Origin of the sequence: Phocaeicola massiliensis B84634 = Timone 84634 = DSM 17679 = JCM 13223 (assembly GCF_000382445.1) — a bacterium.
GTDB classification, from domain to species: domain Bacteria; phylum Bacteroidota; class Bacteroidia; order Bacteroidales; family Bacteroidaceae; genus Phocaeicola; species Phocaeicola massiliensis.
Genome location: NZ_KB905474.1, coordinates 344,532 through 400,633, shown reverse-complemented (window position 1 = coordinate 400,633; position 56,102 = coordinate 344,532). Strand labels below are relative to the sequence as shown.

General features: G+C 45.6%; 59 protein-coding genes, 1 tRNA gene and 5 pseudogenes (2 of these 65 cut by a window edge). 44 read left to right on the top strand and 21 right to left on the bottom strand.

Going from position 1 to position 56,102, the window contains the following annotated elements; all coding sequences use genetic code 11:
* Positions 1-774 carry the 3' portion of an arginase family protein gene (locus HMPREF1534_RS01850; protein ID WP_005944363.1) on the top strand. The gene continues 36 nt to the left of window position 1, outside the view, so the window shows 774 of its 810 coding nt (coding positions 37-810); its start codon lies off the left edge, out of view; the stop codon is at positions 772-774.
* Between the two features lie 54 nt (positions 775-828).
* Entirely contained in the window at positions 829-1,365 is a 537-nt protein-coding gene (locus tag HMPREF1534_RS01855; RefSeq protein WP_004295275.1) for a methylglyoxal synthase, read from the top strand.
* Positions 1,366-1,575: 210 nt separating this feature from the next.
* Here the strand turns inward: HMPREF1534_RS01855 and HMPREF1534_RS20130 are convergent.
* Positions 1,576-1,704: pseudogene (locus tag HMPREF1534_RS20130) on the bottom strand (transposase); the annotation flags it as partial.
* Between the two features lie 128 nt (positions 1,705-1,832).
* Positions 1,833-2,009 (bottom strand): annotated as a pseudogene (locus HMPREF1534_RS20745) (Ppx/GppA family phosphatase); the annotation flags it as partial.
* Between the two features lie 73 nt (positions 2,010-2,082).
* Here HMPREF1534_RS20745 and HMPREF1534_RS21295 point away from each other — a divergent pair.
* The 5 genes and pseudogenes from HMPREF1534_RS21295 to HMPREF1534_RS21290 form a co-directional block, all read left to right on the top strand.
* Positions 2,083-2,399, top strand: a pseudogene (locus HMPREF1534_RS21295) (helix-turn-helix domain-containing protein).
* A 224-nt stretch (positions 2,400-2,623) separates the two neighbouring features.
* Positions 2,624-2,995 (top strand): helix-turn-helix domain-containing protein, encoded by a 372-nt coding sequence (locus HMPREF1534_RS0119350; protein WP_005641938.1) that lies wholly within the window; start codon positions 2,624-2,626, stop codon positions 2,993-2,995.
* Positions 2,949-3,413 (top strand): IS5 family transposase, encoded by a 465-nt coding sequence (locus HMPREF1534_RS21420; RefSeq protein ID WP_005650024.1) that lies wholly within the window; start codon positions 2,949-2,951, stop codon positions 3,411-3,413. The genes HMPREF1534_RS0119350 and HMPREF1534_RS21420 overlap by 47 nt, the downstream gene beginning before the upstream one ends.
* Before the next feature lie 8 nt (positions 3,414-3,421).
* Entirely contained in the window at positions 3,422-3,733 is a 312-nt protein-coding gene (locus HMPREF1534_RS01865; protein ID WP_004295270.1) for a helix-turn-helix domain-containing protein, read from the top strand.
* 1,376 nt (positions 3,734-5,109) lie between these two features.
* Positions 5,110-5,325, top strand: a pseudogene (locus tag HMPREF1534_RS21290) (topoisomerase DNA-binding C4 zinc finger domain-containing protein); the annotation flags it as partial.
* A gap of 25 nt (positions 5,326-5,350) precedes the next feature.
* On the opposite strand, the gene HMPREF1534_RS01870 reads toward HMPREF1534_RS21290, so the two are convergent.
* Positions 5,351-6,160 (bottom strand): Fic family protein, encoded by an 810-nt coding sequence (locus HMPREF1534_RS01870; RefSeq protein ID WP_005944355.1) that lies wholly within the window; start codon positions 6,158-6,160, stop codon positions 5,351-5,353.
* Positions 6,161-6,593: 433 nt separating this feature from the next.
* Between HMPREF1534_RS01870 and HMPREF1534_RS01875 the strand changes: the two genes are divergently transcribed.
* The 11 genes from HMPREF1534_RS01875 (at position 6,594) to HMPREF1534_RS01925 (ending at position 13,269) form a co-directional block, all read left to right on the top strand.
* Positions 6,594-7,817, top strand: coding sequence for a site-specific integrase (locus HMPREF1534_RS01875; RefSeq protein ID WP_005944350.1), 1,224 nt, complete (start codon positions 6,594-6,596; stop codon positions 7,815-7,817).
* Between the two features lie 25 nt (positions 7,818-7,842).
* On the top strand, positions 7,843-8,997 hold the full coding sequence (locus HMPREF1534_RS01880; RefSeq protein WP_005944347.1) for a PDDEXK nuclease domain-containing protein: 1,155 nt from the start codon (positions 7,843-7,845) through the stop codon (positions 8,995-8,997).
* Positions 8,998-9,230: 233 nt separating this feature from the next.
* Positions 9,231-9,803, top strand: a complete 573-nt coding sequence (locus HMPREF1534_RS01885) for a Crp/Fnr family transcriptional regulator (RefSeq protein WP_005944344.1) — start codon at positions 9,231-9,233, stop codon at positions 9,801-9,803.
* A gap of 9 nt (positions 9,804-9,812) precedes the next feature.
* Positions 9,813-10,376: a Crp/Fnr family transcriptional regulator gene (locus HMPREF1534_RS01890; protein WP_005944341.1), complete on the top strand. Its 564-nt coding sequence runs from the start codon at positions 9,813-9,815 to the stop codon at positions 10,374-10,376.
* A gap of 100 nt (positions 10,377-10,476) precedes the next feature.
* Positions 10,477-10,908 carry a GNAT family N-acetyltransferase gene (locus HMPREF1534_RS01895; protein ID WP_005944338.1) on the top strand — a complete coding sequence of 144 codons (432 nt, stop codon included), beginning with the start codon at positions 10,477-10,479 and terminating at the stop codon, positions 10,906-10,908.
* A 30-nt stretch (positions 10,909-10,938) separates the two neighbouring features.
* Positions 10,939-11,352 (top strand): hypothetical protein, encoded by a 414-nt coding sequence (locus HMPREF1534_RS01900; protein WP_005944336.1) that lies wholly within the window; start codon positions 10,939-10,941, stop codon positions 11,350-11,352.
* 16 nt (positions 11,353-11,368) lie between these two features.
* The gene (locus HMPREF1534_RS01905) at positions 11,369-11,791 is read left to right on the top strand and encodes a SecDF P1 head subdomain-containing protein (protein ID WP_005944333.1); all 423 of its coding nucleotides are present in this window, start codon (positions 11,369-11,371) and stop codon (positions 11,789-11,791) included.
* Positions 11,792-11,805: 14 nt separating this feature from the next.
* Entirely contained in the window at positions 11,806-12,096 is a 291-nt protein-coding gene (locus HMPREF1534_RS01910; protein WP_004323652.1) for a hypothetical protein, read from the top strand.
* A gap of 98 nt (positions 12,097-12,194) precedes the next feature.
* On the top strand, positions 12,195-12,434 hold the full coding sequence (locus HMPREF1534_RS01915) for a hypothetical protein (protein ID WP_080720260.1): 240 nt from the start codon (positions 12,195-12,197) through the stop codon (positions 12,432-12,434).
* Positions 12,388-12,807 carry a hypothetical protein gene (locus HMPREF1534_RS01920; RefSeq protein WP_004323654.1) on the top strand — a complete coding sequence of 140 codons (420 nt, stop codon included), beginning with the start codon at positions 12,388-12,390 and terminating at the stop codon, positions 12,805-12,807. Before HMPREF1534_RS01915 ends, HMPREF1534_RS01920 begins: the two co-directional genes overlap by 47 nt.
* 129 nt (positions 12,808-12,936) lie before the next feature.
* Entirely contained in the window at positions 12,937-13,269 is a 333-nt protein-coding gene (locus HMPREF1534_RS01925; protein WP_004323655.1) for a helix-turn-helix domain-containing protein, read from the top strand.
* A gap of 52 nt (positions 13,270-13,321) precedes the next feature.
* On the opposite strand, the gene HMPREF1534_RS01930 is transcribed toward HMPREF1534_RS01925, so the two are convergent.
* The 8 genes from HMPREF1534_RS01930 to HMPREF1534_RS01965 form a co-directional block, all read right to left on the bottom strand.
* Complete coding sequence (locus HMPREF1534_RS01930) at positions 13,322-14,041, bottom strand: hypothetical protein (RefSeq protein ID WP_005944331.1); 720 nt, start codon at positions 14,039-14,041, stop codon at positions 13,322-13,324.
* 4 nt (positions 14,042-14,045) lie between these two features.
* Complete coding sequence (locus tag HMPREF1534_RS01935; RefSeq protein ID WP_005944330.1) at positions 14,046-14,966, bottom strand: relaxase/mobilization nuclease domain-containing protein; 921 nt, start codon at positions 14,964-14,966, stop codon at positions 14,046-14,048.
* Positions 14,932-15,315, bottom strand: coding sequence for a MobC family plasmid mobilization relaxosome protein (locus HMPREF1534_RS01940; RefSeq protein WP_004310825.1), 384 nt, complete (start codon positions 15,313-15,315; stop codon positions 14,932-14,934). Before HMPREF1534_RS01940 ends, HMPREF1534_RS01935 begins: the two co-directional genes overlap by 35 nt.
* Before the next feature lie 147 nt (positions 15,316-15,462).
* The gene (locus HMPREF1534_RS01945; protein WP_005944329.1) at positions 15,463-16,428 is read right to left on the bottom strand and encodes a toprim domain-containing protein; all 966 of its coding nucleotides are present in this window, start codon (positions 16,426-16,428) and stop codon (positions 15,463-15,465) included.
* Between the two features lie 163 nt (positions 16,429-16,591).
* Positions 16,592-17,665, bottom strand: coding sequence for an AAA family ATPase (locus HMPREF1534_RS01950; RefSeq protein ID WP_004323659.1), 1,074 nt, complete (start codon positions 17,663-17,665; stop codon positions 16,592-16,594).
* A 5-nt stretch (positions 17,666-17,670) separates the two neighbouring features.
* The gene (locus HMPREF1534_RS01955; RefSeq protein ID WP_005944327.1) at positions 17,671-17,958 is read right to left on the bottom strand and encodes a helix-turn-helix domain-containing protein; all 288 of its coding nucleotides are present in this window, start codon (positions 17,956-17,958) and stop codon (positions 17,671-17,673) included.
* 124 nt (positions 17,959-18,082) lie between these two features.
* On the bottom strand, positions 18,083-18,991 hold the full coding sequence (locus HMPREF1534_RS01960; protein ID WP_005944325.1) for a hypothetical protein: 909 nt from the start codon (positions 18,989-18,991) through the stop codon (positions 18,083-18,085).
* Positions 18,992-19,227: 236 nt separating this feature from the next.
* Positions 19,228-19,311: transfer RNA gene (locus HMPREF1534_RS01965), tRNA-Leu, on the bottom strand.
* Positions 19,312-19,495: 184 nt separating this feature from the next.
* Here HMPREF1534_RS01965 and HMPREF1534_RS01970 point away from each other — a divergent pair.
* Positions 19,496-20,539, top strand: a complete 1,044-nt coding sequence (locus HMPREF1534_RS01970; protein ID WP_005944323.1) for a mannose-1-phosphate guanylyltransferase — start codon at positions 19,496-19,498, stop codon at positions 20,537-20,539.
* Between the two features lie 91 nt (positions 20,540-20,630).
* Here HMPREF1534_RS01970 and HMPREF1534_RS01975 read toward each other — a convergent pair whose 3' ends face one another.
* From HMPREF1534_RS01975 to HMPREF1534_RS01985, 3 genes are all read right to left on the bottom strand, one after another.
* On the bottom strand, positions 20,631-21,035 hold the full coding sequence (locus HMPREF1534_RS01975; RefSeq protein WP_025066923.1) for an HIT family protein: 405 nt from the start codon (positions 21,033-21,035) through the stop codon (positions 20,631-20,633).
* Between the two features lie 53 nt (positions 21,036-21,088).
* Positions 21,089-21,553 (bottom strand): transcription elongation factor GreA, encoded by a 465-nt coding sequence (gene greA / locus HMPREF1534_RS01980; RefSeq protein ID WP_005944318.1) that lies wholly within the window; start codon positions 21,551-21,553, stop codon positions 21,089-21,091.
* A 204-nt stretch (positions 21,554-21,757) separates the two neighbouring features.
* Positions 21,758-22,906: a DUF4369 domain-containing protein gene (locus HMPREF1534_RS01985; RefSeq protein ID WP_005944315.1), complete on the bottom strand. Its 1,149-nt coding sequence runs from the start codon at positions 22,904-22,906 to the stop codon at positions 21,758-21,760.
* A 213-nt stretch (positions 22,907-23,119) separates the two neighbouring features.
* Here HMPREF1534_RS01985 and pnp point away from each other — a divergent pair, with 213 nt between their 5' ends.
* Complete coding sequence (gene pnp / locus HMPREF1534_RS01990; RefSeq protein WP_005944311.1) at positions 23,120-25,255, top strand: polyribonucleotide nucleotidyltransferase; 2,136 nt, start codon at positions 23,120-23,122, stop codon at positions 25,253-25,255.
* Positions 25,256-25,424: 169 nt separating this feature from the next.
* Here the strand turns inward: pnp and rd are convergent, their stop codons facing one another.
* Positions 25,425-25,589 carry a rubredoxin gene (gene rd / locus HMPREF1534_RS01995; RefSeq protein WP_005944308.1) on the bottom strand — a complete coding sequence of 55 codons (165 nt, stop codon included), beginning with the start codon at positions 25,587-25,589 and terminating at the stop codon, positions 25,425-25,427.
* Positions 25,590-25,965: 376 nt separating this feature from the next.
* On the opposite strand from rd, the gene HMPREF1534_RS02000 reads away from it, so the two are divergent.
* Positions 25,966-27,201 (top strand): site-specific integrase, encoded by a 1,236-nt coding sequence (locus HMPREF1534_RS02000; RefSeq protein WP_005944305.1) that lies wholly within the window; start codon positions 25,966-25,968, stop codon positions 27,199-27,201.
* A 12-nt stretch (positions 27,202-27,213) separates the two neighbouring features.
* Entirely contained in the window at positions 27,214-27,576 is a 363-nt protein-coding gene (locus HMPREF1534_RS02005) for a hypothetical protein (protein WP_005944300.1), read from the top strand.
* A 77-nt stretch (positions 27,577-27,653) separates the two neighbouring features.
* On the opposite strand, the gene HMPREF1534_RS02010 is transcribed toward HMPREF1534_RS02005, so the two are convergent.
* Positions 27,654-27,959, bottom strand: coding sequence for a helix-turn-helix domain-containing protein (locus tag HMPREF1534_RS02010; protein WP_025066921.1), 306 nt, complete (start codon positions 27,957-27,959; stop codon positions 27,654-27,656).
* Between the two features lie 34 nt (positions 27,960-27,993).
* On the bottom strand, positions 27,994-28,287 hold the full coding sequence (locus HMPREF1534_RS0119345) for a helix-turn-helix domain-containing protein (RefSeq protein ID WP_015532457.1): 294 nt from the start codon (positions 28,285-28,287) through the stop codon (positions 27,994-27,996).
* Positions 28,288-28,495: 208 nt separating this feature from the next.
* On the opposite strand from HMPREF1534_RS0119345, the gene HMPREF1534_RS0119340 reads away from it, so the two are divergent.
* The 6 genes from HMPREF1534_RS0119340 (at position 28,496) to HMPREF1534_RS02030 (ending at position 39,414) form a co-directional block, all read left to right on the top strand.
* Complete coding sequence (locus HMPREF1534_RS0119340) at positions 28,496-28,852, top strand: helix-turn-helix domain-containing protein (protein WP_015532456.1); 357 nt, start codon at positions 28,496-28,498, stop codon at positions 28,850-28,852.
* Positions 28,853-28,855: 3 nt separating this feature from the next.
* Positions 28,856-29,206, top strand: coding sequence for a helix-turn-helix domain-containing protein (locus tag HMPREF1534_RS0119335; protein WP_009016627.1), 351 nt, complete (start codon positions 28,856-28,858; stop codon positions 29,204-29,206).
* Positions 29,207-29,225: 19 nt separating this feature from the next.
* The gene (locus HMPREF1534_RS02015; RefSeq protein ID WP_005944293.1) at positions 29,226-30,815 is read left to right on the top strand and encodes a DUF4099 domain-containing protein; all 1,590 of its coding nucleotides are present in this window, start codon (positions 29,226-29,228) and stop codon (positions 30,813-30,815) included.
* 59 nt (positions 30,816-30,874) lie between these two features.
* Entirely contained in the window at positions 30,875-32,965 is a 2,091-nt protein-coding gene (locus HMPREF1534_RS02020; protein ID WP_005944290.1) for a type IA DNA topoisomerase, read from the top strand.
* 163 nt (positions 32,966-33,128) lie between these two features.
* Positions 33,129-33,581: a DUF1896 domain-containing protein gene (locus tag HMPREF1534_RS02025; protein ID WP_005944286.1), complete on the top strand. Its 453-nt coding sequence runs from the start codon at positions 33,129-33,131 to the stop codon at positions 33,579-33,581.
* On the top strand, positions 33,571-39,414 hold the full coding sequence (locus tag HMPREF1534_RS02030; RefSeq protein ID WP_005944284.1) for an N-6 DNA methylase: 5,844 nt from the start codon (positions 33,571-33,573) through the stop codon (positions 39,412-39,414). Before HMPREF1534_RS02025 ends, HMPREF1534_RS02030 begins: the two co-directional genes overlap by 11 nt.
* Before the next feature lie 186 nt (positions 39,415-39,600).
* Here HMPREF1534_RS02030 and HMPREF1534_RS21085 read toward each other — a convergent pair.
* Positions 39,601-39,880: pseudogene (locus HMPREF1534_RS21085) on the bottom strand (DUF418 domain-containing protein); the annotation flags it as partial.
* Positions 39,881-39,998: 118 nt separating this feature from the next.
* On the opposite strand from HMPREF1534_RS21085, the gene HMPREF1534_RS02035 reads away from it, so the two are divergent.
* The 5 genes from HMPREF1534_RS02035 to HMPREF1534_RS02055 all read left to right on the top strand — a co-directional run bounded on the left by HMPREF1534_RS02035 (position 39,999) and on the right by HMPREF1534_RS02055 (position 47,060).
* The gene (locus tag HMPREF1534_RS02035; protein WP_005944282.1) at positions 39,999-40,376 is read left to right on the top strand and encodes a nuclear transport factor 2 family protein; all 378 of its coding nucleotides are present in this window, start codon (positions 39,999-40,001) and stop codon (positions 40,374-40,376) included.
* Between the two features lie 11 nt (positions 40,377-40,387).
* Entirely contained in the window at positions 40,388-41,245 is an 858-nt protein-coding gene (locus HMPREF1534_RS02040; protein ID WP_005944281.1) for a GNAT family N-acetyltransferase, read from the top strand.
* Positions 41,246-41,501: 256 nt separating this feature from the next.
* Entirely contained in the window at positions 41,502-43,427 is a 1,926-nt protein-coding gene (tet, locus tag HMPREF1534_RS02045; RefSeq protein WP_005944279.1) for a tetracycline resistance ribosomal protection protein, read from the top strand.
* The gene (locus tag HMPREF1534_RS02050; RefSeq protein ID WP_005944277.1) at positions 43,427-45,745 is read left to right on the top strand and encodes a hybrid sensor histidine kinase/response regulator; all 2,319 of its coding nucleotides are present in this window, start codon (positions 43,427-43,429) and stop codon (positions 45,743-45,745) included. The genes tet and HMPREF1534_RS02050 overlap by 1 nt, the downstream gene beginning before the upstream one ends.
* A complete protein-coding gene (locus HMPREF1534_RS02055; RefSeq protein WP_005944275.1) occupies positions 45,738-47,060 on the top strand; it encodes a sigma-54-dependent transcriptional regulator in 1,323 nt (440 codons plus the stop codon). The genes HMPREF1534_RS02050 and HMPREF1534_RS02055 overlap by 8 nt, the downstream gene beginning before the upstream one ends.
* Before the next feature lie 727 nt (positions 47,061-47,787).
* Here HMPREF1534_RS02055 and HMPREF1534_RS21080 read toward each other — a convergent pair.
* Positions 47,788-47,916: a hypothetical protein gene (locus HMPREF1534_RS21080; protein ID WP_004301204.1), complete on the bottom strand. Its 129-nt coding sequence runs from the start codon at positions 47,914-47,916 to the stop codon at positions 47,788-47,790.
* Between the two features lie 71 nt (positions 47,917-47,987).
* Here HMPREF1534_RS21080 and HMPREF1534_RS02060 point away from each other — a divergent pair, with 71 nt between their 5' ends.
* The 5 genes from HMPREF1534_RS02060 (at position 47,988) to HMPREF1534_RS02080 (ending at position 50,153) form a co-directional block, all read left to right on the top strand.
* A complete protein-coding gene (locus tag HMPREF1534_RS02060) occupies positions 47,988-48,281 on the top strand; it encodes a hypothetical protein (protein WP_005680037.1) in 294 nt (97 codons plus the stop codon).
* Between the two features lie 19 nt (positions 48,282-48,300).
* Entirely contained in the window at positions 48,301-48,477 is a 177-nt protein-coding gene (locus HMPREF1534_RS02065) for a hypothetical protein (protein ID WP_005680036.1), read from the top strand.
* A gap of 11 nt (positions 48,478-48,488) precedes the next feature.
* A complete protein-coding gene (locus tag HMPREF1534_RS02070) occupies positions 48,489-48,848 on the top strand; it encodes a hypothetical protein (RefSeq protein WP_005680034.1) in 360 nt (119 codons plus the stop codon).
* The gene (locus HMPREF1534_RS02075; protein ID WP_005680032.1) at positions 48,832-49,089 is read left to right on the top strand and encodes a hypothetical protein; all 258 of its coding nucleotides are present in this window, start codon (positions 48,832-48,834) and stop codon (positions 49,087-49,089) included. The genes HMPREF1534_RS02070 and HMPREF1534_RS02075 overlap by 17 nt, the downstream gene beginning before the upstream one ends.
* 683 nt (positions 49,090-49,772) lie before the next feature.
* The gene (locus HMPREF1534_RS02080; protein WP_005680031.1) at positions 49,773-50,153 is read left to right on the top strand and encodes a single-stranded DNA-binding protein; all 381 of its coding nucleotides are present in this window, start codon (positions 49,773-49,775) and stop codon (positions 50,151-50,153) included.
* 87 nt (positions 50,154-50,240) lie between these two features.
* Here HMPREF1534_RS02080 and HMPREF1534_RS02085 read toward each other — a convergent pair whose 3' ends face one another.
* Positions 50,241-50,534, bottom strand: coding sequence for an HU family DNA-binding protein (locus HMPREF1534_RS02085; protein WP_255204174.1), 294 nt, complete (start codon positions 50,532-50,534; stop codon positions 50,241-50,243).
* Positions 50,535-50,797: 263 nt separating this feature from the next.
* Positions 50,798-51,409: a recombinase family protein gene (locus HMPREF1534_RS02090; protein WP_005680028.1), complete on the bottom strand. Its 612-nt coding sequence runs from the start codon at positions 51,407-51,409 to the stop codon at positions 50,798-50,800.
* Between the two features lie 238 nt (positions 51,410-51,647).
* Here HMPREF1534_RS02090 and HMPREF1534_RS02095 point away from each other — a divergent pair, with 238 nt between their 5' ends.
* The 6 genes from HMPREF1534_RS02095 to mobV form a co-directional block, all read left to right on the top strand.
* Positions 51,648-52,697 (top strand): hypothetical protein, encoded by a 1,050-nt coding sequence (locus HMPREF1534_RS02095; protein WP_005944270.1) that lies wholly within the window; start codon positions 51,648-51,650, stop codon positions 52,695-52,697.
* Between the two features lie 27 nt (positions 52,698-52,724).
* The gene (locus HMPREF1534_RS02100; RefSeq protein ID WP_005680025.1) at positions 52,725-53,171 is read left to right on the top strand and encodes a hypothetical protein; all 447 of its coding nucleotides are present in this window, start codon (positions 52,725-52,727) and stop codon (positions 53,169-53,171) included.
* A complete protein-coding gene (locus tag HMPREF1534_RS02105; RefSeq protein ID WP_005680024.1) occupies positions 53,168-53,569 on the top strand; it encodes a hypothetical protein in 402 nt (133 codons plus the stop codon). Before HMPREF1534_RS02100 ends, HMPREF1534_RS02105 begins: the two co-directional genes overlap by 4 nt.
* Positions 53,560-54,150 (top strand): hypothetical protein, encoded by a 591-nt coding sequence (locus tag HMPREF1534_RS02110; RefSeq protein WP_005680023.1) that lies wholly within the window; start codon positions 53,560-53,562, stop codon positions 54,148-54,150. The genes HMPREF1534_RS02105 and HMPREF1534_RS02110 overlap by 10 nt, the downstream gene beginning before the upstream one ends.
* Positions 54,140-54,985, top strand: coding sequence for a helix-turn-helix domain-containing protein (locus HMPREF1534_RS02115; RefSeq protein ID WP_005680022.1), 846 nt, complete (start codon positions 54,140-54,142; stop codon positions 54,983-54,985). The genes HMPREF1534_RS02110 and HMPREF1534_RS02115 overlap by 11 nt, the downstream gene beginning before the upstream one ends.
* Before the next feature lie 217 nt (positions 54,986-55,202).
* Positions 55,203-56,102 carry the 5' portion of a MobV family relaxase gene (gene mobV, locus HMPREF1534_RS02120; RefSeq protein WP_007482776.1) on the top strand. Its footprint extends 558 nt past the window's final position, so 900 of the gene's 1,458 nt are visible here — the first part of the coding sequence; the start codon lies at positions 55,203-55,205; its stop codon lies beyond the right edge, outside the window.

Here is a 56,102-nt window from a genome sequence, read left to right as displayed (position 1 = left end):
ACAGATAAACGGATAGCATGGCCGATCATCATCATGAACTTCACGGGAGTGTATGACTACGAGGCGTTTGCCTGGAACAATAAATTTATATGGCTGGATTGTCGTCATCTTTATGGTACAGATGGCTACTGTGACAGGGAGGGGGCTTTGGCTTTGAAGGGGATGATTGCTGATTATCCGGCGGAGGGAGTCCATTTCATCGATTCAGGCAATTATCATTATTTGACTAAATTCTGGACAGACAAACTTGAAACTCCGTTTTCGCTGATTGTGTTCGACCACCATCCCGATATGCAGCCACCGTTGTTTGACAACATACTTTCTTGCGGAAGTTGGGTAAAGGATATATTGGACCATAACAACAACTGCAAGAAAGTAATTATCGTAGGTTCTTCAGACAAACTGATACAGGCTGTGCCGAAAGGATATGAAAGACAAGTTCGGTTTTACAGTGAAACTACGCTCATGCACGAAGAGGGTTGGCAGAACTTTTCTTCCGGACATATCAACGGACCGGTTTACATTTCCATAGACAAGGATGTCTTGAATCCGGCTTCGGCAGCAACAAACTGGGATCAAGGTTCTCTCAGCTTATGGGAATTGGAGAAACTGCTGGCTGTTATTCTTCAGAAAGAACAGGTAGTAGGCATTGACATCTGTGGGGAATGCTCCACAACACTCAATCTTTTTGAAGAAAAACGGGAAACCGTCATGGATAGCCGGGCAAACAAAGAATTGCTCAGATTTATCCGGTCATCCTCCGGCCTTCAATAGAATTAGTTTTTTTGTTATTATAATTATCATATAAAAATAAAATAATTTAGCTTTATGGAAACAATTGTTCGTAGAATTGGACTTGTTGCACACGATGCAATGAAAAAAGACATGATAGAGTGGGTTCTCTGGAACTCGGAACGTCTGATAGGACATAAATTCTATTGTACGGGTACAACCGGTACACTAATTAAAAAAGCCCTTGAAGAAAAACATCCTGAAATCAAATGGGATATCACAATCCTGAAATCTGGTCCTTTAGGAGGTGACCAGCAAATTGGTTCGCGGATCGTAGAAGGAGAAATAGACTATCTGTTCTTTTTTACAGATCCGATGACACTACAGCCGCATGATACGGATGTGAAAGCATTGACCAGACTGGCTGGAGTTGAAAATATTGTTTTCTGCTGTAACCGTTCGACTGCGGACCACATTATTACGAGTCCCTTATTCACTGACCCAACTTACGAACGTATTCACCCGGATTACACCAATTACACGCAGCGTTTTGAAAACAAGGGAATCATATCTGAAGCAGTGGAGCAAGTGAAAAAGCGGAGGAATAAAAGTGAGAATAACATTTCTAAATGAACTGTAATAAGTAGTAGAATATTTATAAGGCTATCTAAGAAACAAGTTGTTTACATCTTTCAGAATAGGTATCAGCTGAATAGTAATCTGCTAAGTTTGTGTCAAAACGTTGGCACAAACTCTTTTATATTTTACAGTTCTGCTATATTTTCTTTTGGCTATGCTGCTTTTTCCAGGGGCAGCGGATTTTTCCGGTTGGCAAGCTTTCCTTTAAGCGTATAGCCTAGCCAGTCTGAACATGAAGAATTTCAGATCAGCCACCCCTCTAAACTGGCTTCGAAGAGCTTTGATTTTAGCATTGAACGACTCCGCTGAAGCATTTGTCAATCGTTCTTCAAAATTTTAGGGGAAATACCTAAAGATACAAAAAGCCAACTAATTCGCAATACTTTTAGTATGAATTAGTTGGCTAATTTTATAGGATTTACTGAATATCCCCTAGTTAAAACAGCTATGCACAATTCCTTTTATTCCGTTTTCAGGTATATGGCATACAAATTGTCAATAATACCATCTGCTAAGCCAATGACCGGAACATGGATATACTCAGCTTTGACAATACCTGCAATTATCAGAAATATCTCAGCGGCGGGAACAATAACATCTGCACGGTCAGTTTTCAGATTAAATTCTTCCATGCGCTGTTATACCGGCACCACGAGTGACCGTTTCTCCGGATGGTATGAATTTGAAGTATCAACATAAAATCGGATTGTTATGGAAACCGTATGTTTTGAAAGGAAGGCGTTCGAGGAATTTGCCATGAAAATCGAACGGTTCATACATAGGGTGGAGGGAATCCCCATCTGGATTTGAAAGGCGTGAAGAGGACGGCTGGCTGGCTCGACCACCAGGATGTCTGCCTGAAGCTGAAAATCAGCAAGCGCACCTTGCAGACCTTGCGGGATAACGGCACGCTCGCCTATACCAAGATAGGCAACCGTACCTATTACCTGCCGGAAGACGTGGAGCGTATCGTCACGAAAGTGGAGGACAGACGCAAGGATGCACGCTACAGGGGGCACACCATTTGAAGGAATTGAACTGAAGTATCAACAAAAGACAAATGAGCAGTATGTATAATAGAGTTTATATCGAATAATTGATTAAAGCGTTCTTTGATTTATCTTTGTGATCTAAAAAGTTCAATTGATGTATTACGACAAGATTCGCCACCGTCATAGCCAAGTGCTTGCTGCGACAGGATTAACTCCTGCTGAGTTTGACGCTTTGCTAATAACTTTCAAGTACCATTGGGATGAATATTACAGCCATTTTACCTTGGAAGGTAAAATGCGCCAACGTATATCTTACAACAGTGTTGTCTCTGATTCAGGACAAAATGTTCTTCATATTGGTATATCTGAAGACCAATCCCCTTCAGGAACTCCATGCTATTCAGTTTGAGATGACCCAGCCCCAGGCCAATAGATGGATTCACCTTCTTTCTGAGATTCTCCGGCGTACATTGAAAACGCTTGGTGAATTGCCTGACCGTAACTCCAAACGTCTGATACACATTCTTCAAGGGTGCGAAGAAGTCTTGTTGGACGGAACCGAGCGACCTATTCAGCGTCCTTTGGATGAAGACTGGCAGTCTGCATGCTATAGTGGTAAAAAAAACTCATAGCATAAAGAATAACCTGTTATGTACTAACAATCTTCGGATTGTATGGTTGAGCTCCACATACAAAGGTCATGTCCATGACAAAAAGATTTGTGATGAAGAACCTCTTCTACTTCCCAAAGGTATTAGGCTCTGGCAGGATACAGGTTTCATCGGACACAAACCGGATGGAGTTGAAATATGCATGCCCAAAAAGAAACCTAAAGGGAAAGAGCTTACTTGTGTTGAAAAACAAGAGAACAAGCGGATTTCCGGAGTTAGGATTAAAGTGGAGCATGCCATAGGTGGTATGAAAAAATGCCGTATTGTCAAAGAACGATTCAGATGCCATAAATTCGGTTTCGAAGATATGGTGATTCTTATTGCTTGTGGATTACACAACTTCAGAATCAGTCACAAAATGAGTCATATAACAAATTAATCTATATAATGTTTAATGAATTGAAAACGAAAGACGATGCGTGGATGCAGTCCATCCACGAGCGTATCGACCGGCTGTCGGCGATGATTGACGGCATTTTCGGAGATGGCGCGGTTCCGCCAAAAGAAGACGTGTACCTGTGCGACAGTGAGGTGGCGTGTATGCTGAAAGTCAGCCGCAGGACATTGGGCGAGTATCGGAGCAACGGCACGCTGCCTTACTATGTACTTGGTGGCAAGGTCTTGTACAAGAGGAGCGAGATCGAGCAGGTGTTGGAACGGGAATATAGGAGTGTCGGCAAGGCGCGGGGAAGCGGATGAAGATTCCATTTACCTGTTTTTTACGCACTTGTACAGGCTGCGGGCATTAAGACTGTCCGCATAAAGGCTGGACGTTTGCGTGCGCCAGCCACAGACTGTTTTTTAGAGGTGAGGGAGTTTGCCGTCTGGAAAAAGAACCTCTTTTTGGACTTTGGCACAAAGTCGTCCCCTGCCCGGTATCAGACTGTAATTCCTGTATGCAATCCTTTTCTGACTGTTCTCGTAACAGTCTGTTTCAATCCTGCCTGACCTTTGTTTACTTTTCATAAAGAGACTGTACCGCCTTTGTGACCGGGATATGAAACCGAAAGATTGTTTTTGACGGTTGCTAAAAAAGAAAAATCAAAGGTGTTTTGCATGTTCCGTAAAAAATCGTACCTTTACATAAAGTGAGTTGCACATCAACGCAATTGATGCAAGTATGTAGAAACCAGAACGGTTGCCAACTCGTTACCTCGTTTTTTGATGATCCGCATAAACTTTTATTCTTAGCGGATTATGTGATTCTTTCAAAAATAATCTCTATTTTGGGAATACGGCTTTCTGAATATCGGAAATTCTATGTGCCTGCCGTTTTACATCCCCTCCCTACAATCTACAACGACATGCTATCAGAACACTTCCCCATAAAATTTCTATTTTTCCTGTGAAATTATTCTCTTATTCAAAAAAAATAGTATCTTTGTCCTATAAAAGTTGTTCATAAGTATGAGACTGTAAAGTACTGAAATTAGCACAATCTCCAAATCGTTACCTTAGACTTTTCAGAACTTCCATAAGCGTTTGTCTTTCAAATTAATCCATCAAATTGATAAGAATTTAAAGTAAAATAATCTCCCTATGAAAGCTGGAAATATGGATCAAGTCAAAAAGTGTGTGGGCATAATATTTTGAAAAAAATCGGGTTACTTATTATTCTTGGAGATTTAAATATCATATCACAAACAAAGGGAAGAATAAGCCGTTTCCCAAGGTCGGCCAAGGTATTTTGAACGGAAGATTATTACAGTCTGCGGCAATGGACTGTACAGTCCACTATAGCAGACTGTACGGTCCACTGCAACGGACTATACAGTCCGCTGCCGGAGACTGTAGTAATCCGACGGACAGACGGGCATAACCGAAAGGACGAAAACGCTTGGTCCGGCTAATGAAACGGCTTAGGAAGCTCAAAAACGCATACAGGGATTGAAAACCGGAGTAGACAACATCAGGGGACAGATGTTTGATTCATATGTTAAATTCTTCATATTCAGGCTGGCTATGCTATACGCTTAAAAGAGAGCTTGCCAACCGGGAAAATCTGCTGAGCCAGCAAAGGTATATGCATGAAGGGAATTGACAAAACTTAATCCCCCAAGAATTACAACTGAGCCATACAGACAATTAACCAGAATCGCATAATCGCTGATAAAGAGAAACTAAAACAGCATAAGCATAACGCAAAGGCTCGGCAATACAGAAGTTCACGCCTAATAAATCAAGGTGTTTGTCCTCAATGCGGAGGACATCTCATTTTGAGGAAAGGCAAGTACGGCACTTTCTATGGATGTTCAAACTTTCCCACATGCAAGTTTACCATAAACTCATAAATAGCAATCCTTGTTTTATATAGTATCAGAACATAAAACTAAACCCTTTCTTTCGTGATACATTGAATCGTTCAATTTCTATAGAAAGTGATTTCTTCAACTGCCTTGCCATAAAGTCCAAAAACGGCTGATTAGTTTCTTCATTCTGACATTGGCGCAGGGAAAGAATATATTCTTCTCTATCTTCTTTAAATATTTTGGTCGGAAAAAGGTGATAGCAAAATTGGATGTAGTTCATCAGTAATCGAACCGTTCTTCCGTTGCCATCCACCCACGGATGAATAGTTACTAAATTAAGGTGGGCATTAAAGCTCAATTCGTATTGTTCTCGAAGTGTTCCCATTTTTTTTTGCTTCTCTTGAAGAATCGCACAAAGTTCATCCACCTTAGCAGGAACTTTCAAATAGTTCATATAAGAATGTCCACCAACCCCAGCCGTAACACCACATAGACGGAACTCTCCTTTAGAAGAATCAAAAGAGCCGCCCAACACACTGTGAACGCTGCCAGTAGTACGCATCAACATTGCATTCAACCTTTTCAGAAAAGCAGGAGTTATAGGTACAAGACTGCCTGATTCAGTTTTGGCAAGTTCATACGCTTGCTTCAAATCTTCATTCATCAGATGATGCACAAGCGGTTTCCCTTTCGCTGTTACTCCCTCGTCAAAGAGAAGCTGCGTATCAAGTTCGGTCAACGTTGAGCCTTCTATGGCTGTGGAATGGGTAATGAGAGAATAAAGGTAGTACTTGTCATAGTCCACCGCTTCACTGATACCAAGTTTTTGAAACTTCTGGTACAACAGTTCTATTTCTTGCCAAACACCTTGTTCCATTACTTTTATTTAATAGGCTTTATTTCTTTTCAAAGGTAACTTATTTATTACGTTCAACCAAAAGAAATAATGACTTACTGCTATATTTTTTGCACGTGTGGGGAAAATGTGGGGAAAATTCAAGCAAAAGAAAAAGCTAAGTATTGAATTATCAAATACTTAGCTTTCTTTCTTGTACCCAGACCCGGTACAAGCCATAGAAATCATAGGAAAATAAAAGAATTTATCTTCCTTATTATCAACTATTTGAATATTTCCTATTTTCTCTATTTTTGCCATATTTTGCCCATTTTCCGTTATTCAGTACACTTTTAGTACACTTTGAAATATCATTTTCTTTTGTACCTTTGCAATATTGGAAAACAAAAGAAAATCAACTATTTAGCGTAATCACCCGGTTATGGTACCTAAATCGGGATAAAACCTCTAAACAATGGCAAAGTTAGAAAATAAAACGAAAGAAAACCCCAAGTTAGAGCAAAATAAGCTCTCGGATGGTAGAATCAGCCTTTACTTAGAGTATTATTTAGGTAGAGAGGAAAAGCCCGTATTAGATGAAAACGGCAATCAAGTGTACTATGATAGTGGAAAGATGCAAGGTAAGCCCAAGTTTGCAGTAAAGCATAACAGGCGAAAAGAAAACCTTAGTCTGTATCTGATAGATAAGCCCCGTACCCCTGCGGAACGCCAGCAGAACAAAGAAACATTGGAGCTTGCCACAAAGATACGTGCGGAGCGTGAGCAGGAATTTAAAGAAAGTATGTTGGGCTATCGGTTGAAAAAAGATAGAACGGTCAATTTCTTAGACTATTTCCAAGCCTATATCAACAGTTATACCAAGAAAGATATTCGCATGGTACAAATTGCGCTTAGCCGTTTTAAGGACTTCTTAAAAGAGCAATACCCCATGAATGAGTTTAGTATCAAACCGGAACTTATCACCAAAGAAATGATGGAGCAGTTTGTAGCCTATTTGCAATCCCGAAGTGTGGGTGAAGGTGCTAAAAGCATTTACCAGCGTTTCAAGAAAGTTATTCGATATGCGATTGACCACGATGTAATGTTGAAAGACCCATGTAAAAGTGTTACCTGTAAAGTGGATAGCCAAATGCTTCGAAAAGATGTTCTTTCTCCCGAAGAAATACAAAAGTTGGCGGCTTGCCATTATGACAACGAGAACCCGAATGTCAGACGGGCTTTTATCTTCTGTTTATACAGTGGTTTGCGTTTCTGTGATGTAAAAGACCTTACCTATAAGAATGTGGATTACGCTAATCGGTTATTGAAATTTGAACAAAGCAAGACAAAGGGACATTCTGCCAGTAGTGGTGTGGTTATTCCCCTGAATGATGGTCTATTGTCTATCATTGGTGAAGCCCCGGCAGATAAAAACTGTTTGATATTCGATTTACCTACTTACGAAAGTTGCTGTAAATCAGTAAAGCGTTGGGTAAAGAGAGCCGGGATAGACAAACATATAAGCTGGCATTGTGCCCGGCATTCGTTTGCCGTGAACATTCTGAACAATGGGGCAAATATCAAAACCGTAGCCAGCCTTTTAGGGCATAGCGGATTGAAGCATACGGAGAAGTACACCCGTGCGGTGGATAAATTGAAAGAGGAAGCAATAAACAGCTTGCCCGAACTAAAGTTTTAACCATAAAAGACTTATCTTTGTAACTATGAACTTTGAAGCATTAGTAAAACATATCAGCACGATACAGAACACGTTGCAGGCACAAGCCGCACATGCTGTAAACCTTGCCCTTACTTCCCGTAACTGGCTTATGGGTTGCTATATTGTAGAATTTGAGCAGAACGGAGAAGACCGTGCCGCCTACGGTGAACAACTGTTGAAGAAGCTGGAACAACGACTGAAAACAAAAGGTCTGAATGAACGTAGATTCAGGGAATTTAGACGGTTGTACCTTGTTTATCCACAACTAAAAGAACCTGTTACACAATACATTGCATCACAAATTCAAATTCGGCAGTCATTGACCGCCGAATTCACTGAACCAATTCGGCGGTTGGTGACCGCCGAATCTGAAAATGGAGTTTGGAAACTATCAACAGAATACCCACAAACCGAAACATGGATGATTCCGGCTGATAGATTATTCAATAGATTATCTTCCACCCATTTAAACACTATATCGGGAATTGAGAACCCGGTAAAACGTGCTTTCTATGAAATGGAAACCATTCGTGGCTGCTGGTCTGTAAAGGAGTTGGAGCGACAAATCGCATCTTTATATTACGAACGTAGCGGACTATCCAAAAACAAAGAAGCCCTCTCCGCTTTAGTCCAGCAACAAGCAACCTTATTACAACCTAAAGATGTTATCAACACCCCTGTTACTTTGGAGTTCTTAGAGTTGAATGAACGTGCATTGGTGACAGAAACTGATTTGGAACAAGCCATTCTTGACAACCTGCAACACTTCCTGTTAGAAATGGGACATGGCTTCTGTTTTGAAGCCCGGCAAAAACGTATCTTGATAGACGAGGATTATTTCTTTGCCGACCTTGTGTTCTATCACCGCATTTTGAAATGCCATGTTATTGTAGAATTGAAGATAGATAAGTTCCGCCATGAGTACGCTTCGCAACTAAATATGTATCTGAACTATTTTAAAGCGGAAGTGATGCAGCCGGATGATAACCCACCTATCGGCATTTTGCTCTGCACCGAAAAGGGAGATACCTTGGTTAAGTATGCCACTGCCGGGTTAGACCCAAATATTTTTGTGCAAAAGTATAGGATAGAACTTCCAACAGAAGAAGAAATAAAAGTATTCATTTCTTCCTCAAACTATGAGAGTTACAAACTTTAAAATTGGCGAAAAGAAAAAAGATTGTTTCTTCTTTCGCCAGCACATATATTTTGCAGGCTACAAAAGTTAGTTTGGTACGTTTTGGATATATATACAAAAGCACAAACTAAACTCACAATAAAGTAGATTAAAAAAAAGAGAAGATGTTTTGATAAAGTCAGGAATCTATTTTCCCTTTTTAAGAGAACAACTCACGAGGTTATTCTATATTTTAATTGCAATTAGTTTATAGTATGGAAGATTTTAACTCACAATATGCCAACCATTCGAAATTAGAACAGCTAAAGCAGTTCATTTTGGAACATGGTACTTATATCGAACTCAAAAAGGGTGAACAATTCACTATTCAAGGCAAAGTGAATCATCGGGGAGCTTATATCGAACACGGCTTATTGAGATATACTCGTGTGGATGAAAAAGGGAATATACATATAGTAGGATATACTTTCTCCGGAGAGTTTACAGGAAGTTTATGCACACTTATAGAGCCTAATCAACCGTCATTAGTAACAATTGAAGCCGTTTGCGATACAAAGATTTGTTATATACCCTATTTAAAAGTAGAGGAATTCTTTGCCACAAATGTAGAAACCATGCAAGTAAAATGTACTCTTATTGAACAATCATACTTATTAATGTATCATAGATTAATAGATATGTACTGCAAGACTACGGCAGAACTGTATCTTGACTTATTGAATAGATGCCCCGATATTCAAGAGTACATTACGTTAAAGGAGATTGCCTCTTTCTTGCAAGTCACACCGGAAACAATCAGTCGCATACGCCGTGGACTGAATAAATAGCTTACGACAATGAAAGATTTTAATTCATACCTCGACAATTTAGACTATTCCCTCGTAAAAGATTTATTTCATGAAAAAGGGAAGCAACGTATATACCACAAAAAAGATTTCTTTATTCGTCAGAATGAAATATCACGTTTTGCCGAATGGGTAGAAAACGGTACATTCCAATATACATATATTGATGGAGAGGGTGAAGAACACATTGTTGGATACGCTTTCACCAACGAGTTTGTATGTGACTATTCTTCTTTAATGAGAAGTGGCTTATCGTTAGTAAATATTCAAGCCATAACAGAGTGTTCTGTATATGAAATATCCCGTCATGACATTATTGAATATTGGGAAACGGATATGAAAACTCAACGATTCGGAAGGCATGTGGCAGAGAGTCTATTTGAAATGGTATATGAACGATTACTTGATTCATATTGTACGCCTGAAATACGATACAGGAACTTGATGGAACGTTGTCCTAACTTGAAAGAAGTAGTTCCTTTGAAAAGCATCGCTTCATTCTTAGGGGTTACACCGGAAACCATTAGCCGCATACGCCGCAAGTTAGAGATATAACTCACCTTTTAACAATTGTTATATTGGGGTCTTGATAATTGTCAAGACCTTTTTCCTCCACCTTTCATTACTTTGCACACATTGATTAAAAACTATTAGTATGATACGGAAATTAATGAAAGAAGAATATAAAAATGCTATAAACTTATCCTATCAAGTATGTATAGAGTGTGGCATTAACGATTTTACGGAAGAAGGGATTGAAACCTTTAAAAGTTTCGTGTATGACACATCGTTGATGAATACGCTTGACATATATGGGGCTTTTGACAATCATTTATTGATAGGAATAATCGGTGTACATCGGGAAAGGCAACATATATCCCTCTTCTTTGTCTTGCCACACTATCATCGGCAAGGAATAGGAAAATCGTTATTTGACTATATGATGAGCAATTGTAATTTTACTTATATAACAGTTAATTCTTCAACCTATGCAGAAACTTTTTATACATCTTTAGGCTTCAAAAAAGTGGGTAAAAAAGAGATTAATAAAGGTATTGTTAGTATCCCTATGAAGAGAAATATATAATTATTGTCAATCACTTAAAATAGAGATAAGATGAAAAAGAAAATTACTTTATGTATGGTGCTTTCCACATTCATTATTTGCGCCATGTTATGTCTGACAAATTGTAGTAACGATGATGCCCCTACTTCTGTCTTCACCCCCGAAGCCCTGAAGCAAACTACTTGGCAAGCGCAAATGACCGTGTACAATATCGAAGATGAGATAGACTACACAAAACAATCCATTCTTCAGTTTACTAACGAATCAGAAGGCATTTATACAAGGACGAACGAAGAAGACGGATATATGTGGAACACAGATTTTACTTATCAAGTAAATGGAAAAATCATCACGTTCGACAACATAGCAGGTCCGTGGACAGTGATGGAATACACAGGAACACATCTCGTAATGGAAGCCTATAATCCCAATAAGATGGTGTGGACGTTGGAGAAGATGTATTAACCTAAAAATAGCGGATATGAAGATTTCAACAATTCTCTTTTTCTGCCTACTAATGACAGCTTGTATGCAGACAAAATCCTTTCACCGGACAAACGGCTGGTACTACGTAACATCACAGACTACAGACAGCCTTTCACAAACACCTTTCCTTACTGTTATGGATTTCGATTCTTTACGTTTGGAAACTGATGCTTTTGGACACTCGGTCATTACCGGTGTCTTCCTCCAAGATAAATTGCCTATATGGAGAGAAGCCACAACAAAGAGTGTAGGAAAGTACATCGCTTTCGTTTTCAATGACACGGTGATAACTGCTCCTCAGGTTAATAGCCCCATAGAAAGCGGATGTTTCCAAATTTCCAATCCGCATGGATATGATTTGGAACGTATCTTTAGGGAACTACAAAAAGAAATTGATATATCAAGGTTTGGAAATTAAATGTTAACTGGAAAATGGGAACATTAGGTTGCATAAATGATATGCTACAACGGGACAAAGAGAACCGTGAGCTTCGCAAGTTGAATAGAGACAGGATGAAAGAACATCACAAATATCTTGTAGGCAAAGGTAAAAATGCTGATTTATCCAATGTTTCCATTGAAAAGATAGAAGAAATCCGTAAAAAAACCATAGAAAAGGAGCAATCAGACCAAATATATATGTTTAGGATATATATATTTCTTACAATATGCCTTTTAGTGCTATTTTTATTGGGATTACTTTGCTATAAACTATTTTTCTAAATTCCCCCAAAACAACAACTTGCGGATTACAATATTATGAATTGAAATAAGCCTTTTCCTAAGTCTCGCTAAGGCTTATTTTTTATATGAATACATACATGAATCTAATTTTAGAACAGCGATTTTTCCGCTTATTGTCGGAATATTCACAACGTAAAGTTTCTGCATCGGAGTTTACAGAAGCTATTGAGGAATTGGCTACGCATGTAGCCGATTTTGGTATCAACGAACAGGATTACAGTATTTTACTTCGCTATTTTTCCTTTGGTTTACACCGTCTTAAATCGTATCGTGTACGGTTTGAGCAAGAAAAAAATGCCCTATTTGCATTTAATTGATGAAGCGATAGGACTTTTGAACACTGAAATACGCCTTATTGAATGGCGCATCAAATACCCGGAACAACTACAGCAACGCATCAATAAACAGCCCCTTTCCCCTCTCTACCTCGCCGACAAAACAACCCTTATCAATATCATGGAAGTGGTAAGCGGCTTATTCCTCTCCAAAGACATCGTTTATCAGAACGGTAAACCTGCCTATTTAGTGGACTTATCCAAAGGTTTTGAATGGTTGTTTAACATTAAGATAAGCGACTGCCACCAAAAACATGAGGACGTGATAAAACGGAAGCCGGGCAAACTCACCGAATTTCTTAATGGACTGGCAAACCTAATCAAAAATGAACATGATAAGAAAGGATATAGATAATCAGCAACTTATGATTTATTTATAGGGGACTCCATTAGTTCTCCTGTAATTTCTTTGTATCCGTTTTTAGAACTTTGCTTCATCAATCGATTGACAAACAAAATGTATAATCTGAAAAATGAAGCAATTATGTATATAGACAATGACGAATTTGGTGGATGGATGCAGAAGCTGTATGCCAAACTGGAAGAACTCTGCAAAGATGTACGGGTACTACGCAATGCAGACAGGGTACTGCCCGAAGATGATAACCTATTGGATAATCAAGACTTGTGCCTGCTGTTCAAAGTAAGCATCAAAACCCTGCAACGCTACCGGGCTATCGGTGCGTTGCCATACTTCACTATCAGCGGAAAAGTGTATTACAAGGCTTCCGATGTCCGGGAGTTCATCAAGGAAAGGTTCAGCGTCACCACGCTACGCCAGTTCGAGAAAGAACACTGTACGAAGAAAAAGAAGTGAATCTGAAAAGCCGGAACGGTGAATGTGCTTCATCCATCCCGGCTTTCCCCGTTTATGGCTTACCCAGCTTATCAGCTTCTTTCTTTAGCTGTTCGGCTTGCTCGTTCAACAGCCTTGCACGTTCCAGTGCTTCCGCCTGCTTTTGGATGCGGTATTCAAAATCCATCACTGAATCGGTCAGACTTCGGATAAAGCCGTTATCCCGTTGCCATTTGAACTTGTTTTCCAGTATATCAAAAGTTTCCCCGTCTGCCTGTCCTTGCATCAGCAAATAGCGGTATTTCATATCGTTGTCCTGTAACTGCTGCATACGTTCAGCCAAACGGATATTCAAGAATATGGAAACGGAACAGATAACCAGCACTGCCGAAAAAAGGAACAATCCCGGACGAATCCAAGAAGCGACCTTGTTGCAAATCCGTTGATAGAGCGGTAAGGGTATAGCTTCCTCTTTATCCGTCTTGCAAGAGCCCAAAGCATCAAGCATTACCTTGAAACAACGGTAGGTTTCCAATACTATTTTCTTGGTGTCCTCGATATGTTTCTGCTGACCTTGCATCCTATTCCTTATCTCGTCAAGCTGGCTTCGGATAGCCTGCAAATCCTTTTCGGGAACAGCCGGGTTACTGTGCAATTCCGACAATGCCTGTTCGATTGCGTTCAGTCTTTCAAGAGTTTCCTCCCGACTGGCTGGCGTTACCTGTGCTTCCTGCTTCTCTTTCAATTCAGTAACCATTGAGAGAAGCCCCTCTAAAATCAAATTTTTCTCCATGTGTTTACAAATTAAGTTGTTTTTTCTTTTTCTTCTTCTTTCTTAAATTCAAGTTTGGTTCTTCATCCGCAGGGGGTGATGAAGCGGTGAACAGACTGAGTGAGCCAGTTATCAACGGACTGTCAGTCTTTCCCTGTGTCGGCAATGGCTCCCGAACGGGTGTAAAAGCTGTCTGCCGTTGATTTCCGACCGTATTCAGTCCTGCATCCCCGAAACATTTATCCAGTTTGGAGAAACTAAAATTGCGGTCTATCTCCGAACCCTTGAACGTGTATTCGCCTTTGGAAAAGGAAACGCCCTGTATCTCGCCCGTCTGCCCCTTGTACTTGAACCGGACAGTAATACCCTTTTCCGCTAACCGCTCCTGTAACTGCCGCCAGTTCTTGAACTTCCCGATTTCGTTCTTTACAGCCGTGTAAATCTCGTATTTCGACTTGTCCGGCTCTTTCAAGCGGTGCTGCTTTACCTGTTCTTTTCCACCAGCAAAATAAAGCCCGTGTTTGGTTTTCAGCTTCTTGCATACCTGCTCGTTACGGTACATATCGTTCCTGTCCGAAATGGTCTTGCCGTTGTTGTCTATGCGGTTGAACACGATATGCACATGTGGGTGTTCCCGGTCTTGATGGCGCACGATGATATACTGCGTATCGGTGATTTTCATTTCACGCATATACTCCTGCGCAAGCTGTACCATCTTCTCGTCTGTCAATTTGGGTGCATCCACTGCCGAATAACTTAACGCAATATGTCCGACAGGCTTCTTCAAATCGGGATTCATCCCGGTCTGCATACAGAAGCTGCGGATTATATCGCCCCGGCTTTCAGTCAGAACCCCGTCCGCATGAAGCAAAACCGCCTGCTCCTTACCAAGCACATAGTTCACACAGCCCTTAAACCCGCTTCCCTTTTTTATTTTTCCAATCATCCGACAACTGATTTATAATTTCGACAATCCTGTTTTTGAGTTTCACCAGTTCCACCGCCACCAGTGCGAAACCTCCGGCATTCGCTCGGTGCGCCAGTTGGTTGATGTTGTTGGCTTCCCCTGCCAGCTTGCGGATGGTGTCCGCATCCTGCCTATTCAGCCGGGGTATGACCTCTGCCGAAACAACCGCCTGCCGGACATACTCACTGACACGCAACCCGGCTTCCCCGGCTCGCTTCCTGATGGCATAATACTGCAACTCGGTCAGCTTCGTGCTGACTACCCGTTGCTGCTTCTCTATCCGTTTCTTTGCCGGACGTCCCCCCGGCTTATCCTTTATATTCGTCATAGGTTTTTACATTTAAATGGTATCTTAAAAATTGCGACCAACGGGAGAAATTTTCTTTGCTGTCAAGCAAAGCAAGGTAGTTTCGGTTTACCGAAACATAACCTTGCTCTCCAAATTAAACCGCCTGTCGCTGGTAATCCTGCCGGACTAAATGCCCCTGCCCCTTTTCTGTCTTGGGGCGGCACGTTGTCCGGTTTCCTGCTTTATCTCCTGCGCTTGGCTGGTGCTGTTCTTCTGTTCCTGCTTCCTGCCGCACAGGTAATCGTTCAAGTCCGAATACCCCCTGTAATTGCCCGAGAAGTCACGCACACGGTAGGAGTATTCCAATTCGATAGCCCGTGTCGCTTCATATCCTGCCTTGTCATTGTCAAGCATACAGTGGATGCGTTCATACGGGTACAGCACGTCAATAGCTTTCGGCACATTGACAGTAGAGTTGAGTATGACATAATCCTGCCTGTCAAGGTCGGGCATGGTCGGGCAGTTCTTCATCCGGAGCGTGAGGAAAGAAAGATAGTCCATAAAACCCTCGAATACCAAACACTTCTCTCTCGGCTCTCCCTGCTGCCGTATATGGGTGATGTCTTTCGGGGCGATGCAGCCTTTGAAAAAGGAATTGCGAACCTCGTAACCTCCTGCTATGTTCGGGAAACCGATAGCAAAGAACGGTCTGCCGTTATTGGTAAAATGGAGTTCCTTACATTCTCTTTTTGCCAGTTCGATATTGATACCCCGTCCCTCCAAGTAACGGAGCAATGCCGGATGGGTCAAGTCACGGACTTCCAAATGTTGGAAACTCGGTTCTGTCCTACGCTGGGGAAAAGAAAAACTGACCGGGCGGACGTGCGGTGTCTGTTCCGCTATCCGGTTTAACAGGTATGGCAGGCTGTCGGAGCAATAGAGTTCCTTTGCCAGTGCGATGATGTTGCCGCCCTTGCCTGCGCCAAAGTCATACCAAAGGTTGCGGTCAGTGTTCACCTTGAAAGACGGTTCGTGTTCCTCCCTTAACGGTGATTTGTACCATAAGCCGTTACCCTGCTGCTTGACAGGAGAGTAACCTAAACTATGCAGATAGTCTGCGATGGGTATTTGTTTCACATCTTCGATGTTCATAACATTTTCTTTTTTGGGGATTAAAAAATAGTTGAAAAGTGCGCCAGTCCTGTTTAGTCCGTTATATATATACCCGTACCATACTAAACCTGCCTGTTCCGATACAGGGAAATAGTAAGTCCGTTCCTCTTATATATACACCCGGACTAAACCAAACTGACTTTTAATAATGGAAATCGGGATTATAGCGGTAGCCCTTGCCCTCTTTCACAATCATGCGCTTGTTCACAAGGAACTTGTTCAAATCCACATGGATATTGCGTCCACGCTTGTAGCCGATACTTGCATAACCCTGTTTCAAGGTCTTTAGGACATTCTCGTAACCATATATGACCTGTTTGCCAAAACCGTTTTCCAAAGCTGTCCTGTGCTGTTGCTCCGTCAGTTCTGCCAGTGGAAAGCCCCTGTCTTGGCTGGGTTGCTTGAATACATAACCGTCCACGGCTTCGGGCAATGCGCTGTCGTTGATACGGAATGCGAACGGGTCAAACTCCCGGTCACGTATGTGCATCGCCTTTACCTCGCTTATGTTGCCGTCCTGCGTACTTTTGGTAATTTGCAGGACGGTTTCAGCCTTATTGTTCAGTTCCGTACCGATATGCCCCCTTGTGTTGTCATCCCCCTTGTTCAAATGCAGTACGGTATGGATATGCAGGTTATATCCGCTTGACCAGCGCATCAAGAGGTTGATTAGGTCAGTCGATTCGCTGGGGCTGTTGATGTCATACATCAAGTCACGGATTCCGTCAATGATGAGCAACCCCACATCGGGCATATTTTCAAGCATATAACCGATAATCTGTTTCCGCTTATCGGGTGTCTGCTCCCTTAGCACGATGAAAACAAAATCGTCCCTGTCCTTGTCGGTAGGCAGTCCGGCAAGCCGCAAAATACGCTCCATGACCTTGTGGCAATGGTATTTGCTCTGCTCGGTATCTACATAGAGGATTTTCCGTTTGTTCGGTGGCAGGTATGCCGAATACTTCAATACCTCGTCATTCTTCAACGCTGCCGCAACGATAGCGGAAATGTTGAATGTCTTTTTGCTCTTGGCTTTACCCGTGGATGCACTGAAATTACCCAACGTGCCAATGGTAGAGCCGTTCACCCAGAGTATTTCGGGCGGCACTTCGTAAGTGTCCGTCACCTTTAGATGAATGGTTTTCCAAAGGGCTGCGAAATCCTCTTTCTGCATGGTGATGTCCTGCCCGGCTTCTGTCGCTTTTCTATTTTCCATAGCCGTTATTTCTTTAGAGGACGGTTAAGGATATACTTCTGCGCTTCCTGCTCTATCTGCGCCTGCGTCTTGACCGGGTTCTGACGCAACCATGCTTCCAACTCCGCTTTCTCAAAATAAAGCATTTTGCCCTGCGGCTTGTAATGGGGTATCAAGTTACCCGAAGTCAGCTTGTACAGGTAACTTTTAGAAAGGTTCAAGAACTTGCTCGCTTCATCGAAGCTAAGCACGTTCTTTGAAAGGAACAACATCTTTTCGAGTTCGGAAACTCTTAACTCTAAATTTTTTTCCATATTGTTTAGGAATTTAGGTGAAACAATATGAAGGTGCGCACCCTCGTTTTTTTGTTAACGGGGGCAAAGTTAAGAGCTTGAAAATGAAGTCTAATTGACCTTTGTTTGAGCGTTCAATCTATGCTCAACCTTTTTGCAGTTGTTTGATGTATTTGTCTATGATTTCATATCCTTTCGGATAGATGTTTTTCGCTTGGTCTGTCGCACTCGACAGGTCAGTACGTGTAAGCGGTTCACCTTTTATCTTCTTCAATATCAGTTTATTGTTTGCTATGACAGACTGCCATTCATAAACGATGTAATTATAACAGCTAAGTTGCATCATAAGATAGGCTAACGGACGGGTATTATTAACTTTCAATACCCCATTCAGTTTGCAGTTGAAAAAATCGGTAAGTATTTTGGCACTGACGGTAGTAGTAAACATATTCGCTTCATTCACACAGTCGGTCAGAAGTTTGATTTCATTAGCTTTCAACGTGGACTTGAAAGGATTGCTTTTGCCCACAATCTTGGTTGGATTAGTATCTGCACTTTCCTCTTTCTCTTTTGGCAAGGCTTGCTCTTGGATGGCAACCGCATCTGTATGGTAATTGCTTTCCTGTTCTTGCAGATAGCGCAAATATTTGGAAAGCACGACAAGATTAACGATAATGGACAAATAAGGAAGCCGCCCATCATAACAGGACGGTTCATGCAAATATGCATCCATATCAAAATCAGAGCAGCGGAAACCGATATACTTTTTTCTTTCATCAGAATTCAAGTCCTCAAAATAACCACTTTCCCACAAAAAATCGGGAATATCCATGTCCAATACAATGTTACGCACGACACGGTATTTTTGTTGGATGGCTACAATATTTTCAGTCACACGGAAAATTTCTTGTCGCAAATAATCCTTTAGCTGGGCTTGCGTCAAATATTCACGTTTTAAAAATAGTGCATCTACTTTAGTTTTATAGTCATGAGCTATACAACTATCTAATATCTTCTGTATTTCTCTGAAATTGGTTTCTATATGATTTTCCATAATCGTGTGCCTTTAAACGTTCTTACTACAAATATAAGGTAAGAATCTCACTTTTCCCGAAAACATCGGCAATAATAAGGAAGAAAAGATAGGATAAGCGTTAAGAAATTATAAAGATATGGGGAAGAAAACTATTAAAGTACACCTTTTCTTTGTATTCGTCATTCAGTACACATTTAGTACGCCCTATAAAAGCAGAAAACCCTGATAATCAGGTGATTATCAGGGTTTATTCGTACCCAGACCCGGGGTCGAACCGGGATGGAAGTGAATCCACTGGTGTTTGAGACCAGCGCGTCTACCGATTCCGCCATCTGGGCATCTCTTGAAACATTGTTTGTTTCTCGATTGCGGTTGCAAAGGTACGACTTTTTTTCATACCTGCAAACTTTTCGGCGTTTTTTTTCAAAAAAAGATAAATATACCATCATTTATGGTAGATTGAACAAGAAAAATATAAAAATAAGCCTTATATTAGCACAAACTTTAAAACGATTCAATATCATGACGAACAGCAATAACTATTGTGTGATCATGGGGGGAGGTATCGGAAGCCGATTTTGGCCATATAGCCGCAAAAATCTCCCTAAGCAATTCCTTGATTTCTTTGGTACAGGACGTTCTCTTATCCAACAGACATTAGACAGATACAAGAAAATCGTCCCATTAGAAAATATATTCATAACGACCAATGTACTATATAAGGAATTAGTCCAAGAACAACTTCCCGAATTAAAAGAAGAACAAATTTTATTGGAACCGACAAGGAGAAGCACGGCACCATGTATTGCATGGGCTTCCTATCACATCAAAAAAATAAATCCCAATGCAAATGTCATCGTTGCACCATCTGACCACCTGATTCTAAAAGAAGAGGAATTTAAAGAAGCTATCATAAAAGGATTGGAGTTTGTTTCACACTCCCCACAATTACTTACCCTGGGAATTAAGCCCAACCGCCCGGAAACCGGTTACGGTTACATACAAATAGATGAAGAAAAACAAGGAGATTTCTTTAAAGTCAAAACCTTTATTGAGAAACCGCAATTGGAGTTTGCCAAGGTATTCGTCGAAAGTGGAGAGTTTTACTGGAATTCCGGAATTTTCCTTTGGAATATCAATACAATTATCAATGCCTTTAACGAAATAATGCCGGAAGTATGCTCCAAATTATCTGAAGGCGAAGAAGACTTTGCCTCATGTCCCAACATATCTATTGATTACGGCATTATGGAAAAAGCAAATAATGTCTTTGTACAACTATGTGACTTTGGATGGGCTGATTTGGGAACATGGAGTTCTCTCTATGACGTTTCGCCAAAAGACGTAAATGAGAATGTAGCAATCAACGGTAATTCCTTATTATATAATTGCAAACAGAATGTTGTTGTAGTACCGGAAGGAAAGTTGGCAGTACTTCAAGATCTTGAAGGCTATTTGGTTGCTGCAACCGACAATGTGCTGCTTGTCTGCAAAAAAGATGATGAAAGTGCCATCCGTAAATTCGTTAACGATGTTCAGATTAAACTAGGCGATAAATTCGTATAACAACAGAAGTACTCCGGAGTCTATATAACAAAGGGCGCATCTTTCAATCAAGATACGCCCTTTTTATAATATAATAGAAAAAGAGGATTACTTACTTCAGGCCTTCCCAGGCTTCATTAATTGTTCTAGCTATCTCAACAAACTCTTCGTTAGCAAGTTTTAATTTAGGATTTGAAAAAATCATATCCGACTCCTTTTGAATTGGAATTAAATGAATATGAGCATGAGGTACTTCAAGACCAATAACAGCTTCTCCTACCTTCTTACATGGGAAGGATTTCTGTATAGCCAATGCCACTTTCTTTGCAAATACATGCATAGAAGCCAATTCATCATCCGCCAAATCAAAGATATAATCCACTTCACGCTTAGGCACTACCAATGTATGTCCTTTTGCCAACGGATTGATATCCAGAAAAGCGTAAAAGTCTTCATTCTCAGCTACCTTATAACTGGGAATCTCACCAGTAATAATTTTACTAAATATTGTTGCCATATCTATGAGTATTAAAGAAGGCAGACCCGCACGAAGCGACCCTGCCTTATACATTAAAACGAAATGTTTACTACTTCCAAACTGATTTTTCCCTGAGGGATAGTAATTTCAGCTACATCACCCACCTTTTTGCCTAATAAGCCTTGTGCAATCGGTGTATTAACAGAAATCTTACCCAATTTCAAGTTTGCTTCGCTTTCAGCCACGATAGTGTAAGCCATCTTCATGCCTGTTTTAGCGTTCTTCAATTCTACTTTACTCAAAATCTGGACTGTGTCATTTTTCAGTTTCGACGTATCGATAATCTTTGCATCACCAATAGTAGTTTTCAACTGATTAATTTTCATTTCCAACAAACCTTGTGCTTCCTTTGCAGCATCATACTCTGCATTTTCCGACAAGTCTCCTTTGTCTCGAGCCTCTGCGATAGCCGATACAATTTTGGGGCGTTCTACTGACTCCAAATATTTCAACTCTTCCACCAATTGTTTGTAACCCTCTTCTGACATATAAGCCATAATGTTTTCCTCCTTTTTAATTATTATATATTTTTCATTGTTTATATTCACTCCTATAAAAACAAAAAGAATTCCGACACTGAATATGTCGGAACCCTCTCTATTATTTTAAGTTCTGCAAAGATAGTTTTTTAAACAATACGAGTCAAGTATAAAACCATGCTATGTAACATGTTTAAACAAATCCGACTCATTATTATGTTTTTACAAGAGTTTTTTGATAGATTCTTCCAAATTAGTAATTGTTTCACCACGTGCACTTAATTCGTTAGCACGGTTCACCAAGAACACAGCAGGCAAGTTAGTCACACTATATAATGTAACATACTGAGAATATGCTCCATTAGCGTCACGCACACAAATCCACGGCAAATTATCGGAAGACGTCTTCCAGAAATGTTCATCGGCATCCAACGAAATCTGGTAGATTTCCAGGCCTTGAGATGCATACTTATTATATAACTCGCGCAAAGCCAAATTATGAGCAGCCGACATAGCATTATTATAAACCGTAAAGTCAATCAATATCACCTTGCCTTTCAAATCCGTCAAACGACGTACATTTCCCTTGATATCTTTCAACTCAATATCAATGATGGTAGCCTCTTTTATCTTGTCCTGCGGAATATCCAGTTCTGTCTGCCGCGGAGTCCGTGTATTCTTCATACCTTTAATAACCATATTATAAAGGTTGCGAGAACGGTCTGCATGCGGATAAGTATTATTCAGACTGGTTGCCACAGCTGCAAAACATTTAACATCATCTTTATTGGTCAACGGATCAAAAAGCATATACCCATTCAAAGCTTGGAACAAAGCAAAATATGCATAAGTCATATTAGGAGCCGCAAAAATATATTCACGTTTCACTTTATTCTTATAGTTATTGACCATTGACACCAAACTGTCTTGAGCAACCCCGGCCGGAATGTTACGGTTATGCGCCAGTTGATCCACCCGTTTTTGCAAATCAGCCAACAATAATACCAATTCTTTTATTTTCGTATTATTTTCCGATCCTTCAATAGAATACCCTGTTGCAAAGTCATTAGCTCCGGCCTTTACGGTCAATGTCTCAATAGAGTCAACCGAGAAGTTAATCACCTTATTATCCAGACGCAAACGATAGAATTCCGGTGACTCGGGACGCTTTCCACTAAAACTGAAAATTCCGTTACTTCCCAGTTTCGCAGAATCGAGTGCCACAATACCATCCAGTCCCGACGCTTCAAAATACAAAGTCTTATTATCGGCACCGCTAATCTCACCTGAGACTTTAAATTTCGGTTCATTATCGCAAGCGCTCAGTACCATCAACAGAAGTGCGAGCAAAAAATATACATTCTTTTTCATCGCTAAAATTAATATAATGTGTGTTTTCTAATAAATTTCTGCTGCAAAGATACGTCTTTTCACGGTTTGTCAAAGCATTTATCCAGCTTCTTACGCATTAAAATAAAAAAAACGGTAATCTGTGTAACTTTTTGGCTCATTTTCACCCAATTAGAAGAATAAATACCTATCTTTGCACGAATTTTAGACGAAAATTATATTAAAACATTTTTTATGATTAATCCAATTGTTAAGACAATCGAGCTTCCCGATGGTAGAACCATTACGCTCGAAACGGGAAAGCTGGCAAAACAGGCAGACGGTTCTGTAATGCTCCGCATGGGTAACACCATGTTGCTAGCTACTGTTTGTGCAGCAAAAGATGCAGTTCCCGGTACAGATTTCATGCCCCTTCAGGTAGAGTACAAAGAAAAATATTCAGCATTCGGACGTTTTCCCGGTGGTTTTACCAAAAGAGAAGGCAAAGCTTCGGATTATGAAATTCTGACTTGCCGTTTAGTAGACCGCGCCTTGCGTCCTTTATTTCCCGATAACTTTCACGCAGAGGTATACGTAAACATTATCTTGTTCTCAGCAGACGGAGTAGATATGCCGGATGCATTGGCAGGACTGGCCGCTTCAGCTGCATTAGCTGTTTCTGACATTCCATTCGGAGGTCCGATTTCAGAAGTACGTGTAGCACGTATCAATGGTCAGTTTGTTATTGACCCGACTTTTGAGCAACTGGAAAAAGCCGACATGGATCTAATGGTTGCTGCTACATACGACAACATCATGATGGTAGAAGGTGAAATGGATGAAGTAAGCGAACAGGATTTGCTGGCTGCCATGAAAGCCGCTCACGATGCAATCAAAATCCACTGTAAAGCTCAAATGGAATTGATGGAAGAAGTGGGTTCTACTGTTAAACGTGAATATTGCCACGAAGAGAACGATGAAGAACTCCGCAAAGCTGTCCATGACGCTTGCTACGAAAAGGCATACGCTATTGCTGCATCCGGAAACAGAAATAAGCACGAACGCCAAGATGCATTCGATGCTATCCGCGAAGAATTCAAGGCTCAGTATACAGAAGAAGAACTGGAAGAAAAAGCTCCGTTAATCGACCGCTATTATCACGATGTAGAAAAAGAGGCAATGCGTCGTTGCATTCTTGACGAAGGTAAGCGTCTTGACGGACGTCAGACCACAGAAATCCGTCCCATCTGGTGTGAAGTAGGCTATCTGCCCGGTCCTCATGGTTCTGCTATTTTTACTCGTGGTGAAACTCAGTCTTTGAGTTCTGTTACATTAGGAACAAAACTGGATGAAAAAATGGTAGACGATGTATTGGATCAGCATAAAGAACGCTTCCTGTTACACTACAACTTCCCTCCTTTCTCAACCGGTGAAGCTAAAGCTCAACGTGGTGTAGGCCGTCGTGAAATTGGTCACGGTCACTTGGCATGGCGTGCATTAAAAGGACAAGTACCGGCTAACTATCCATACTCTGTACGTGTAGTTTCTGATATTCTTGAATCAAACGGTTCATCTTCAATGGCTACTGTATGTGCCGGAACTTTGGCATTAATGGATGCAGGTGTACCAATGAAGAAGCCCGTTTCAGGTATTGCAATGGGATTGATCAAGAATGCCGGTGAAGAAAAATATGCTGTATTGTCTGATATTCTTGGTGACGAAGACCACTTGGGAGATATGGACTTCAAGGTTACCGGTACCCGTGACGGTATTACTGCTACACAGATGGATATCAAGGTCGATGGTTTATCATACGACATCCTGGAAAAAGCATTGAATCAAGCCAAAGAAGGACGTATGCACATTCTTGATAAGATTACTGAATGCATTGCTGAACCTCGTGCTGAACTGAAGCCCCATGCTCCTCGCATTGAAACAATGACTATTCCTAAAGAATTCATTGGAGCCATTATCGGTCCGGGCGGAAAGATTATTCAAGGTATGCAGGAAGAAACCGGTGCAACTATCACTATCGAAGAAGTAGACGGTGTAGGTCGTATTGAAATTGCCGGAACTAACAAGAAATGTATTGATGACGCTATGCGTATCATTAAAGGTATCGTTGCTGTTCCTGAAGTTGGCGAAGTATACGTAGGCAAAATTCGTTCTATCATGCCTTACGGTGCTTTTGTTGAATTCCTGCCCGGCAAAGACGGTCTGTTGCACATTTCCGAAATAGACTGGAAACGTCTCGAAACAATCGAAGAAGCCGGTTTGAAAGAAGGTGACGAAATCGAAGTCAAATTACTTGATATTGACCCGAAAACAGGCAAATTCAAACTTTCTCGCAAAGTATTGCTGCCTCGTCCTGAAAGACAAGAAAAAAAATAAAACTATTCAACTCTTATATAAAGCGCAATCTGAAATATAGGTTGCGCTTTTCTTTTTATCACAATCATATAAGGACAACAATAAAAAAGCGCAACCAATAATTAGCTGCGCCATCTGATTATCCTGCGGAATTCTTCCACTTAATTGATATGCTGCTTATGAACCGGAATTAATCTTCCTGAACTTCAAAATCATCTTTACCTACTCCACAAAGAGGGCAAACCCAATCATCTGGAATATCTTCAAATGCTGTTCCCGGAGCGATTCCACCTTCCGGATCTCCTACTTCTGGGTCGTATACCCAACCACATACTACGCAAACGTACTTTTTCATAATTGTTTCAGTTTTATGTTTCAAATGTTCTTTTAATAAATACATAACAAAGTTACTACAAAAAAGTGAAATGCGGAAAGAAATAGTGATAGAATTGAGTTACAAGGGTTTCAGTCGTGCTTCCGATTATTCGTGAAGCCATCGCAATCACCGCTGAAGCCAAATCAGGACGCCGCTACGTTACTTGTCCGTAACCATGCCCGAAAGGGCGACAAACGGACACGGATAGCGAAACAAGGCGTTAAGGATTAGTGAGTTACTGACAACCCACGCAACAAATCCGGTTACGGAAAAAGATTGCGCCGTTCCTCCCCGTTTTGCGTACCGACAACGGACTCTTCACCAACTAATTTTGAACCTAAAAAAATTAAGGACGATGAAGAGTACATTTTCAGTAATCTACTACCTCAAGCGTCAGGTAGTGAAAAAGGACGGGACAGTACCCGTCATGGGACGCATCACGGTGGACGGCACCCAGACGCAGTTCAGCTGCAAACTGACCGTCGATCCCAAGCTGTGGGACACCAAAGGGGGACGTGTCACGGGCAGAAGCACGGCGGCACTCGAAACGAACCGCATGCTCGACAAGATGCGTGTACGCATCAACAGACATTATCAGGAAATCATGGAGCGTGACAACTTTGTCACGGCAGAGAAGGTCAAGAACGCCTTTCTCGGACTGGAACACCGCTACCACACGCTGATGCAGGTGTTCCGCCAGCACAACGAGGACTACGAGAAACAGGTGGAGGCCGGCATGAAAGCCAAAGGTACACTCTTGAAATACAAGACCGTTTACAAGCACCTGCAAGAGTTCCTCTCCATCCGCTACCGCGTGAAGGACATCGCGCTGAAAGAGCTTACGCCCGCCTTCATCTCCGACTTCGAGATGTTCCTGCGCACGGACAAGCACTGCAGCACCAACACCGTGTGGCTGTATGTCTGCCCTTTGCGGACGATGGTGTTCATCGCTATCAACAACGAGTGGCTCACACGCGACCCGTTCCGGGAGTACGAAATCAAGAAGGAGGAAACTGTGCGCAGTTTCCTGACGAAAGAGGAAATCCGGCTGCTGATGGAGGGCAGGCTGAAAAACGCCAAGCAGGAGCTTTACCGCGACCTCTACCTGTTCTGCGCCTTCACCGGCTTGTCGTTCGCCGACATGCGCAACCTGACGGAAGAGAACATCCACACCTACTTCGACGAACACGAGTGGATAAACATCAACCGCCAGAAGACGGGCGTGGTGTCCAATATCCGCCTGCTCGACATCGCAAAGCGCATCATCGACAAATACCGGGGTCTGTGCGGGAACGGCAGGATTTTCCCCGTTCCCCACTACAACACGTGCCTTGCCGGAATCCGTTCCGTCGCCAAGCGTTGCGGCATCACCAAGCATATCACGTGGCATCAGAGCCGCCACACGGCAGCCACGACGGTGTTCCTCTCCAACGGCGTACCCATCGAAACGGTGAGTTCCATGCTGGGACACAAGAGCATAAAGACGACACAGATATACGCGAAAATCACCAAAGAGAAGCTCAACCAAGACATGGAAAACCTTGCGGCAAGGTTGAACGGCATCGAGGAATTTGCAGGTTGCACCATCTAAAACAGAGAAGCCATGAAACGTGATATAATCATCATAGAGGACAACACGATCAGCGTAAACGGTAACGAGATATGGATGACCGCCACAGAAATCGCCGGACTGTTCCACACGGGCGTCCCGGCAGTGAACGCCGCCATCAGAGCCGTCCGCAAGCCGGACGTGCTGAACGACTACGAAGTGTGCCGCTACATGCGGCTTGAAAACGGGCTGCACGCGGATGTTTACTCTCTTGAAATCATCATCCCCGTCGCCTTCCGGCTGAACACCTACCATGCGCATGTGTTCCGCACGTGGCTGGTAGAGAAAGCACTCTCGAAGGAAAAGCGGCAGGCATACGTGATGTTCATACAGAACGGAAAAGCCGGGTATTGCTGATAACGCATATAAATAAGAAAAAGGAAACGGACAGCCCCGTGAAGGAGTTGTCCGTTTCCTTTTTTCATGCAGCCGCCTTATTCCATCGGCTTGCGATAGTTCGCCTCCAACAATTCACGCAACCCCGATTCAGGGTAAAGCACCTTCCCTCCCAAAAGGATAAAGGGCAACACCCTGTTGTTGCGGTACTCCTGCAAGGTGCGGCGGCTGACACGGAGCAGTTCCGCCACCTCCCTGTCCGTCAGGTAACGCTCCCCGTCCAACGGCGGGCGGTAACTTTCCAGAAAGGCGGAGAGCCATTTCGAGCCTTTGCGCATGTTCTGCACAAGGGTGGCAAGCGGCTCGTCCTCCATCGTAAACACTTCATTGTTCTCGTTCATCATCATTTCGGATTCAGTGGGTTGTGAATAATAAAAATCATTTTCCGCCGGGATAGAGCGTGCCGACAAGCGGAATGAGCCTTTTGACCTCCTCCGGCTTGTAATAGAACCTGCGGTTAATCTGCGAGTAGCCGATAAGCCGCCTGTCGCGCAAGGTCTGCAACGTGCGCGGGCTGATCCTCAACTGCCCGCAGACCTCCTCGCCCGTGAGCCACCTTTCCATCCGCCCGCCGTCGCTCCTGCGCCTAAGGGTGGCTACCTTCTCCGCGAGGGCGTTGAAGGACACCACCATCATCTCGAAGGTCTTTTTCTCGATAGATACTATTTCCATAAGCAAAACATTTCAGAGTTTGCCGCAAAGGTAACGAAGCCGCCATGAACACGCACCGTTTCCCGCTAAAAGGCAGCTTGTTGCGCCGTCTGTCCGGGTTACGGAGCCATTATCCATAAAAATCTTACGTGAGCCACGTAGTGAGCTGTTAAAGCCCCTTTGGTTTATTGCCGAATTTTGCCGCAGAAACCAAAAGAAAAGACTGAATATGAAAGTGATAACGATGGAAAGTTCCGCCTTCACCGCATTGACGGAACAGATAGCCGAGATAGCGGCACACGTGCGTGCCGTTTCCGGCGGGAGGAAGGAAGAATCCCCCGACAGGCTGCTCACCACCCGCGAGGCGGCGCACCTGCTGAACGTGAGTTGCCGCACCCTCCAGCGCATGCGCAGCGAACAGCGCATCGCCTATGTCGTGCTGCGCGGCAAGTGCCGCTACCGGCAGTCGGAAATCGACCGCCTGCTCGAAGACAGCACCATTACGGGTGATGCCGCGACACCGGAACAGATGAAACGCAACCACACGCTGCGCACGGGCGGCAAACCCAAAGGAAGGAGGACGTAGGACATGGAACTGCTTACCCGCAACAATTTCGAGAACTGGATGCAGAAAGTTATGGAACGGCTCGACCGTCAGGACGAGATGCTGCTCTCCATGCAGCCGTCCGGCAAAGCCCCGAACCCGATGGACGGGATCAGGCTTTTCGACAACCAAGACCTGTGCATGCTGCTCCAGATCAGCAAGCGCACCCTGCAACGCTACCGCAGCATCGGCGCATTGCCCTACAAGACGCTCGGCAAAAAGACCTATTACAGCGAGGCGGACGTGCTGACGTTCCTCTCCGAACATGTAAAGGACTTCCGCAAGGAAGATATAGCCTTCTACAAGGCTCGTATCCATAATTTCTTTCAAAAATAACCATTAAAACATTTTTCAGATGGCAAAGAAAAAAGACGAAAAGGACGTGCTGGTTGTCCGTGACGAGAAGACGGGCGAAATCAGCGTGGTAGCCGGGCTGAACGCCGACGGCTCCCCCAAGCGTATCCCCGCGAAAGCGGAGAACTCGCAGAGCTTCCTGCAATTCGACCGGCACGGCGACGTGCTGGACAACTTCTTCAAGAACTTCTTCCGCCAGTGCAAGGAACCCAGCCGCTTCGGTTTCTACCGTGTCGCGGCGGACCAAGCCGACAAACTGCTGGAGGTTATCAAGGACTTGCTGAAAGACCCCGACGGCAACAAGGAGATGCTTGCGCCCCACAAGGTGGACACCTCCGGCTACGAAAAGAAAGTACAGGAGGAGCAGTCCGCCGAAAAGCAGGAACAACCGGAACAGAAACAAGATGACGAACCTAAAAAACAGGAAGAAATGGAACAGAAAAACGAACAGAATCAGGAAAGCCCGCAACAGACGCAGGGCAACCGGGGCTACCAGCCCATCGACGAGAGCAAGATCAACTGGCAGGAGTTGGAGGAGAAATGGGGCGTGAAGCGCGACGACCTTGAAAAGTCGGGCGATCTTAACAGGATGCTCAACTACGGCAAGTCCGACTTGGTGAGGGTGTCGCCCAATTTCGGCGGAGAGGCTTTCGAACTGGACGCCCGCCTCTCCTTCAAGAAGGACGGCGAGGGCAATGTCAGCCTTGTGCCGCACTTCATCCGCAAGGAGCAGAAGCTCGACGAGTATAAGGAACACAAGTTCTCCGACGATGACCGGAAGAACCTGCGCGAAACGGGCAACCTCGGCAGGGTCGTGGACCTCGTGGACAGGGGAACGGGCGAGATCATCCCCTCGTTCGTCAGCATCGACCGCAAGACGAACGAAATCACGGATGTCCCGGCAAACAAGGTGCGCATACCGGAGCGCATCGGCAAGACGGAAATCACCAAGCAGGAGCAGGACATGCTGCGTGCCGGGCTGCCCGTGCGTGACAAGCTCATCGAGCGCAAGGACGGCAGGAAGTTCGTCACCACCCTGCAAGTGAACGTGGAGCAGCGCGGCGTGGAGTTCGTGCCGGGAACCGGCAGGTCGCCCCGTGCCGTCCAGACGCAGGAAACGAAGAACAACCCCGCACAGGGACAGGCGCAGGGTACGGAGAATGCCGCCAACACGCAGAAGGAGCAACGCCGCAACACGTGGACTAACGCCGACGGCAGCATCCGACCCATCAGCAAATGGAGCGGCGTGGACTTCACCGAGCAGCAGAAAGCCGACTACGTGGCTGGCAAAGCCGTGAAATTAGAGAACGTGACCGACAAGCAAGGCTTCCACGCCACGATGTACATCAAGTTCAATCCGGAGAAGGGACGCCCGTACCGCTACGACACCAACCCCGACAACGCTCAGAAGGTCGCCCCGTCCAACGAGAGCCGCACGCAGGTGGCGGTGAACAGCGAGGGCAAGACCAACGAGGCTACCAAGAACCTGAAAGAACCGTTGCGGAAGGGACAGACCGCCCCGAAGGACACCGCACAGCAACAGCAGCAGGAGAAGCCGCAGAAAAGAAACAATAAGGGCATGAAGATGTAATCCGGTGTCCGCCACTAAATCCGAAGTACCATTTGTAAAATTCAAAACGACAGAAGAATATGAAGACAATCATTGCAGAAAAGCCGTCTGTGGCACGTGAGATCGCCCGTATCGTGGGCGCGACAAAGAGAGAGGAAGGATATTTCGAGGGAGGCGGCTACGCCGTGACATGGGCGTTCGGACACCTCGTGCAGCTTGCCATGCCCGACGGCTACGGCATACGCGGCTTCGTCCGTGACAACCTGCCCGTCATCCCCGACACCTTCACGCTCGTCCCCCGCCAGACCAAGACGGAGAAGGGTTACAAGCCTGACAGCGGTGTGGCGGCGCAGATAAAGGTTATCGCCACCCTGTTCAACAGGAGCGAACAAATCATCGTGGCGACCGATGCAGGGCGTGAGGGTGAGCTTATCTTCCGATACCTCTACCATTATATCGGATGCACCACCCCGTTTGTGCGCCTTTGGATAAGCTCGCTTACCGACAAGGCTATCCGCGAGGGGCTGCGCAACCTCGAAGCGGGCGGCAAATACGACAATCTCTATCTTGCCGCCAAAGCGCGGAGCGAATCAGACTGGCTCGTGGGCATCAACGGCACGCAGGCACTCTCCATCGCCGCCGGACACGGCACATATTCCATCGGACGGGTGCAGACACCTACATTGGCAATGGTGTGCGCACGCTATTGGGAGAACCGCCGCTTCACACCCGAAGCCTTTTGGCAGCTCCATATCGCAACGGACGGCTGCGACGAAGGAACAGTGAAGTTTTCCTCTTCCGAAAAGTGGAAAGAGAAAGAGCCTGCGACGGAACTGTATGATAAGGTGAAGTCGGCAGGCACAGCCACCGTCACGAAAGCCGAACGCAAGGAGAAGACGGAGGAAACACCGCTCCTGTACGACCTGACGACGCTCCAGAAGGAAGCCAACGCCAAGCACGGCTTCACGGCGGAACAGACGCTTGAAATCGCGCAGAAGCTCTATGAGAAGAAGCTCATCACCTATCCGCGAACCGGAAGCCGCTACATACCCGAAGACATGTTCGCTGAAATCCCCAAGCTGCTCGCCTTCATCGGGGCTTTGCCCGAATGGAAAGGCAAGGTGCAGCCGAAAGCGCAGCCGACACGCCGCAGTGTGGACGGCGGCAAGGTGACGGACCACCACGCCCTGCTCGTCACTGGCGAGAAGCCGCTGTTCCTCTCCAAAGAGGACAGCACCATTTATCAGATGGTTGCCGGGCGCATGATTGAGGCTTTCTCCGAGAAATGCGTCAAGGACACCGCCACCGTCACGGCGGAATGTGCCGGAGTGGAGTTCACGGTGAAAGGCAGCATCATCAGGCAAGCCGGATGGCGTGCCGTCTATGGCGGGGAGGACAAGGAAGAAACCGCCATCCCCGATTGGCGGGAAGGCGACACGCTGACGCTGAAAGGCTGCTCCATCACGGAGGGCAAGACCAAACCCAAACCGCTGCATACCGAAGCGACACTGTTGTCGGCAATGGAAACGGCGGGCAAGGACATAGAGGACGACGCATTGCGTCAGGCGTTGAAGGACTGCGGCATCGGCACGCCCGCCACCCGTGCGGCGATTATCGAAACGCTCTTCAAACGCGGCTACATGGAACGCTGCAAGAAATCGCTTGTGCCGACAGAAAAAGGGCTTGCCCTCTACTCGGTCGTGAAGACGATGCGCATCGCCGACGTAGCCATGACGGGCGAATGGGAGAAGAATCTGGCACGCATCGAGCGCGGGGAACTGCCCGCTGACACCTTCCGCAGGGAGATAGAGGCGTACACACGTGAAATCACCTCCGAACTGCTCTCGTGCGACAAACTGTTCTCCCGCAGGGATTCCGGCTGCAAGTGTCCCAAGTGCGGGACGGGCAGCATGCAGTTCTACGGCAAGGTGGTACGCTGCGACAACGCGGAGTGCGGGCTGCCCGTGTTCCGCCTGAAGGCGAACCGCACCCTTTCCGACGACGAGATCAAAGAGCTGCTCACCGACGGGCATACGAAGCTGCTCAAAGGCTTCAAAAGCAAACAGGGCAAGAGCTTTGATGCCATAGTCGCCTTTGACGGGGACTATAACACGACTTTCGTGTTCCCCGAAAGGAAAACGAGCAGGAAATTTTCAGGACGGAAGAAATAGTATTACCTTTGCCACTGGTTCAGAGTAATGAATTGTTCTTCGATACCGGATTACACTCATACTTTGGATTTAGTGGTGGCACTCGGAGGGATACCGAGTGCCTTTTCTTTCTCCTTTCCAGACGATTATCCACGTCATTACCAATCCACTAAATTCCAAAGTAATGAACAACAAGAAGAAAAACGAGGGTCAGACCGACTTTTCCTATTACGGTCTGTACCTGCTGGACTACCTCCGCACGAACAGGTTTGAACAGGCTTCCGATGATGCCTTCATCCGGGAGCGTGCCGACCGTGCCGCCGAAACGTATGAGCGTGTGCGGCTCGAAGGCTATCCGCCCGAAGGGGCGCAGGAGTTGGCGATGGACACGCTCCTGCGGGGGCTTCGCTATTCCAAGTACGCCATCCTCCGCGAAGTCGTGGAAAACGAGTTTGCCAACGAAGTGCCGGAAAAGAAACGCGAAGCCTTCATCCGAAAGCTGCTGCCGCCTGTCGGTAATGTATTCTCCGCCTATGACCTTTCGGACGACAACTTCGCCCTGTCGCCCGAATACGACCTGCTCTACACGGAGCTGACGGGAGCCGCCGTCCTTTATATCGACGAGTATGGCGTTTAACCGCAAACAACGGCTGCGGGACAACATCGAGGCGATACGGACGGCATTCATCCTTGACAGGGAACGGAGGACGGCAACCGCCGAGGAACAAGCCATACTTCGGAAGTATTGCGGTTTCGGCGGATTGAAGTGCATACTGAACCCGGCAAAGGAACTGACGGATGCCGTGCATTGGGCGAAATCGGACCTCGAACTGTTTGCCCCTACGGTGGAGCTGCACAGGCTGGTGCGTGAAAACAGCAAGGACGATACGGAGTACAAGCGGTACGTGGATGCCATGAAGCAGTCCGTGCTGACCGCTTTCTACACCCCGCCGGAGATAACCGGCACTATCGCGGATGTACTGCATGAACACGGCATACGTCCCGATCGCGTATTGGAGCCGTCGGCGGGCGTGGGCGCATTCGTGGATGCCGTGCTGGAAAACAAGCCGGACGCGGATATCATGGCTTTCGAGAAAGACCTGATGACGGGCAAAATATTGGGATACCTGCATCCAGACCAAAAGGTAAGGGTGCAGGGATTCGAGAAGATAGAGAAGCCATTCACGGACTATTTCGACCTTGCTATCTCGAACATCCCGTTCGGCGACGTGGCTGTGTTCGACCCGGAGTTCACGGGCAGCCAAGACCCGGCAAGGCGTTCCGCACCGAAGGCAATACACAACTACTTCTTCCTGAAAAGCCTTGACGCGGTGCGTGAGGGCGGCATCGTGGCGTTCATCACCTCTCAAGGGGTACTGGACGCACCGTCCAACGCGCCCATACGCGAGTATATGATGCGTAATGCCAATCTGGTGGGAGTCGCACGCCTGCCGAACAACCTCTTCACGGACAACGCGGGTACGGAAGTGGGTAGCGACCTGATTATCCTGCAAAAGAACAGCGGCAAGAAACGGGAGCTGTACGATTATGAAGAGTTGTTCGTGCAGACGGAAAAGACACCGATAGGTAGTTTCCAGAACGGGTATGTCGGCAGCATCGGCATGATTCCCCACTCGGATCTGATAAGCGGCACAGACCCTTACGGGAAACCAGCCTATAAAGTCATGCACCGGGACGGCATCGAGCAAATGGCGGAGGATTTGCGGGAACATATGGATATTGAGCTGTATAAGTTGGACAAAAAGCTGTATGAAATGCACAGCCTGCATCCGGCACAGGGGAAAAGCACGGTGACAGAAACCATTTCCACACCGGTTGTCACTCCTGAGATACAGCCACGTCATGAAATGGCAGTGAAGCCCGAAGCGGCAACACCGCAGCCGGAGGAAGAAAAGTCGGAGATAGAGCCGCGCCGCCCCGATTATTCGGAGGGCGTGCAGCTCTCCCTGCTCGACCTCTGGGGCATGACGGAGGAAGTACGCAAGCAGGAAGCACCCGCCAAGAAGAAAAAGACGGCGAAAAAGGAAAGCCCGGCAAGGCGCATGCCTCCCAAACCGCAGGCGCAGGTTACGCCGAAGGTTACGACCGCACCGCCACAGCCGTCTGCCGCACCGCCGACGGAAAGCAGGGACAGCCATGAAACAAAGCCGGTGAGTGTCGCAGCCAAAGCCGATCCGGATGATATTTACGCTACTTTGGATTGGGACACCAATCCGCCCATCAACGGCTTCTATGAAATGATGATGGACCTCACGCCGGAGCGACGCAAGGAACTTCGCAGGCTGGCGGCACAGCATCAGGAGAAACGGCAGCATGTCCCGGACGTGAAAGCCGCGCCGGAGCAGGAAACACGGCAACCCGAAACACAGCCGGAAGTTGCCGCCATTCCTGTCGCTCCCGCAACGGAAGCGGCTGCAACCTCCCTTTTTCCCGAAATGGAAGCGGAAAAACCGAAAGAGGAAGCTCCCGACCTGTCGCCGCGTCCCTACCACCGCACGCCGGAAATGCACTTGCGTGAAGGCTCGTTAGTGGCTGACAGTGGGCGTCGTAACATCGGTTATCTGAAAGACATCACGCCTTACGGCGCGACATTCCAGCCGCTTGGACTGACAGGCTATCAGAAAGAGAAGGCGTTGCTGTATGTGTCGCTCCGTGACGCATACGAGCGTCTGTACCGTTATGAATCGAACAGGCGCGAGGAAAACCCGCAGTGGCGTGAGCATCTGAACACCTGCTATGACGAGTTTGTCATGCGCTACGGCAACCTCAACGCCAAGCAGAACGTGAAACTGGTGGTGATGGATGCAGGAGGACGCGACATCCTTTCGCTGGAACGTGCGGAGGACGGCAGGTTCGTCAAGGCGGACATTTTCGAGCGTCCCGTTTCCTTCTCGGTAGAGAGCCATGCCAACGTAAGCTCTCCCGAAGAGGCACTCTCCGCATCGCTCAACAAGTTCGGCACGGTCAATCTCGACTATATGCGGGAGATAACCGACAGTACGGAGGAGGGATTGCTTGACGCCCTCAAAGGACGCATCTTCTACAACCCGCTCGTAACCGGTTACGAGATAAAGGACAGGTTCATCGCCGGGAACGTGATAGAGAAGGCGGAACGCATCGAGGCATGGATGGGCGACAACCCCGAAAACGGGCGTATGCCGGAAGTGAAGCAGGCGTTGGAGGCTCTGAAAGAAGCCGAGCCGCCGCGCATCGCTTTTGAAGACCTCGACTTCAATTTCGGGGAACGCTGGATTCCGACGGGCGTATATGCCGCCTACATGAGCCGTCTTTTTGACACGGACGTGAAAATCGCCTACTCCGCAAGCATGGACGAATTTTCGGTGGCGTGCGGCTACCGCACCATGAAAATCACGGACGAGTTTTTAGTGAAGGGCTATTACCGGAACTATGACGGCATGCACCTGTTGAAACACGCCCTGCATAACACCTGCCCGGATATGATGAAGTCCATAGGAAAGGATGAACACGGAAACGACATCAAGGTACGCGACAGCGAGGGCATACAGCTCGCCAACGCCAAGATTGACGAAATCCGTAACGGGTTCTCGGAATGGCTGGAAGAGCAGTCGCCGCAGTTCAAGGAACGGCTGATGACGATGTACAACCGCAAGTTCAACTGTTTCGTGCGCCCGAAATATGACGGCTCACACCAGACCTTTCCGGACCTCAACCTCAAAGGGCTGGCAAGCAGGGGTATCAAGAGCGTCTATCCGTCGCAGATGGATTGCGTCTGGATGCTCAAACAGAACGGCGGTGGCATCTGCGACCACGAAGTCGGTACAGGCAAGACGCTGATAATGTGCATTGCAGCGCATGAGATGAAGCGTCTGAACTTGGCGCACAAACCGATGATTATCGGGCTGAAAGCCAATGTCGCGGAGATTGCCGCCACCTATCAGGCGGCATACCCGAACGCGCGGATTCTCTATGCCTCGGAGAAGGACTTTTCGACCGCCAACCGCGTGCGTTTCTTCAACAACATCAAGAACAACGACTATGATTGCGTCATCATGTCGCACGACCAGTTCGGCAAGATTCCGCAGTCGCCGGAGTTGCAGCAGCGCATCCTGCAAGCGGAGCTTGACACGGTGGAGGAAAACCTCGAAGTCTTGCGGCAGCAGGGCAAGAACGTATCGAGGGCGATGCTGAAAGGTCTGGAAAAGCGCAAGCACAACCTTGAAGCGAAGCTGGAGAAGGTGGAACACGCCATCAAGTCGCGCACGGACGACGTGGTGGACTTCAAGCAGATGGGCATCGACCATATTTTTATTGACGAATCGCATCAATTTAAGAACTTGACTTTCAACACGCGGCATGACCGTGTGGCTGGTTTGGGCAACTCGGAAGGAAGCCAGAAAGCCCTGAATATGCTTTTTGCCATCCGCACCATACAAGAGCGCACGGGTAAGGACTTGGGGGCGACGTTCCTATCCGGCACGACCATCAGCAACTCGCTGACGGAACTGTACCTGCTCTTCAAGTACCTGCGCCCGAAGGAACTGGAACGGCAGGATATCCGGTGCTTTGACGCATGGGCGGCTATCTTCGCCAAGAAGACGACCGATTTCGAGTTCAACGTGACGAACAACGTGGTGCAGAAGGAGCGTTTCCGCTACTTCATCAAAGTGCCGGAGCTTGCCGCCTTCTACAACGAGATAACCGACTACCGCACGGCAGAGGATGTGGGTGTGGATCGTCCGCACAAGAACGAGATACTGCACCATATACCGCCCACGCCGGAGCAGGAGGACTTCATTCAAAAACTGATGCAGTTCGCCAAGACGGGCGACGCCACGCTGCTCGGTAGACCGCCCCTGTCGGAAACGGAAGAGAAGGCAAAGATGCTGATCGCCACCGATTACGCACGGAAGATGGCTCTCGATATGCGCATGATAGACCCGAACTACGAAGACCACCCCGACAACAAGGCTTCCCACTGTGCCAAGACGATTGCGGAGTATTACCATAAATACGACGCGCAGAAAGGCACGCAGTTCGTGTTCTCGGATCTGGGGACGTACCAGCCGGGCGACGGGTGGAACGTGTACAGTGAGATAAAGCGGAAGCTGACGGAGGACTACGGCATACCGGCAAGCGAGGTGCGCTTCATTCAGGAGTGCAAGACCGACAAGGCGCGCAAGGCGGTGATAGACGCCATGAACGCCGGAACGGTGCGCGTGCTGTTCGGTTCCACCTCCATGCTCGGAACGGGCGTGAATGCGCAAAAAAGGTGTGTCGCCATCCATCATTTGGATACGCCTTGGCGACCGTCCGACCTGCAACAGCGTGACGGACGGGGAGTCAGGGCAGGCAACGAGATTGCCAAGCATTTTGCCGGGAACAATGTGGATGTCATCATCTACGCGGTGGAAAAGTCGCTGGACAGCTACAAGTTCAACCTGCTGCACTGCAAGCAGACGTTCATCTCGCAGCTTAAAAGCGGGGCGATGGGCGCGCGTACCATCGACGAGGGGGCGATGGACGAGAAATCGGGCATGAATTTCTCGGAGTACATGGCGTTGCTCTCCGGCAATACCGACCTTTTGGACAAGGCGAAACTGGAGAAGCGTATCGCATCGCTTGAAGGGGAACGCAAGTCGTTCAACAAGGGCAAGCGCGATTCGGAGTTCAAGCTGGAAGCCAAGACGGGGGAACTGCGTAACAACACGGCTGTCATCGAAGCCATGACGGAAGATTGGAACCGCTTTCTTTCCGTTGTGCAGACGGACAAGGAGGGCAACCGCCTGAATGCGGTCAAGGTGGACGGCGTGGATTCTACCGATGAAAAGGTTATCGGAAAGCGTTTGCAGGAGATAGCCAAGAACGCCACTACGGGCGGGCTGTACAAGCCTGTCGGGGAACTTTACGGCTTTCCGATAAAGGTGGTAAGCGAGAGGATACTCAAAGAGGGGCTGGAGTTTACCGATAACCGCTTCGTGGTGGAGGGAAACTACAAGTACACCTACAACAACGGGCATCTGGCGATGGCTGATTCGGTAGCCGCCGCACGTAATTTCCTGAACGCATTGGAGCGGATTCCGTCCATAATCGACCAGTACAAGGGAAAGAACGAGGTGCTGGAAAAGGAAGTTCCGCAGTTGCAGGAGATAGCGGGCAAGGTATGGAAAAAGGAGGACGAACTGAAACAGCTTAAGTCCGAACTTGCCGCACTTGACCGAAAGATACAGCTGGAACTTGCGCCGCCTACGCAGGAAGCCGACGAAAAAGAAAAGGATGGACAGGAGGTCAAGCCTGTTTCGGAAGGTGTACGGAGCATATCGCCACAACAAACTGATGATGCACCGCAGATACGCAGCCCGGTGAATGAGCGAAATCCAACGGGCAACATCATTGGCGACCATGTCATCATCGGACGACCGGGTTTTCAGTTAAAGAATAAAAACCGATCGAAAGGGATAAAAATTTAAAATTAGGAATTTTATATAAAATATTAATAGGGGCTATCCAAAAGGTCTAAAAGTAAATCATATCCCCTCTGCAAGTATCTGTAGGAGAGTGATTGCAAGACTTTCTTTCTTTTTGGGCAGCCTCTATTAAATTTATTTGCTCTTTCTTGATTTATGTTTATAAACATTATACCAAAAACATTCCAACTAACCTTGTTTATGTTTTGTCAGCCACCATTTGCACAACCATATTTGACTCCCAAAGAGAATGAATTCGATAAGATAACTTGCTGCATACCCACAATAAGGGGCTAAATAGAATACGAATGGGAAATAGATAACAGCACCGACAACAGATTGCGTTATGTAGTTGGTTAAACTCATTTTACCATAAAGCTGTAATGTGGAAACCGCTTTATTTGACACATTCCTTATGACACAATAATATGAACGAGAATATTTCTACAGAATCATCAGTAAAACAGAAAAAAATACTAATTTTGTTTTTGATGATCCTTCCAAAAGGAATTAGAAAAAATGTCTAATTCTAACTTATAGAGGAAAAAGCAACAATTAAATATTAAAGAATAAAAGATACGAAAAATATGACGCCAAAAGAGATACTACAAAAATGGATTGACTGCTTCAACGCCGCCGATGCAGTCGCTTTGGCAAACTTATACGCTCAGGATGCCATAAACCATCAAGTCGCAAACACCCCAGTTATAGGAAAAACAGCTATCCATGAAATGTTTGTAAATGAATTTGCAACCTCAAAAATGGTTTGTATTGTTGAGCATATATTCGAGGATGGAGAATGGGCTATCATGGAATGGAAAGATCCGCTCGGGTTGCGAGGATGCGGATTCTTTCATGTGCAAAACGATAAAATAGTTTTCCAAAGAGGTTATTGGGATAAGCTCAGCTTTCTCAAACAGCACGGTTTACCCGTAGAGAATAGTGATGAAAATCCAAACACATAACACCGTCCGATATGGGAATCATCATTCATTCTTTAGAGTCCGTTTCTTTCAAAGATTTGTATGCGGCATTCTCATCTGCATTCAAAGATTATGATTTCTCTTTGAATGCGGATGAATTGCGACGCATGCTCGACCGACGAGGATACAATCCACAACTATCTTTCGGAGTATTTTTCGAAGGACGGCTGATTTCTTTTGTGCTTAACGGAACAGGCATGTACAACAACATCTTGACTGCCTATGACACAGGGACGGGAACCGTACCTTCATTCCGGGGATTACACCTAACCCAAAAAATATTCACTTTCAGCCTCGAATTGATATGTCAACAAGGAGTTCGGCAATATGTACTGGAAGTTTTGCAACACAATCACAAAGCAATAAAAATATATCGCAAATTAGGCTTTGAAACACAGAGAAATTTCAACTACTACTCTGCCAAACTGAGCGATATTGTTCCTGTATTGCAAGTAAACCATACCGCATGTCGCATACTCCCATCGGATTTAAAAAACTGCCTTAACCAAACGGCCTGGTTCGATTTTCATCCTTCATGGCAAAATGACAGGGCTTCACTGGAACGCGGAATCGACAATTTGGACATATTGGGAGCTTATGAAAGAGAAGAACTTGTCGGATTTGTTATCTTTGAACCGGCATCTGGCGATATTTCATCCCTCGCAGTTGCAAAAGATTACCGGCGTAAAGGAATAGGCAAGTCTTTGCTTAAAAGTGCTGTCAGTCATTTTCAAAGCGATGTACTCAAATTTACTAATGTTGATTGCGATTGTGAATCAGTCACTGGTTTCTTGTCATCATTAGGACTTACCCCAAAAGGACAACAGTTTGAAATGGTCAGAAAAATTTAACCTACATTTATATGAATAGCCCTCATCATCAAATAACAAATTAATAATACCAAATAAAAATACGTATAGATTAAAAAAGTTCTTTGTGCTTTTGTCAGGGAACTTTTTTTTCGTAAATTTGCGTTCAATTATGCGGCAGTAATAATATACATATTAATACGAGTTAAGAATCCTGTAGTTTTCTACATGCTACGAGGAGGTATTAAAAGGTGCGTTTCGGCAATGCATCTATTGTAGTATATTATTGCTTAATCAAATGAACATTATAAATTTAGGAATTCTTGCTCACATTGATGCAGGAAAAACTTCCGTAACCGAAAATCTGCTATTTGCCTGCGGAGCAACGGAAAAGCGCGGCAGTGTTGATAAAGGTGACACCATAACAGACTCTATGGATATAGAAAAACGTAGAGGAATTACTATTCGGGCTTCTACGACATCTATTGTTTGGAATGGTGTGAAATGCAATATCATTGACACTCCGGGACACATGGATTTTATTGCAGAGGTGGAGCGGACATTCAAAATGCTTGATGGTGCAGTCCTCATATTATCGGCAAAGGAAGGCATACAAGCACAAACAAAGTTGCTGTTCAAGACTTTGCAAAAACTGCAAATCCCGACAATTATATTTATCAATAAGATTGATCGTGCCGGCGTAAATCTTGAGCGTTTATATCTGGACATAAAAACAAATCTGTCGCAAGACGTCTTGTTTATGCAAACGGTTGTCGATGGAGTCGTTTACCCGATTTGCACCCCAACAGATATAAGGGCAGAACACAAAGAATTTGTATGCAACCATGACGACGATATATTAGAACTATATTTGGCGGATAAAGAAATCTTACCGGCAGATTATTGGAATGCGATAATCGCTCTTGTGGCAAAAGCCAAAGCCTATCCGGTCTTGCATGGATCAGCAATGTGCAATATTGGCATCAATGAGTTGTTAGACGCCATCATTTCTTTTATATTTCCTCCGGCATCAGTCCCCAATAGACTTTCAGCTTATCTTTATAAAATAGAACATGACCCCAAAGGGCATAAAAGAAGTTTTCTAAAAATTATTGACGGAAGGCTGAGACTTCGAACCGTTATAAAAGTCAATGATTCTGAAAAATTCATCAAGATTAAAAATCTAAAAACCATTTATCAGGGCAAAGAGATAAATGTTGATGAAGTGGTTGCTAATGATATCGCAATTATAGAAGATATAGAAGAATTAAGAATCGGAGATTATTTAGGTGTTAAACCTTGTCTGATTCAAGGATTATCTCATCAGCATCCCGCCCTCAAATCTTCTGTCCGACCAGACAAGCCCGAAGAGAGAAGCAAGTTGATATCCGCTCTAAATGTATTGTTTATTGAAGACCCGTCTCTGTCCTTTTCCATAAATTCATATAGTGATGAATTGGAAATCTCGTTATATGGTTTAACCCAAAAAGAAATCATACAAACATTGCTGGAAGAACGATTCTCCGTAAAGCCCCATTTTGATGAAATCAAGACTATCTACAAAGAACGACCTAAAAAGAAGGTGAATAAGATTATCCATATCGAAGTCCCTCCCAACCCTTACTGGGCCTCCATAGGACTGACTCTTGAACCTTTACCGATAGGGTCAGGGTTGCAAATCGAAAGTGAAATCTCCTTTGGTTATCTGAACCATTCTTTTCAAAATGCCGTTTTTGAAGGAATCCGTATGTCTTGCCAATCGGGATTGCATGGATGGGAAGTGACGGATTTGAAAGTAACCTTTACTTATGCCCTTTATTATAGTCCGATAAGTACCCCTGCCGATTTTAGACAATTGTCTCCTTATGTCTTCAGGTTGGCTTTGCAACAATCAGGAGTGGATATTCTCGAACCGATGCTCTATTTTGAGTTACAGATACCACAAGTAGCAAGTTCCAAAGCTATTACAGATCTGCAAAAAATGATGTCTGAGATTAAAGGTATCAGTTGTAATAATGAGTGGTGTCTTATTGAAGGGAAAGTTCCATTAAATACAAGTAAAGACTATGCCTCAGAAGTAAGTTCATACACTAAAGGCTTAGGCACTTTTATGGTTAAGCCGTGTGGGTATCAAATAACAAAAGGCGGTTATTCTGATAATACCCGTATGGAAGAAAAGGATAAACTTTTATTCATGTTTGAAAAATCAGTATCATCAAAATAATGGAACGATCCAGGAATTTCTATAAGACAATACGGTTGGGGTATATACTTATCTCCGTTCTTATCGGATGTATAGCATATAATAGCTTCTATGAATGGCAGGAGATAGAAGCATTAGAACTTGACAATAAAAAAATAGACGAGTTCCGAAAAGAGATAAACAATATCAATATTCAAATGATAAAATTCTCTCTATTTGGTGAAACAATACTGGAATGGAACGATAAAGATATCGAACATTACCATGCACAGCGTATGGCAATGGACAGTATGCTCTGCCGTTTCAAAGCTACCTATCCGGCAGAGCGTATAGACAGCGTACGCCATCTTCTCGAAGATAAGGAACGGCAGATGTGCCAAATCGTGCAGATACTTGAACAGCAACAAGCCATCAACGATAAGATACCCCGTCAAGTACCCGTAATCGCGCAGAAAAGTGTGCAAGAACAACCCAAGAAACCTAAACGAAAAGGATTCTTGGGCATCTTCGGCAAAAAGGAAGAAGCGAAACCAACTGTGACTACCACGATGCACCGTTCCTTTAACCGGAATATGAGAACCGAACAACAGGCGCAAAGCCGTCGCTTATCGGTTCATGCCGATAGCCTTGCCGCACGAAATGCGGAACTTAACAGGCAACTGCAAGGACTGGTTGTTCAAATAGACGGGAAAGTACAAACTGACCTACAAAAGCGGGAAGCCGAGATAACAGCCATGCGGGAACGGTCGTTCATTCAGATTGGGGGCTTGACAGGGTTCGTTATACTGCTACTGGTCATATCATATATCATCATACACCGAAATGCCAACCGCATCAAGCGATATAAACAGGAAACCGCAGATTTAATTGAGCGACTGCAACAAATGGCAAAGCGAAACGAGGCACTGATAGCCTCTCGCAAGAAAGCCGTTCATACCATTACCCATGAATTACGTACACCACTGACGGCAATAACGGGTTATGCCGGACTGATGCGGAAAGACTGCAATACGGATAAAACCGGGACGTATATCCGAAACATTCAGGAATCTTCTGACCGCATGCGTGAAATGCTGAACACCCTGCTGAATTTTTTCCGGCTGGACAACGGCAAGGAACAGCCTAATTTCTCCGCATGTAGGATTTCCGCAATCACACATACGCTCGAAACGGAGTTTATGCCAATCGCCATAAACAAAGGACTGACTCTGACAATACATTGCCACAAGGATGCCTTTGTATGTACAGATAAGGAACGCATCTTGCAAATCGGGAACAACCTGCTGTCCAACGCTATCAAGTTCACGGAGAACGGCAGTGTTTCTTTGCGGGCAGATTATGATAACGGTCTGCTGAAACTTATCGTCGAAGATACGGGTACAGGTATGACCGAAGAGGAACAGCAACGGGTATTCGGGGCGTTTGAACGTCTGTCAAACGCTGCCGCAAAGGATGGCTTCGGATTAGGTCTTTCCATTGTTCAGCGTATTGTGACAATGCTCGGCGGCACAATCCGTCTGGAGAGCGATAAAGGCAAAGGTAGCCGTTTCACGGTGGAAATCCCCATGCAGACAGCCGAGGAACTACCGGAACGGATAAATCAAACACAGGTTCATCATAACCATACATTCCACGATGTGGTTGCCATCGACAATGACGAAGTGCTGCTCCTGATGCTGAAAGAAATGTATGCACAGGAAGGGATACACTGCGATACCTGCACCAATGCTGCGGAGCTGATGGAACTGATACGAAAAAAGGAATACAGCCTTCTTCTGACGGATCTGAATATGCCGGATATAAACGGTTTCGAGTTGCTGGAACTGTTGCGCACTTCCAACGTTGGCAATTCAAGGGATATCCCGGTAATCGTGACAACCGCTTCGGGCAGTTGCGGCAAAGAGGAACTTATAGAACATGGATTCACAGAATGCCTGTTCAAGCCGTTCTCCATATCTGAACTGATGGAGATTTCAAATAAATGCGCCATGAATGCGGCACAAAATGAAAAGCCGGGTTTCACCTCCCTGCTATCCTACGGCAATGAAGCCGTCATGCTGGAGAAATTGATAACGGAAACAGAAAAGGAAATGCAGTCGCTCAGGTATGCGGAACAACGGAAAGACCTTCCGGAACTGGACGCCCTAACACACCACCTGCGCAGCTCTTGGGAGATACTCCGTGCCGACAGACCGTTGAGGGAACTTTATAAACTGATTCATCACAATGGCACACCTGACGACAAAGCAATAGGCAATGCCGTAAGAGCTGTGCTGGATAAGGGTTCGGAGATAATCCGGCTGGCAAAAGAAGAAAGGAAGAAATACAACAATGGATAAGATAAAAATCATCGTGGTGGAGGACAACATCGTGTATTGCGAGTTTGTCTGTAACCTGCTGGCACGTGAGGGATTCCGTACCGTGCAGGCTTTCCACCTCTCGACAGCGAGGAAACTTCTGCAACAAGCCGCTGACGGGGACATCGTGGTTTCAGACCTGCGCCTACCTGACGGCAATGGTATCGACCTGTTGCGTTGGATGCGCAAAGAGGGTATGACGCAGCCGTTCATCATCATGACCGACTATGCCGAAGTGCATACGGCGGTTGAAAGTATGAAACTCGGCTCGCTGGACTACATACCCAAACAACTCGTGGAGGACAAACTCGTGCCTCTTCTCCGTACCATACTGAAAGAGCGGAATATCGGGCGGAGCCGTATGCCCGTGTTTGCCCGTGACGGTTCCGCCTTCCGGAAAATCATGCACCGGATAAGGCTGGTAGCACCAACCGACATGAGCGTACTGATATTCGGAGAGAACGGCACGGGCAAGGAGCATATCGCCCACCATCTGCATGATAAAAGCAAACGTTCCGGCAAGCCGTTCGTGGCTGTGGACTGCGGATCGTTAAACAAAGAGCTTGCTCCATCGGCATTTTTCGGACACGTCAAAGGCGCATTCACCGGTGCGGACAGTGCCAAGAAAGGATATTTCCATGAAGCCGAAGGCGGCACGCTGTTTTTGGACGAAGTGGGCAACCTCGCACCGGAAACCCAACAGATGCTTCTGCGTGCCATACAGGAGCGGCGATACCGCCCCGTTGGTGACAGGACGGATAGAAGTTTCAATGTCCGTATTATCGCTGCCACCAACGAGAATCTGGAAAAGGCGGTCAATGAAAAGCGTTTCCGGCAGGACTTGCTGTACCGTCTGCACGACTTCGATATAACCGTTCCGCCGCTGCGTGATTGTCAGGAAGACATCATGCCGCTGGCAGAGTTTTTCCGCGAGATTGCCAATAATGAATTGGAGTGCAAGGTTAGCGGATTCAGCTCCGAAGCACGGAAAGCGTTGCTGACCCATTCATGGCCGGGCAACGTGCGCGAGCTTCGGCAGAAAATCATGGGCGCGGTGTTGCAGGCACAGACGGGACTTGTCACGAAAGAGCATCTGGAACTTGGGATAACCGAAACAACCTCTATTACCGGCTTCTCCCTACGCAACGATGAGGAAGATAAAGAGCGGATTCTGCGTGCTTTGAAGCAGGCTGACGGGAACCGGAAGGTCGCTGCCGAATTGCTTGGAATAGGCAGGACAACACTCTATAATAAACTGGAAGAATATGGATTGAAGTATAAATTTGAGCAACCATAGCCCGCAATTCGCTGAAAATGGCTATCTTTGCATGACATATTAGAAGGTAACGGCGACTGGCAGAGCCTTTTGCCGCCTATATATAACATAAGACCGCAAGGCGTTTCGAGCGAAAATCTGGTAAATTTAGTTATATCTCAAAATTTCACATCATAATATCTTGTAAATTAATAGTTTATATTGTGATGTGTTTTTATCAAGAAACAAATTAGGAACAGAAACACGAATTATCTTATTTTCTTGTTTTTTTGTTTGCACTACCTTTCTTTCTCTTCACTTGTTCGTACTTTGAGTATTTTTCCAAGTCTTTTCACACGATTTTCATCCTCTCGCCAAGAGTGATTGTTGCAGTCATCTATGGATGAATAACTACAGCCAAAAGAAAAAAGGACAAATCTCTGTTTCTTTCAAGGAACATTGTTTTTTGCAAAGGTAACCATTTCCCTCAAAACACCTATACAGGCAGTCCAATATATCTGCCTATATTTAGTTTACTTTAGTTTAGCATATATATAAGCTAATAGACTAAACTAAACCTTTACCGAAGTTCTCCCCCTTACTTTTATATTCACAGTCAAAAGAGAAGATAATCGCACCGATATTTTCTTTTTTCGCTGCATCCCAATTTTACGGAAGTTCCTTTTATCGTAACTTCTGCCATAGGCATTCTATCCTCGCATCCCAACTTTCGGTCTGCCTGATGAGAATTGTGTCGCAAAGGTACTTGTCATGTCTTTCTTGTATTCAAGGTCACAGCCTGACGGTTCCCGACAAAATCTCCACGCTCCGCTTTGCAGAGGTCGTATTTGGTCGTGAAACCCTGCATAAAGAGCCATAACACCTTTTGAGGCGACATAATTTTCAATCAAGCCCGAAAGTAGCTGAAATGCTAAAAGAGGGAAAATAAAAAACTTAAAACTTAGGATTATGGCAAACTATGCAACAAACATTTTCTACGCAAGGACGGAAAACAAAGCAGACCTCGACAAGATAGAGGCATTCTTGGATGACACTTTCGACGGCTTTGTCAATAGACACAGCGATAGCGTGGATGCGGAGTTTACCTCTCGTTGGGTTTATCCGGAAGAAGAAATCGACAGACTGATAGCTTCGTTGGAAGCCAAAGACAAAACTTATATCAAAATTCTGTCCTACGAATTTACAGACGAATACGTGAGCTTCAGAATCTTCTCACAGGGGAAATGGGATATCAAGTTGTAACCGTAAAATGACATGACTTATGTACGAATACGAAGAAAATAGCGAAATTATAGGTGCGCACTGCACCTTGCTTACCCCCTATAAAGGCTACTCTGAGGGAACAGTTGTCGGCGACTTCGGCAATAAAATAGTGGTGCGTCTTAGTAGTGGCAAAGAGGTGGTCGAGTATCGTGATGAAGTGATTATTTACGATTAAATACAAGAGCGATGCAGCAGATAGCAATGAAATTCGTCCAATGGGACGTACCCGAATTAGAGAAGCTGAAAGACAGCAGGGTTTACCAGTTACGGGAACAACTTGATAACGGAGACAAGTTGAGCCGTGAAGACAAGAACTGGATTACCCGAAACGTGAAAGAGTGCATCCATTTCAAAAGAGGTATCGCATTGATGGGCTACTTCTTTGATTTCTCCGATGTTCTCAAACGATATTTCGTAAAACAGCACGGACATATCGCCGAGTATTACGCCATTGACAAAACAGCGTTGCGCTCTGTCCTGTATGGTCGAATAGAAGACATAGTAGAAGTAGAATTAAAATCAAAGAAACATGAAAGCAACGATTGAGCATAGCTTTTGTCCTTATTGTGACGAGGTAACAGAACTCTACTTCCGTATCATCAACACGATTCTTTTCTCAACCGATGAAGCGGAACTGCGTACCGGCATGGAACGCCTACAAGAAAAAACACGCCTTGATGATTATTTCGTCTTCGGCTATGGCAAGCATCACCTATGGGTTTGCCAAAGACGTCCCAGTAATCAAAAAAAGATTTTCGAGCATCGGGTAATCATGGCAGAATTTTGATGATACAGGCAGGCAGGAACGGGATAATCTTCCATTCCTGCCACGCCGCATTCCCTTTTTTACATCTATCTCTCTCTTTTGGCTGCGCCATATCCTTTTGTAAAAAACAGCCATTCGTGAAAAGCTCCGTCCGCTTTTCCGAAAAGCAGGGTTCTTTCCTTTTTCCCTTTTGTCCCCTTTTCTTTCTGCCGGACGGGAACATGGCAGTACCCCGATATCCCGTTCCGCCTTTTGTCGCCACTTCGTTGATATTCCCTTCTGCGGTACCGCAACCTGTTGTCAGTTCAGTGTTCTGTTTGTAGCCACCTCAATTCAGTCCGACCGAATTACACGAAAATACCTGCCGATTCTGCGGACTTACAGCCGAAACGCGCACCATTGTGCCGGTGGACGGATTGCACTTTCACTTCCCCTGCAACTACGGTTTTCCGCTCATTTTCAGAATAGTTTTCCGCCGAAGTCATCATCATTTTCCGATGCAAAGATAGTATGCAGACGGGAACGACTTTGGAAGTCTTGACCAATGGCGCAGCCGTACAATCTTCCTTTATCGAGCCTTCCGGTTTTGCCTACGGACAAAAATAAAGAGTATTGATGCGTCCGGCCTTGGTGCATCCCCTTAACTGCACCTACTTTTTGAGGCAGCGTAAAATTGATTTAATAACTTCTAAAAACAATTCATTATGAAAAAGATTGAAAACAATTTCGTAGTAACCGGTTTCGTAGGAAAGGATGCAGAAATCCGTCAGTTCACCAACGCAAGTGTAGCACGTTTCCCTCTGGCAGTAAGCCGATTGGAGAATAATGGCGAGGAATCCAAACGCGTTTCCGCCTTTATGAATTTTGAGGCGTGGCGTAAAAACGAGAACACCGGGTCGTTCGACCAACTGACCAAGGGTACGATGCTGACCGTCGAGGGGTATTTCAAGCCCGAAGAATGGAGCGACCAAAGCGGTGTGAAACACAACCGTATCGTGATGGTCGCCGTCAAGTTCTATCCGCCCGTCGAGAAGGAGGAAACTCCTGAAAAGCCGGCCAAACCAGCGAAAAAAGGCAAGAAATAATCCTTGCCTTATCACGACAAAAGCGGCCTTCGGGTCGCTTTTGTTTTACTCATTACGGTGTTGTTGCACCATCTGTACTTTTATACTCTACTTGTTCTCTTTTACCGCATTCAGAAATGCTTTGGCAGGTTTGAATGCAGGGATATTGTGAGCGGGAATTTTAATTGTCGTATTCTTCGAAATGTTCCGGGCCGTCTTTTCAGCTCTCCGTTTGATGATAAAGCTACCGAACCCGCGCAAGAACACCTCGTTTCCCGCAACCATCGACTCTTTTACATTTTCCATGAATGATTCTATCACAGTCATCACCACCGTTTTCTCTATTCCGCTCTGCCGTGAGATCTGAGCGACAATTTCCGCTTTTGTCATATTGTTCTTGATTTTTATGAATACGGTGCAAAATTAACAAATATCTGCCAGTTACAACAATCCGGAGTTATTTGTCATCCCGAAAACTGCTTTTGCTGAATCCTCCGAACACGCCCCTCAAAAGCCTGCCCACTACCAAGAACACCAGCAATAAAATTATAATATCTCCCATAGGTCTTGTTTTTATATAGTTATATCCAACTTAAAGATACGAAAAAACGATGAATTACGCAAGCAATCTATTGATTTTCAATATCCATATTGATTTATAAGTTCTATTTCCGGATGCCCGGCACTCGTCCCGGTGTTCGGTTAAGCTGAACCTTGTATTTATTGAGAATGCTGTACACGGTGCTTTTACTTTGGACACCGCTTTCTTTCCAAATATCACGGATTGAATACCCATTGTTATACATATCCACGATTTTTTTGTCCCGTTCAGTTTTACTCATACTTTTTTTGGAAATCGGAATACTGATACTCTGCTGCAGGCGTATAATTTTATCCGACGACTTCCGCAAAACAGCCACTTCCTCCGGTAATGCCCCGAACATGGCCAATACTTCCGCCGGTGTCGTGTCCGGAAACAATTTGTTGTCGGTGTCAATTTTATCGTGAATGGAGATAATACGCACGACCTTGATGCGGCATAGCTCAATCAATGCCGATAGTTCCCGTAAACCACGAACGGCATTGCTGAATTTTGACATCACCAATTCGTCTCCTCTTTCAAGATTCGACATCAGTTGTTTCCATCTCGGCCTAAGCGTCTCGTGTCCGACCGATTCTTCAACCACCTGTACACACCCATATTGGCGCATCCATTCCTTATCCGCATCAAACGCATCGTAGGAATTAGCCTCGAATATATAACCGACTTTTGCCATATCAATATACAATATTCATGATAACAAGTGCAAATATACAAGTTTTATTCGAGTATATGAATCATACTATATTAAAAAACGAAAATCGTACATTTCCACGTGTTTTATCTTCACTTGTTTTCATTGGTAATCATACTATTAAGTACGATATTAAAAAATGCACAAAATACGGTTTTTCGGATGCGAAGTATCAAAAATAATATATAGTTTTGCACTAAATAGTACGAAATGATATAGTATGAAAAAATTAAAATCGAACTTAAAACAGCCGATAATCTTTGCCAAAATAATTGCCGTTTCGATTGCCATATTCCTATGCGCGTCATGCGACAACGGCAATGGCAAACGATTGGCGAAAGCCAAGAATGACCCTGCCGGAACATACAGGGAATACCTGTCCGACATACGCAGGCAGAAAAAACTCTCCATTAAAGAATTGGCCGGACACCTCAAGCAATGGCAAACATTGAGGGATTCCGTATTCCTGCATCTCGAATGTGATACGCTTGGCCGGCTTCATTCCACTGTAAGAGAAGAGTGTGAACAGATACATGATTCCATCCGCATGGAATTTTCACGGATGGTGCTGTCTCAAACACGCACTTATAAGGATATACTGTGGGTAAAAGAACAAATCTCACCGCATCTTGAAGACAAAGAGTTGCATCGTGCGGCTGAAACAATCCGACCGTTCTTTGCCTCATTGGATAACCGGCCCGTCAGTCAGAGAAACCGACAACACATTCTTGCCACTTATCGAACTACCCTTGCTGAAACGATTGATTACGGTATTCATTGTATGGCAGACCTGACGACCTTTATCGAAAAGGAGGATGCCGTGTACCGGGCATTCCTTTCACGTCTGCCTGATTTCGACGGCGAGAATCTTTCCGACATCACTCATGACACGGAACGATGCTGTGCACAGATATTCCTTGCCGCCGAACGGAACGACATCACCTATCGCAATGCCATGATTTATCTGGCCATGCGCACCAACCGCAGGCTGATTCAGAATATCCGAACCTGTATCGACGACATCTGCAATAAAAAAGTCAAGACACCGGCACAGGCACAAGCCTACATCTGGATGCTTCTCCAGCCTTATTCGTCGTTGGACGGTTTCTGCCTGGCGTTGCTTTCAGCCGAAGAAAGAGAGCAACTCGATATGCTTGCCTCGCAGACACCCGACGCTTTCAGGGAGTTGGGCAGGATGCTGCACCCCGGAGACAACCGCTTGGACGAGCTGCCCGGAATGCTGATGGAGGCATTCATACACACGCTGTAAAATATAACAACAGAAAAAGATATGAATATGTTACGACATTTTTATAATGACTTCATGGCATTCGTCCCCCTGCAACTTCCGCAGTTGCTCGATGTGACGACGATGGAAGAACCGCAGTTCTACGGCGACTATGTGCTGCTTACGTTTCCGTTGCGCACCCCTTACGAACTGGACGAAGTAATGGATATGTTCGAGGACGACATGGAGTTGATCACGCTCTACCACCATATTCCGATGCGGACGGAAAAATTCGGTCACAGCACTTGTGCATACTCGAATCCCGCTTTCGGACAGATGTTCAAGATGAACGCCAAGACGGATACGGAGGGCAATGTAAACAGCATCCTTGTCACCATCTATGATTCTTTGGAGCAGATGTACGGGGACTTATGCCTCGACTTGGAACTACACTCCAAAAGCGGGTTCCTGAAATACAAGAAAGACAAGTCCGACGTGCTGATGAATTTTATATGAGAAACACCTTATACCGACAGATGGTCTATTGCATCAATGCCTACCGGACGTGGATAGAGGTTGCCGATGACAATCTCTACAAGGAGCATATCATCTCAAGAACCGACCGCACCGACTACCTCGTTTCCCGTACATTGGTACTGCGTGCCTTCAAGACGAACGGCATACACGCCGAGGGTACGACATGGACTATTCCCGAACACGAACTGGACAAGGCTTTGGCCATCTACCGAAAGCAAGACATTACATTCAAGCAGCGCATCAAGAAAGCGGCCATGTACTTTTCGCCCAAGGATGCCGAAACCCTTATCCGGCTGGCGACATACGGTATTGTCCAGTTGGAACTCATTGTGCGTCCCACTCCCATACCCGAAAAGCCCTATTACTTATGTTACTGAATATCCTGCTACTCATTTTCTGCGCGATACCTTTCGGGGTATCAATGTCATTGTACAAGAACAACAAGCGGTTCATGACACCCTTTTACATGGCAATGGCACGAAGCGGCAACGCCCGTAAACTGTATGTGCAAGTATGGCTGATATGCCTGCTTCTTTTCCATTATGTATATGCCTGTGGACATATGGGTGAGTTTGGAATCCTACTCTCTACCGGTGTCTGTGCCGCAATGTTTTCGTTCCGACGGACGGACAACTGGTTACGCAGGTTGCTTGACCGCCCCCGTGCATTTGTCACACTCGCATCGGGCGCACTGGTCATCGGCTTTGTGCCGCATCTGTACACCTTGGCGATAACCATTGCCTATCTTCTTCTGGCAGCCCTGTTCTATCCCTCCGTTCGGGTCATGTCCGAATGCAAGGATACGGACACACTTTCCGGATGGGCAAAGCATCCCGGAATGTTGTCAGAATCCTATCACGAGAATCATCACGCAAATCTGCCGCATGAAGCGGACAGCGGCAACACTGATATATCCGCACAATATGAATCATTAAAACCGAATGAAAATGAAAAATAACCAAAAGATACCTGTTTCCATATTGGCAGACAGGGAGGTATTCGAATATCTCAAGGAGAAAGGGGATGAACGCAAAACACGCACCGAAGCGTACTGTGACCTGTTGGACAAATCACTGGCAGGTTTCGTTTCTCCGTTTTTAAGAAAGAAGGCCTACGTGCTGCAACCCAACCAGTGCCACCTGACCGTTTCCGACCTCGCATCGGAGTGGCATTGGCACAGGGCTACCGTCCGTTCTTTTTTGAGTGCAATGGAGGCATTCGGTTTGCTGACCCGCATCCAGCTTCCCAAAAGCGTGGTCATTACCATGACCGTACAATCCGGTCAGGCAGCACAGCCCCGCAATGCACAGGAGCAGCCGGACTTTGCCAGACAGCTCCGTGAGGTATTGTCCGATTGGGTAATCGGCAAAACGACCGCTGCCGAAACTGGCGTAATATGTGGACAACTCGTAAGTCTGGCAAAGACTGAAATTGCCGACCGTGACACCGGACTCTGTTTGGACACCCATTCCAACACGACCTCCGCACATTCCGGCACTTTGGTCACGGAACATCGTGAAACAGCCTTGTGCTGCATCGCCCACGCCGCCCTGCAAAAAATCCTGCACAAGTCGAGATTCGATGACAGTTCGCCGCTTGTGGATTTCTTCCGGTTTGACCTCGGTGAAGAATGGGCTGCTTTCATCGAGTCCGCCAAAGACCTCGCCGGGCTGATTCTCGACACCGAGGCATCAGTGACGGACTTCGACATGGACGAAGACCAAGAACGCCTCAAATCGCTTCGCAAACCTTTTTTATCGCTTCTGGCAAAGGCACAGGCGATGGTGGATTGAACCGGGAGTCGAAAACAGATTGTATAACGCGAACAATCCACCTCCATCCCTTAACGGTTATCCTGCCGGTTATAGGAGGCACACGGGCTTGCCCGTCTGCCACGAAACAAAGGGAAGGGGGAGCCTAATACCCCGATAGGTCTCCGACCGTCGGTAGGCTGTCCGGGCAAGCAGCAAGCTGGGACAGGACGGATTGTCCAAACAACACGAAAAGAGTATGGCAGATCAAAAACAGGTACTTGATATGCAGGTGTCGAAAGGCATCACCGCAGCCCAAAGCAACGAACATTTGCGTGACCGCAGTGAAAGGGCGGAAAAGTACGCTATGAATAAGGGGAATTACGACCCCACACGCAAACACCTGAACTTCGAGATTGCGCCCGGAGGCAAGGTACGTCCCATTGACACGAGCCGCAACATTCCCGAACGGATGGCGGACATATTGGAGAGGCGTGGAATCAAAGACCCCAACGAAGGACTGGCAGAACCGAAGTACCGCACGGTGGTGAACTTCATTTTCGGCGGTTCCCGTAAGCGGATGCACGAACTCGCGTTCGGCACGCAGAACGTGGATTTTGATGAAGGTGCGAACAATACCCGTATCAAAAGAATGAGCGATATTGAACGCTGGGCGAAAGACGTCTATTCATTCGTGAGTGGCAAATATGGCGAGCAGAACATCGCCGCATTCATCGTACACCTTGACGAATTGAACCCTCATGTGCATTGTACTTTGTTGCCAATCAAAGACGGCCGCTTTGCGTACAAGGAAATATTCGCCGGAAAGGACAAGTTTGAATACAGCGCAAGGATGAAACAGCTTCATACCGACTTTTTCGCCGAAGTCAATACAAGGTGGGGAATGTCGAGAGGAACAAGCATATCCGAAACAGGCGCACGGCACAGGACTACCGAAGAATACCGCCGTATGCTATCGGAAGAATGTACGACCATCGAGGAAAATATAGACCGCCACCAAAAGGTGCTGGCAACCCTTCAATCGGACATCCGTCTGGCAGAGCGCAGGGTCAAGGGGCTTACGACAATGGTCGATAACCTTGAGAAGTCGAAAGCCGAAAAAGAGGCTCTGCTATCGGCAGCCGAACAGGATTTGAAA

Bases quoted from the DNA above. Each gene is read 5' to 3' on its own strand.
- HMPREF1534_RS02070 (WP_005680034.1), top strand. From the start codon at position 48,489: ATGCAGCAGATAGCAATGAAATTCGTCCAATGGGACGTACCCGAATTA.
- HMPREF1534_RS02100 (WP_005680025.1), top strand. From the start codon at position 52,725: ATGTTACGACATTTTTATAATGACTTCATGGCATTCGTCCCCCTGCAA.
- HMPREF1534_RS02095 (WP_005944270.1), top strand. From the start codon at position 51,648: ATGAAAAAATTAAAATCGAACTTAAAACAGCCGATAATCTTTGCCAAA.
- HMPREF1534_RS02075 (WP_005680032.1), top strand. From the start codon at position 48,832: ATGAAAGCAACGATTGAGCATAGCTTTTGTCCTTATTGTGACGAGGTA.
- HMPREF1534_RS02035 (WP_005944282.1), top strand. From the start codon at position 39,999: ATGACGCCAAAAGAGATACTACAAAAATGGATTGACTGCTTCAACGCC.
- HMPREF1534_RS0119345 (WP_015532457.1), bottom strand. From the start codon at position 28,287: ATGGAAATAGTATCTATCGAGAAAAAGACCTTCGAGATGATGGTGGTG.
- HMPREF1534_RS01900 (WP_005944336.1), top strand. From the start codon at position 10,939: ATGAAAAAGAAAATTACTTTATGTATGGTGCTTTCCACATTCATTATT.
- HMPREF1534_RS01855 (WP_004295275.1), top strand. From the start codon at position 829: ATGGAAACAATTGTTCGTAGAATTGGACTTGTTGCACACGATGCAATG.
- HMPREF1534_RS0119335 (WP_009016627.1), top strand. From the start codon at position 28,856: ATGGAACTGCTTACCCGCAACAATTTCGAGAACTGGATGCAGAAAGTT.
- HMPREF1534_RS01905 (WP_005944333.1), top strand. From the start codon at position 11,369: ATGAAGATTTCAACAATTCTCTTTTTCTGCCTACTAATGACAGCTTGT.
- HMPREF1534_RS01955 (WP_005944327.1), bottom strand. From the start codon at position 17,958: ATGGAAAAAAATTTAGAGTTAAGAGTTTCCGAACTCGAAAAGATGTTG.
- HMPREF1534_RS01985 (WP_005944315.1), bottom strand. From the start codon at position 22,906: ATGAAAAAGAATGTATATTTTTTGCTCGCACTTCTGTTGATGGTACTG.
- HMPREF1534_RS01935 (WP_005944330.1), bottom strand. From the start codon at position 14,966: ATGATTGGAAAAATAAAAAAGGGAAGCGGGTTTAAGGGCTGTGTGAAC.
- HMPREF1534_RS02050 (WP_005944277.1), top strand. From the start codon at position 43,427: ATGGAACGATCCAGGAATTTCTATAAGACAATACGGTTGGGGTATATA.
- HMPREF1534_RS01910 (WP_004323652.1), top strand. From the start codon at position 11,806: ATGGGAACATTAGGTTGCATAAATGATATGCTACAACGGGACAAAGAG.
- HMPREF1534_RS02055 (WP_005944275.1), top strand. From the start codon at position 45,738: ATGGATAAGATAAAAATCATCGTGGTGGAGGACAACATCGTGTATTGC.
- HMPREF1534_RS01925 (WP_004323655.1), top strand. From the start codon at position 12,937: ATGTATATAGACAATGACGAATTTGGTGGATGGATGCAGAAGCTGTAT.
- HMPREF1534_RS0119350 (WP_005641938.1), top strand. From the start codon at position 2,624: ATGAATATTACAGCCATTTTACCTTGGAAGGTAAAATGCGCCAACGTA.
- HMPREF1534_RS01940 (WP_004310825.1), bottom strand. From the start codon at position 15,315: ATGACGAATATAAAGGATAAGCCGGGGGGACGTCCGGCAAAGAAACGG.
- HMPREF1534_RS01960 (WP_005944325.1), bottom strand. From the start codon at position 18,991: ATGGAAAATCATATAGAAACCAATTTCAGAGAAATACAGAAGATATTA.
- HMPREF1534_RS02030 (WP_005944284.1), top strand. From the start codon at position 33,571: ATGGCGTTTAACCGCAAACAACGGCTGCGGGACAACATCGAGGCGATA.
- HMPREF1534_RS02025 (WP_005944286.1), top strand. From the start codon at position 33,129: ATGAACAACAAGAAGAAAAACGAGGGTCAGACCGACTTTTCCTATTAC.
- HMPREF1534_RS01880 (WP_005944347.1), top strand. From the start codon at position 7,843: ATGAACTTTGAAGCATTAGTAAAACATATCAGCACGATACAGAACACG.
- HMPREF1534_RS01865 (WP_004295270.1), top strand. From the start codon at position 3,422: ATGTTTAATGAATTGAAAACGAAAGACGATGCGTGGATGCAGTCCATC.
- HMPREF1534_RS02065 (WP_005680036.1), top strand. From the start codon at position 48,301: ATGTACGAATACGAAGAAAATAGCGAAATTATAGGTGCGCACTGCACC.
- HMPREF1534_RS01870 (WP_005944355.1), bottom strand. From the start codon at position 6,160: ATGGAACAAGGTGTTTGGCAAGAAATAGAACTGTTGTACCAGAAGTTT.
- greA (WP_005944318.1), bottom strand. From the start codon at position 21,553: ATGGCTTATATGTCAGAAGAGGGTTACAAACAATTGGTGGAAGAGTTG.
- HMPREF1534_RS01890 (WP_005944341.1), top strand. From the start codon at position 9,813: ATGAAAGATTTTAATTCATACCTCGACAATTTAGACTATTCCCTCGTA.
- HMPREF1534_RS01930 (WP_005944331.1), bottom strand. From the start codon at position 14,041: ATGGAGAAAAATTTGATTTTAGAGGGGCTTCTCTCAATGGTTACTGAA.
- HMPREF1534_RS02020 (WP_005944290.1), top strand. From the start codon at position 30,875: ATGAAGACAATCATTGCAGAAAAGCCGTCTGTGGCACGTGAGATCGCC.
- HMPREF1534_RS01975 (WP_025066923.1), bottom strand. From the start codon at position 21,035: ATGGCAACAATATTTAGTAAAATTATTACTGGTGAGATTCCCAGTTAT.
- HMPREF1534_RS02110 (WP_005680023.1), top strand. From the start codon at position 53,560: ATGTTACTGAATATCCTGCTACTCATTTTCTGCGCGATACCTTTCGGG.
- HMPREF1534_RS01875 (WP_005944350.1), top strand. From the start codon at position 6,594: ATGGCAAAGTTAGAAAATAAAACGAAAGAAAACCCCAAGTTAGAGCAA.
- HMPREF1534_RS02010 (WP_025066921.1), bottom strand. From the start codon at position 27,959: ATGATGAACGAGAACAATGAAGTGTTTACGATGGAGGACGAGCCGCTT.
- HMPREF1534_RS02080 (WP_005680031.1), top strand. From the start codon at position 49,773: ATGAAAAAGATTGAAAACAATTTCGTAGTAACCGGTTTCGTAGGAAAG.
- HMPREF1534_RS01885 (WP_005944344.1), top strand. From the start codon at position 9,231: ATGGAAGATTTTAACTCACAATATGCCAACCATTCGAAATTAGAACAG.
- HMPREF1534_RS01945 (WP_005944329.1), bottom strand. From the start codon at position 16,428: ATGAACATCGAAGATGTGAAACAAATACCCATCGCAGACTATCTGCAT.
- HMPREF1534_RS21420 (WP_005650024.1), top strand. From the start codon at position 2,949: ATGAAGACTGGCAGTCTGCATGCTATAGTGGTAAAAAAAACTCATAGC.
- HMPREF1534_RS02040 (WP_005944281.1), top strand. From the start codon at position 40,388: ATGGGAATCATCATTCATTCTTTAGAGTCCGTTTCTTTCAAAGATTTG.
- HMPREF1534_RS02090 (WP_005680028.1), bottom strand. From the start codon at position 51,409: ATGGCAAAAGTCGGTTATATATTCGAGGCTAATTCCTACGATGCGTTT.
- tet (WP_005944279.1), top strand. From the start codon at position 41,502: ATGAACATTATAAATTTAGGAATTCTTGCTCACATTGATGCAGGAAAA.
- HMPREF1534_RS01895 (WP_005944338.1), top strand. From the start codon at position 10,477: ATGATACGGAAATTAATGAAAGAAGAATATAAAAATGCTATAAACTTA.
- HMPREF1534_RS02060 (WP_005680037.1), top strand. From the start codon at position 47,988: ATGGCAAACTATGCAACAAACATTTTCTACGCAAGGACGGAAAACAAA.
- HMPREF1534_RS02005 (WP_005944300.1), top strand. From the start codon at position 27,214: ATGAAACGTGATATAATCATCATAGAGGACAACACGATCAGCGTAAAC.
- HMPREF1534_RS01950 (WP_004323659.1), bottom strand. From the start codon at position 17,665: ATGGAAAATAGAAAAGCGACAGAAGCCGGGCAGGACATCACCATGCAG.
- HMPREF1534_RS0119340 (WP_015532456.1), top strand. From the start codon at position 28,496: ATGAAAGTGATAACGATGGAAAGTTCCGCCTTCACCGCATTGACGGAA.
- HMPREF1534_RS01970 (WP_005944323.1), top strand. From the start codon at position 19,496: ATGACGAACAGCAATAACTATTGTGTGATCATGGGGGGAGGTATCGGA.
- HMPREF1534_RS21080 (WP_004301204.1), bottom strand. From the start codon at position 47,916: ATGTCGCCTCAAAAGGTGTTATGGCTCTTTATGCAGGGTTTCACGACC.
- HMPREF1534_RS02015 (WP_005944293.1), top strand. From the start codon at position 29,226: ATGGCAAAGAAAAAAGACGAAAAGGACGTGCTGGTTGTCCGTGACGAG.
- HMPREF1534_RS02000 (WP_005944305.1), top strand. From the start codon at position 25,966: ATGAAGAGTACATTTTCAGTAATCTACTACCTCAAGCGTCAGGTAGTG.
- HMPREF1534_RS01915 (WP_080720260.1), top strand. From the start codon at position 12,195: ATGAATCTAATTTTAGAACAGCGATTTTTCCGCTTATTGTCGGAATAT.
- pnp (WP_005944311.1), top strand. From the start codon at position 23,120: ATGATTAATCCAATTGTTAAGACAATCGAGCTTCCCGATGGTAGAACC.
- rd (WP_005944308.1), bottom strand. From the start codon at position 25,589: ATGAAAAAGTACGTTTGCGTAGTATGTGGTTGGGTATACGACCCAGAA.
- HMPREF1534_RS02105 (WP_005680024.1), top strand. From the start codon at position 53,168: ATGAGAAACACCTTATACCGACAGATGGTCTATTGCATCAATGCCTAC.
- HMPREF1534_RS02115 (WP_005680022.1), top strand. From the start codon at position 54,140: ATGAAAAATAACCAAAAGATACCTGTTTCCATATTGGCAGACAGGGAG.